55 protein-coding genes and 3 pseudogenes (1 of these 58 cut by a window edge) are annotated in these 55624 nt (G+C 60.2%); 33 read left to right on the top strand and 25 right to left on the bottom strand.

The genetic code is table 11. The features are described from left to right. The 4 genes from AOA59_RS21570 to AOA59_RS33340 form a co-directional block, all read left to right on the top strand. Positions 1-584: the 3' portion of an autotransporter outer membrane beta-barrel domain-containing protein gene (locus AOA59_RS21570; protein ID WP_099488995.1), read on the top strand. It extends 1966 nt beyond the left edge of the window; 584 of the gene's 2550 nt are visible here — the last part of the coding sequence; the start codon falls outside the window, past its left edge; the stop codon is at positions 582-584. A gap of 139 nt (positions 585-723) precedes the next feature. Next, a complete protein-coding gene (locus AOA59_RS21565) occupies positions 724-1743 on the top strand; it encodes an alpha/beta fold hydrolase (protein WP_099488994.1) in 1020 nt (339 codons plus the stop codon). A 158-nt stretch (positions 1744-1901) separates the two neighbouring features. Continuing rightward, positions 1902-4064 carry a TonB-dependent siderophore receptor gene (locus AOA59_RS21560; RefSeq protein ID WP_099488993.1) on the top strand — a complete coding sequence of 721 codons (2163 nt, stop codon included), beginning with the start codon at positions 1902-1904 and terminating at the stop codon, positions 4062-4064. 185 nt (positions 4065-4249) lie between these two features. Next, the gene (locus AOA59_RS33340) at positions 4250-5743 is read left to right on the top strand and encodes a methyl-accepting chemotaxis protein (RefSeq protein ID WP_099488992.1); all 1494 of its coding nucleotides are present in this window, start codon (positions 4250-4252) and stop codon (positions 5741-5743) included. A gap of 155 nt (positions 5744-5898) precedes the next feature. Here AOA59_RS33340 and AOA59_RS21550 read toward each other — a convergent pair whose 3' ends face one another. Beyond that, positions 5899-6387: a DUF2867 domain-containing protein gene (locus AOA59_RS21550; RefSeq protein WP_099488991.1), complete on the bottom strand. Its 489-nt coding sequence runs from the start codon at positions 6385-6387 to the stop codon at positions 5899-5901. Between the two features lie 236 nt (positions 6388-6623). On the opposite strand from AOA59_RS21550, the gene AOA59_RS21545 reads away from it, so the two are divergent. From AOA59_RS21545 to AOA59_RS21520, 6 genes are all read left to right on the top strand, one after another. Then, positions 6624-7244: a LysE family translocator gene (locus AOA59_RS21545; RefSeq protein ID WP_099488990.1), complete on the top strand. Its 621-nt coding sequence runs from the start codon at positions 6624-6626 to the stop codon at positions 7242-7244. Between the two features lie 39 nt (positions 7245-7283). Beyond that, the gene (locus AOA59_RS21540; RefSeq protein WP_099488989.1) at positions 7284-7679 is read left to right on the top strand and encodes an ester cyclase; all 396 of its coding nucleotides are present in this window, start codon (positions 7284-7286) and stop codon (positions 7677-7679) included. Positions 7680-7735: 56 nt separating this feature from the next. Next, positions 7736-8215, top strand: a complete 480-nt coding sequence (locus AOA59_RS21535) for a VOC family protein (RefSeq protein WP_099488988.1) — start codon at positions 7736-7738, stop codon at positions 8213-8215. 434 nt (positions 8216-8649) lie between these two features. Continuing rightward, entirely contained in the window at positions 8650-9501 is an 852-nt protein-coding gene (gene dapA, locus AOA59_RS21530) for a 4-hydroxy-tetrahydrodipicolinate synthase (protein ID WP_099488987.1), read from the top strand. A 139-nt stretch (positions 9502-9640) separates the two neighbouring features. Continuing rightward, complete coding sequence (locus AOA59_RS21525) at positions 9641-11017, top strand: cystathionine beta-synthase (protein ID WP_069787347.1); 1377 nt, start codon at positions 9641-9643, stop codon at positions 11015-11017. Further along, complete coding sequence (locus AOA59_RS21520; protein WP_099488986.1) at positions 11014-12180, top strand: cystathionine gamma-synthase; 1167 nt, start codon at positions 11014-11016, stop codon at positions 12178-12180. The genes AOA59_RS21525 and AOA59_RS21520 overlap by 4 nt, the downstream gene beginning before the upstream one ends. A 135-nt stretch (positions 12181-12315) precedes the next feature. On the opposite strand, the gene AOA59_RS21515 is transcribed toward AOA59_RS21520, so the two are convergent. Further along, on the bottom strand, positions 12316-14514 hold the full coding sequence (locus AOA59_RS21515) for an OsmC domain/YcaO domain-containing protein (RefSeq protein ID WP_099488985.1): 2199 nt from the start codon (positions 14512-14514) through the stop codon (positions 12316-12318). Between the two features lie 103 nt (positions 14515-14617). Beyond that, positions 14618-15274 carry an O-methyltransferase gene (locus AOA59_RS21510; RefSeq protein ID WP_099489095.1) on the bottom strand — a complete coding sequence of 219 codons (657 nt, stop codon included), beginning with the start codon at positions 15272-15274 and terminating at the stop codon, positions 14618-14620. Positions 15275-15394: 120 nt separating this feature from the next. Here AOA59_RS21510 and AOA59_RS21505 point away from each other — a divergent pair, with 120 nt between their 5' ends. Together AOA59_RS21505 and AOA59_RS21500 are read left to right on the top strand one after the other, a co-directional pair. Beyond that, positions 15395-16027 carry a TetR family transcriptional regulator gene (locus AOA59_RS21505; protein ID WP_099488984.1) on the top strand — a complete coding sequence of 211 codons (633 nt, stop codon included), beginning with the start codon at positions 15395-15397 and terminating at the stop codon, positions 16025-16027. A gap of 266 nt (positions 16028-16293) precedes the next feature. Further along, positions 16294-16854, top strand: a complete 561-nt coding sequence (locus AOA59_RS21500) for a cysteine hydrolase family protein (RefSeq protein ID WP_099488983.1) — start codon at positions 16294-16296, stop codon at positions 16852-16854. On the opposite strand, the gene AOA59_RS21495 is transcribed toward AOA59_RS21500, so the two are convergent. Genes AOA59_RS21495 through AOA59_RS21485 form a run of 3 tightly spaced genes read right to left on the bottom strand, consistent with a single transcriptional unit; the run spans position 16851 to position 18167 of the window. After that, complete coding sequence (locus AOA59_RS21495; protein ID WP_099488982.1) at positions 16851-17300, bottom strand: NUDIX hydrolase; 450 nt, start codon at positions 17298-17300, stop codon at positions 16851-16853. The two genes, AOA59_RS21500 and AOA59_RS21495, sit on opposite strands and share 4 nt — an antisense overlap. After that, positions 17293-17724 (bottom strand): VOC family protein, encoded by a 432-nt coding sequence (locus tag AOA59_RS21490; RefSeq protein ID WP_099488981.1) that lies wholly within the window; start codon positions 17722-17724, stop codon positions 17293-17295. Before AOA59_RS21490 ends, AOA59_RS21495 begins: the two co-directional genes overlap by 8 nt. Beyond that, the gene (locus AOA59_RS21485; RefSeq protein WP_099488980.1) at positions 17721-18167 is read right to left on the bottom strand and encodes an HIT family protein; all 447 of its coding nucleotides are present in this window, start codon (positions 18165-18167) and stop codon (positions 17721-17723) included. Before AOA59_RS21485 ends, AOA59_RS21490 begins: the two co-directional genes overlap by 4 nt. Positions 18168-18370: 203 nt before the next feature. On the opposite strand from AOA59_RS21485, the pseudogene AOA59_RS33565 reads away from it, so the two are divergent. Together AOA59_RS33565 and AOA59_RS33560 are read left to right on the top strand one after the other, a co-directional pair. Further along, positions 18371-19468 (top strand): annotated as a pseudogene (locus tag AOA59_RS33565) (cache domain-containing protein); the annotation flags it as partial. Between the two features lie 87 nt (positions 19469-19555). After that, entirely contained in the window at positions 19556-20323 is a 768-nt protein-coding gene (locus AOA59_RS33560) for a methyl-accepting chemotaxis protein (RefSeq protein WP_371919082.1), read from the top strand. Between the two features lie 58 nt (positions 20324-20381). Here the strand turns inward: AOA59_RS33560 and AOA59_RS21475 are convergent, their stop codons facing one another. Both AOA59_RS21475 and AOA59_RS21470 read right to left on the bottom strand, forming a co-directional pair. Next, entirely contained in the window at positions 20382-21143 is a 762-nt protein-coding gene (locus tag AOA59_RS21475) for a nucleotidyltransferase domain-containing protein (protein WP_099488979.1), read from the bottom strand. Continuing rightward, positions 21140-21619: an ATP-binding protein gene (locus AOA59_RS21470; RefSeq protein WP_099488978.1), complete on the bottom strand. Its 480-nt coding sequence runs from the start codon at positions 21617-21619 to the stop codon at positions 21140-21142. Before AOA59_RS21470 ends, AOA59_RS21475 begins: the two co-directional genes overlap by 4 nt. A gap of 123 nt (positions 21620-21742) precedes the next feature. On the opposite strand from AOA59_RS21470, the gene AOA59_RS21465 reads away from it, so the two are divergent. The 3 genes from AOA59_RS21465 (at position 21743) to AOA59_RS21455 (ending at position 24096) form a co-directional block, all read left to right on the top strand. Then, on the top strand, positions 21743-22255 hold the full coding sequence (locus AOA59_RS21465) for a GNAT family N-acetyltransferase (RefSeq protein ID WP_099488977.1): 513 nt from the start codon (positions 21743-21745) through the stop codon (positions 22253-22255). Between the two features lie 126 nt (positions 22256-22381). Beyond that, positions 22382-22807 (top strand): DUF2231 domain-containing protein, encoded by a 426-nt coding sequence (locus tag AOA59_RS21460; protein ID WP_099488976.1) that lies wholly within the window; start codon positions 22382-22384, stop codon positions 22805-22807. Further along, positions 22804-24096 carry a sorbosone dehydrogenase family protein gene (locus AOA59_RS21455; protein ID WP_065931599.1) on the top strand — a complete coding sequence of 431 codons (1293 nt, stop codon included), beginning with the start codon at positions 22804-22806 and terminating at the stop codon, positions 24094-24096. The genes AOA59_RS21460 and AOA59_RS21455 overlap by 4 nt, the downstream gene beginning before the upstream one ends. Positions 24097-24227: 131 nt before the next feature. On the opposite strand, the gene AOA59_RS21450 is transcribed toward AOA59_RS21455, so the two are convergent. Together AOA59_RS21450 and AOA59_RS21445 are read right to left on the bottom strand one after the other, a co-directional pair. Next, the gene (locus AOA59_RS21450; protein ID WP_065931600.1) at positions 24228-25631 is read right to left on the bottom strand and encodes an MFS transporter; all 1404 of its coding nucleotides are present in this window, start codon (positions 25629-25631) and stop codon (positions 24228-24230) included. Positions 25632-25774: 143 nt separating this feature from the next. Beyond that, positions 25775-26305, bottom strand: a complete 531-nt coding sequence (locus AOA59_RS21445) for a GNAT family N-acetyltransferase (protein ID WP_099488975.1) — start codon at positions 26303-26305, stop codon at positions 25775-25777. Between the two features lie 153 nt (positions 26306-26458). Here AOA59_RS21445 and proP point away from each other — a divergent pair, with 153 nt between their 5' ends. Together proP and AOA59_RS21435 are read left to right on the top strand one after the other, a co-directional pair. Further along, positions 26459-27961, top strand: a complete 1503-nt coding sequence (gene proP, locus AOA59_RS21440; protein ID WP_065931602.1) for a glycine betaine/L-proline transporter ProP — start codon at positions 26459-26461, stop codon at positions 27959-27961. 52 nt (positions 27962-28013) lie between these two features. After that, the gene (locus AOA59_RS21435) at positions 28014-28520 is read left to right on the top strand and encodes a GAF domain-containing protein (RefSeq protein WP_017138954.1); all 507 of its coding nucleotides are present in this window, start codon (positions 28014-28016) and stop codon (positions 28518-28520) included. On the opposite strand, the gene AOA59_RS21430 is transcribed toward AOA59_RS21435, so the two are convergent. Continuing rightward, positions 28495-29412 carry an AraC family transcriptional regulator gene (locus tag AOA59_RS21430; protein WP_099488974.1) on the bottom strand — a complete coding sequence of 306 codons (918 nt, stop codon included), beginning with the start codon at positions 29410-29412 and terminating at the stop codon, positions 28495-28497. The genes AOA59_RS21435 and AOA59_RS21430 overlap by 26 nt on opposite strands. A gap of 166 nt (positions 29413-29578) precedes the next feature. Here AOA59_RS21430 and AOA59_RS21425 point away from each other — a divergent pair, with 166 nt between their 5' ends. Both AOA59_RS21425 and AOA59_RS21420 read left to right on the top strand, forming a co-directional pair. Then, positions 29579-30601 (top strand): alpha/beta hydrolase, encoded by a 1023-nt coding sequence (locus AOA59_RS21425; RefSeq protein ID WP_099488973.1) that lies wholly within the window; start codon positions 29579-29581, stop codon positions 30599-30601. Next, positions 30601-31788: pseudogene (locus AOA59_RS21420) on the top strand (MFS transporter). The gene AOA59_RS21425 and the pseudogene AOA59_RS21420 overlap by 1 nt, the downstream one beginning before the upstream one ends. Here AOA59_RS21420 and AOA59_RS21415 read toward each other — a convergent pair. Next, positions 31781-32602, bottom strand: coding sequence for a helix-turn-helix domain-containing protein (locus AOA59_RS21415; protein WP_065931628.1), 822 nt, complete (start codon positions 32600-32602; stop codon positions 31781-31783). The pseudogene AOA59_RS21420 and the gene AOA59_RS21415 overlap by 8 nt on opposite strands. Positions 32603-32699: 97 nt before the next feature. On the opposite strand from AOA59_RS21415, the gene AOA59_RS21410 reads away from it, so the two are divergent. Then, entirely contained in the window at positions 32700-33911 is a 1212-nt protein-coding gene (locus AOA59_RS21410; protein WP_017138958.1) for an MFS transporter, read from the top strand. 161 nt (positions 33912-34072) lie between these two features. Continuing rightward, positions 34073-34828 (top strand): M12 family metallopeptidase, encoded by a 756-nt coding sequence (locus AOA59_RS21405; RefSeq protein ID WP_099488972.1) that lies wholly within the window; start codon positions 34073-34075, stop codon positions 34826-34828. Between the two features lie 150 nt (positions 34829-34978). On the opposite strand, the gene iolG is transcribed toward AOA59_RS21405, so the two are convergent. Together iolG and AOA59_RS21395 are read right to left on the bottom strand one after the other, a co-directional pair. Continuing rightward, on the bottom strand, positions 34979-35983 hold the full coding sequence (gene iolG, locus AOA59_RS21400; RefSeq protein ID WP_099488971.1) for an inositol 2-dehydrogenase: 1005 nt from the start codon (positions 35981-35983) through the stop codon (positions 34979-34981). 33 nt (positions 35984-36016) lie between these two features. Continuing rightward, entirely contained in the window at positions 36017-37042 is a 1026-nt protein-coding gene (locus tag AOA59_RS21395; RefSeq protein ID WP_058420454.1) for a LacI family DNA-binding transcriptional regulator, read from the bottom strand. Between the two features lie 123 nt (positions 37043-37165). Here AOA59_RS21395 and AOA59_RS21390 point away from each other — a divergent pair, with 123 nt between their 5' ends. The 3 genes from AOA59_RS21390 to AOA59_RS21380 are packed head-to-tail and all read left to right on the top strand — an operon-like array spanning position 37166 to position 40101. After that, positions 37166-38011: an SDR family oxidoreductase gene (locus tag AOA59_RS21390; RefSeq protein ID WP_099488970.1), complete on the top strand. Its 846-nt coding sequence runs from the start codon at positions 37166-37168 to the stop codon at positions 38009-38011. Further along, on the top strand, positions 38011-39135 hold the full coding sequence (locus AOA59_RS21385; protein WP_099488969.1) for a phytanoyl-CoA dioxygenase family protein: 1125 nt from the start codon (positions 38011-38013) through the stop codon (positions 39133-39135). Before AOA59_RS21390 ends, AOA59_RS21385 begins: the two co-directional genes overlap by 1 nt. A gap of 42 nt (positions 39136-39177) precedes the next feature. Next, positions 39178-40101 (top strand): sugar ABC transporter substrate-binding protein, encoded by a 924-nt coding sequence (locus AOA59_RS21380; protein WP_099488968.1) that lies wholly within the window; start codon positions 39178-39180, stop codon positions 40099-40101. Between the two features lie 53 nt (positions 40102-40154). On the opposite strand, the gene AOA59_RS21375 is transcribed toward AOA59_RS21380, so the two are convergent. Further along, entirely contained in the window at positions 40155-40469 is a 315-nt protein-coding gene (locus AOA59_RS21375; protein WP_099489094.1) for a DUF2834 domain-containing protein, read from the bottom strand. An 83-nt stretch (positions 40470-40552) separates the two neighbouring features. Between AOA59_RS21375 and AOA59_RS21370 the strand changes: the two are divergent. Together AOA59_RS21370 and AOA59_RS21365 are read left to right on the top strand one after the other, a co-directional pair. Beyond that, a pseudogene (locus AOA59_RS21370) lies at positions 40553-41340 on the top strand (helix-turn-helix domain-containing protein). 55 nt (positions 41341-41395) lie between these two features. Continuing rightward, entirely contained in the window at positions 41396-43096 is a 1701-nt protein-coding gene (locus AOA59_RS21365; protein ID WP_178076280.1) for an amidase, read from the top strand. A gap of 999 nt (positions 43097-44095) precedes the next feature. On the opposite strand, the gene AOA59_RS21350 is transcribed toward AOA59_RS21365, so the two are convergent. Genes AOA59_RS21350 through AOA59_RS21340 form a run of 3 tightly spaced genes read right to left on the bottom strand, consistent with a single transcriptional unit; the run spans position 44096 to position 45526 of the window. After that, complete coding sequence (locus AOA59_RS21350; protein WP_099488964.1) at positions 44096-44833, bottom strand: CPBP family intramembrane glutamic endopeptidase; 738 nt, start codon at positions 44831-44833, stop codon at positions 44096-44098. Positions 44834-44840: 7 nt separating this feature from the next. Next, positions 44841-45311, bottom strand: a complete 471-nt coding sequence (locus AOA59_RS21345) for a RidA family protein (RefSeq protein ID WP_069787325.1) — start codon at positions 45309-45311, stop codon at positions 44841-44843. Continuing rightward, positions 45308-45526: a DUF6434 domain-containing protein gene (locus AOA59_RS21340; protein WP_056860200.1), complete on the bottom strand. Its 219-nt coding sequence runs from the start codon at positions 45524-45526 to the stop codon at positions 45308-45310. Before AOA59_RS21340 ends, AOA59_RS21345 begins: the two co-directional genes overlap by 4 nt. A gap of 257 nt (positions 45527-45783) precedes the next feature. Between AOA59_RS21340 and AOA59_RS21335 the strand changes: the two genes are divergently transcribed. Beyond that, a complete protein-coding gene (locus tag AOA59_RS21335) occupies positions 45784-46215 on the top strand; it encodes a nuclear transport factor 2 family protein (RefSeq protein ID WP_056860201.1) in 432 nt (143 codons plus the stop codon). 16 nt (positions 46216-46231) lie between these two features. On the opposite strand, the gene AOA59_RS21330 is transcribed toward AOA59_RS21335, so the two are convergent. Then, on the bottom strand, positions 46232-47560 hold the full coding sequence (locus AOA59_RS21330; RefSeq protein ID WP_099488963.1) for a PLP-dependent aminotransferase family protein: 1329 nt from the start codon (positions 47558-47560) through the stop codon (positions 46232-46234). A gap of 88 nt (positions 47561-47648) precedes the next feature. On the opposite strand from AOA59_RS21330, the gene AOA59_RS21325 reads away from it, so the two are divergent. Further along, positions 47649-48539, top strand: coding sequence for a DMT family transporter (locus AOA59_RS21325; RefSeq protein ID WP_099488962.1), 891 nt, complete (start codon positions 47649-47651; stop codon positions 48537-48539). Here AOA59_RS21325 and AOA59_RS21320 read toward each other — a convergent pair. Next, entirely contained in the window at positions 48536-49105 is a 570-nt protein-coding gene (locus AOA59_RS21320) for a YceI family protein (RefSeq protein ID WP_099488961.1), read from the bottom strand. The genes AOA59_RS21325 and AOA59_RS21320 overlap by 4 nt on opposite strands. A 124-nt stretch (positions 49106-49229) precedes the next feature. Here AOA59_RS21320 and AOA59_RS21315 point away from each other — a divergent pair, with 124 nt between their 5' ends. The 3 genes from AOA59_RS21315 to AOA59_RS21305 all read left to right on the top strand — a co-directional run bounded on the left by AOA59_RS21315 (position 49230) and on the right by AOA59_RS21305 (position 51328). Continuing rightward, positions 49230-49724, top strand: coding sequence for a PaaI family thioesterase (locus AOA59_RS21315; RefSeq protein WP_099488960.1), 495 nt, complete (start codon positions 49230-49232; stop codon positions 49722-49724). A gap of 44 nt (positions 49725-49768) precedes the next feature. Further along, positions 49769-50656: a YghX family hydrolase gene (gene yghX / locus AOA59_RS21310; RefSeq protein WP_099488959.1), complete on the top strand. Its 888-nt coding sequence runs from the start codon at positions 49769-49771 to the stop codon at positions 50654-50656. A 378-nt stretch (positions 50657-51034) separates the two neighbouring features. Further along, positions 51035-51328, top strand: coding sequence for a DUF6124 family protein (locus AOA59_RS21305; RefSeq protein WP_083269382.1), 294 nt, complete (start codon positions 51035-51037; stop codon positions 51326-51328). A 255-nt stretch (positions 51329-51583) separates the two neighbouring features. On the opposite strand, the gene AOA59_RS21300 is transcribed toward AOA59_RS21305, so the two are convergent. The 5 genes from AOA59_RS21300 to AOA59_RS32435 all read right to left on the bottom strand — a co-directional run. After that, complete coding sequence (locus AOA59_RS21300; RefSeq protein WP_208604509.1) at positions 51584-51883, bottom strand: hypothetical protein; 300 nt, start codon at positions 51881-51883, stop codon at positions 51584-51586. 106 nt (positions 51884-51989) lie between these two features. Then, positions 51990-52472, bottom strand: a complete 483-nt coding sequence (locus AOA59_RS21295) for an RDD family protein (RefSeq protein ID WP_069787318.1) — start codon at positions 52470-52472, stop codon at positions 51990-51992. Positions 52473-52547: 75 nt separating this feature from the next. After that, a complete protein-coding gene (locus tag AOA59_RS21290) occupies positions 52548-52940 on the bottom strand; it encodes a DUF2846 domain-containing protein (RefSeq protein ID WP_026013838.1) in 393 nt (130 codons plus the stop codon). A gap of 483 nt (positions 52941-53423) precedes the next feature. Next, on the bottom strand, positions 53424-53729 hold the full coding sequence (locus tag AOA59_RS21285) for a hypothetical protein (RefSeq protein ID WP_053255812.1): 306 nt from the start codon (positions 53727-53729) through the stop codon (positions 53424-53426). Further along, a partial coding sequence (locus AOA59_RS32435; RefSeq protein ID WP_178076279.1) for a DUF637 domain-containing protein occupies positions 53726-55624 on the bottom strand: 1899 nt, incomplete at its 5' end. The genes AOA59_RS21285 and AOA59_RS32435, both read right to left, overlap by 4 nt.

Below are 55624 nucleotides of genomic sequence, written 5' to 3'. Positions count from 1 at the left end.
GCGGCGACAGCCTGGGCGTCTACTGGACACTGATCGGCGCCAACCGCGCTTATCTGGACCTGGTGGTGATGGGCACTCGTTTCACAGGCAACAATGAGTCCGACCGGGGCATCAAGATGAAAACCAAAGGCAGCAATGCACTGGCGTCCGCCGAGGTGGGCTGGCCATTTACCGTGAGCGCACACTGGGAACTGGAGCCACAAGCCCAGCTCATCGTCGACCGCACCCGACTGGACAGCCAGCAAGACCGGATCTCCGCCGTCACCTACGACGCCGACACCCACCTCACCACCCGCCTGGGTGCCCGCCTGCGCGGCAGTTATGAGCTGCGTGGCATGCCGCTGCAGCCGTATGTGCGCGCCAACGTCTGGCATGCCCGCGCCGGCACCAACACCCTAAGATTCGACGATGCTACCGACATAGACACCGAGCAAAAATCGACCACGCTGGACCTCAACCTCGGCGCCACCTTGACCGTTGCCCAAGGCATCAGCCTGTACGGCCAACTGGGCTACAACCGCAACCTGGACAGCAACGCGCTGAATGGTCGCCAAGGCACACTGGGGCTTCGAATGGATTTCTGATCCGCGTAGGTGTATCGCACTGTGTACAGAACGCGTTGCGATACACAGTGTTTAACCCATGCCACTTCCTGAAACACAGCCGACACAGCACGACGTTCAACTGAGCACAAGGCACACATCAAGCCCAAGGAGGCTCGCCATGCACGCTCAGTTGAAACGCCGTCCACTTTTCCTCGCCTTTTCCCTGTTGCCCTTCGCTGCCGTGGGCATGGCCCATGCCGAGATGCCCGAGCCGCAACCCGCGGCAGCGCAGTACCCAGCCGGTTTCGGCACGCTCAAGCACATCAGGGCCGGCCTGCTGGATGTAGCGTACGCCGAGGTCGGCCCGGCCGATGGCCAAGTGGTGATTCTGCTGCATGGCTGGCCCTACGATATCGACAGCTACGCCAACGTCGCGCCGCTGTTGGCCGCCAAGGGCTATCGCGTGTTGATCCCGTATGCCCGTGGTTATGGCGACACGCGTTTTCTGTCGGATAAGACCCCGCGCAACGGTGAACCGGCAGCGTTGGCCCAGGATGTGATCGACTTCATGGACGCGCTGAAGATCCGGCAAGCGGTGCTGGGCGGTTATGACTGGGGGGCACGTTCGGCGGATATTGTCTCGGCGCTGTGGCCCGAACGCGTGAAGGCGTTGGTGTCCGTCAGTGGCTACCTGATCGGTAACCAGGCCGCCGGCAAAAAACCGCTGCCACCCAAAGCGGAATTGCAGTGGTGGTACCAGTTCTACTTCGCCACCGAACGCGGCGCCGCCGGTTACCAGAAAAACACCCACGATTTCGCCAGGCTGATCTGGCAGACCTCCTCGCCGAAGTGGGCCTTTGACGACGCCACCTTCGAGCGCAGCGCCAAAGGCCTGGACAACCCCGATCACGTGGCCATCACGGTGTTCAACTACCGCTGGCGCCTCGGCCTGGTGCAGGGCGAAGCACAATACGCGGCCCTGCAGCAAACGCTGGCGCAGTCGCCGAGCATCGGCGTGCCGACCATCACCCTTGAAGGCGACGCCAACGGTGCGCCGCACCCGCTACCCGAGGACTACGCCAAACGTTTTACCGGCAAGTACCAGTTCCGGCTGGTCAGCGGCGGCATCGGCCATAACCTGCCGCAAGAAGCGCCGGCAGCGTTTGCCAAGGCCGTGATAGACGCCGACCAACTGTGACGGCTCTAGCCATATGCCACCCTGGAAAATGTGAAATTTTTGTTAACTATGCCTCCCCAAAGGCTTTTTTGCTTCGCCCCGATCTGCCACACTAATGCGAATAATTATCAACATATTTATTATTAGCCAGGGACGGCGTTCAGGGGAGACTCCGTTTCATGTCTGTACAACTTCATGGTGGCAAAGCTTTTACACCCAGTTTGATGGCGTTGGCGGTTTGTCTTGCCACCTCACCTGCGGCCTTCGCCGCCGACGCGCAACAGCCGCCAGAGGTGGTTGAGCTGGGTGCGACGCAGATCAACACTGAGCAAGTCCTCGGTGCGACGACCGAAGGCAGCCAGTCCTACACCACCGGCTCGATGGCAACCGCGACCAAACTGCCGCTTACCCTGCGTGAAACCCCGCAAGCGGTCACGGTCATTACCCGTCAGCGGATGGACGACCAGGCGATGACCAGCATCAACGACGTGGTAAAAGCCACGCCGGGGCTGTTCCTGAATTTCTCCAGTGGCCCTGGGCGGGAATCCTATACCTCACGTGGTTTCGACATCGACAACCTGATGTATGACGGCATCCCCACCGGCTATAACGGCGTTTCAGTCGGCGCCCAGCCGAACCTGGCAATGTTCGACCGCGTCGAGATCGTACGCGGCGCCACCGGTTTGGTGACCGGCGCAGGCAACCCTTCGGCGGCCATCAACCTGATACGCAAGCGACCACTGGACGAGCAGAAGGTCACCCTCACCGGCGCCGCCGGCAGCTGGGACGACTACCGTGGCGAGCTGGACGCCTCCAGCCCACTCAATGACAGTGGCACATGGCGCGGCCGGGTTGTGACCTCTTACCGTGACGCCAATGGTTTTATCGACAAAGCCAAGGAAGACCATGGCCTGTTCTATGCCGTCACCGAGGCAGACCTCAGCGAAGACACCACCCTCACCCTCGGTTTCTCGAACCAGAAGGACAAAACCAACTATTTCTGGGGTTCTTCGATGGTCGGCCAGGACGGCCATCACTTGAACCTGCCGCGCTCCTACAACCCAGGGACCAGCTGGGAGAACAAGGACCAGGAGATCAACACGGTGTTTGCCGAGCTGCGTCAGCGCCTGGCCAACGACTGGAAACTGCAGATCAACGCCAACTACGCTGAGCAGGACGCGCTGTTTTCGGGCTCCTATCAGTCGCGCTGGGTCAATAACACCCTGGCGCGCACGGTCTACCAGGCCTCTTACGATGAAGACCAGGCCGGCGTCGACGCCTTCGCCAGCGGCCCCTTTCAGGCCTTCGGGCGTACCCACGAATTGGTGGTCGGCGCCAGCCGCCGCATCTATGACATGACCACCCACAACTACAGCCCGTACAACTTGAACTGGCCACTGACGGCGGGCAAACCGGATTTCGTCCACACCACCAACAACCGCGACGTCACCACCCAGGACGGCGTCTACCTCACCACACGCCTGAGCCTGGCGGACCCGTTGAAGCTGATCCTCGGCGCCCGTCTGGACTGGTATGACTACGATGCCCATGGCAGCAACGATGGCGATTACCATGTAACGCGCAACCTCACCCGCTACGCCGGACTTATCTACGATCTGGACGACCACCACTCGGTGTATGTCAGCTACAGCGACATCTTTACCCCGCAGAGTGACAAGGACAGCACCGGCACACCGCTCAAACCGATTGTCGGCAAGAATTATGAGGTCGGTATCAAGGGCGAATACCTGGGCGGCGCATTGAATGCGAGCGTCGCGCTGTTTCGTGTAGACCAGGAAAACCGTGCCGTGGCGGTGGTGGTACCGAACTGCCCGCAGGCATCCTGCGCGGTAGCCTCAGGCGAAATTCGCAGCCAGGGTATCGACATGGAACTGCAGGGCGCATTGACCCCCAATTGGCAGGTTGGCGGCGGCTACACCTATGCGCGCACCCACACCATCAAGGATGACGCCAACCCGCAAAAGGTTAACAAACAGTTCGACACCGACATCCCGGAACACTTGTTCAAACTGACCACCAACTACCACTTCCAGGGCGCTCTGGAAAAACTCCGCATAGGCGGCAACGTCTACTGGCAAAGCCGTTTGTACAACGACTTCAAAGTCGCGGACGGCAGCACCTACCGCCTCAAGCAAGGCGCCTATGCCGTGACCGACTTGATGGCTGGCTACCAGGTCAACCAGCATCTGGACCTGCAGCTCAATGCCAACAACATCTTTGATCGCACCTATTACCAGTCCATCTCCAACTCCGTGAGCTACGGCGGTGATTCCTACGGCGCCCCGCGCAATATGATGGTGACCGCCAAATATAGCTTCTGATCCTGTTTGTATTTTCGGTCGCCCACTCGGGCGACCGCTCTTAAGTCTTCCTGTCCACTGCCGATAACGATTTGTTACAGCTGATCCGGCAAAAAAAACCTGATACCTGCTTTGCTTTTTACCGGCGGCCCATCGTGGCACGCCGCATGCTTTGTTCCTGGCTCGACCACATGGAGTAAAAGTGAATGCCCGCACGCGCACGCTTCCTGGAGCACTACCGCAAAGCCGACCGCATCATGCTGGCGTTGATCTGGCTGATGTTTCTATTCTCCCTGGGCCTGGCCTTCTGGCACGACACCTGGCTGCAAGCCGTGTTCGTCGGCGGCGGCGCCAGTGTGGTGCTTACCCTGCTCTATCGCGCCCTCAGTGGCACCCGATTGATGCGCTGTTTGCTCGGCGCCGGCCTGATGGTCATGGCCGCATTGCAGATCAACCAGTCCGAGGGCTTGATCGAATCGCACTTCGGGATCTTCGCGCTGCTGGCGGTGTTGACGTTTTACCGCGACTGGCTGCCGATCCTGGTGGCCGCAGTGACCATCGCCGTCCACCACGTGGTGTTTCACGCGTTGCAGCACCAGGGTTTCCCGGTGTTTGTGATGGACCATCATGGCGGCTGGAACATGGTGTTCGTGCACGCCTTCTACGTAGTGATGGAAACCGTCGCCCTGCTCTACCTCGCCATTCATAGCCAGGCCGAGGCCGTCGAAAGCCAGGAGATGCTGGAAAAAATGCTCGCCGTGACGTCCCAGCTCACGGTAGAAACCGCCCAGGGTGAAGGCAAGGCGCATGTGTCCCTGGCCAAGCGTTTCGACCACTTCCTGCAGCAGATCACCCACCTGATCGATGGCGTGACCCGCGACTCCCACGGTCTCGGCCAACTCGGCCAGGCCCTGGCCAGCGCCAGCGGCACATTGGAAAAAGGTGCACGCCATCAACTGGTCGAAATCAACCAGATGACCGACTCAATGCAGCGCATGGAAGACGCCACCGGCCACATTACCCTACACGTTGAACAAGCCGTGGAACACGCGGGCAAGGCCAGCCAACAGATTGCACGGGGCCAGGACAGTGTCGGTCGTGCTCAGCATGAAATCACCCAATTGGCCTCACGTATCAACGGCACCAATGAGACGGTGCAAGGCCTGGCCACGCAAGCCGAGCAGATCGGCTCCGTACTCGAAGTGATCAGCAGCATCGCCAACCAGACCAACCTGCTGGCGCTCAACGCCGCCATCGAAGCCGCCCGCGCCGGCGAGCAAGGCCGAGGCTTTGCGGTGGTCGCCGACGAGGTCCGCAGCCTGGCGCAACGCACCGCCGTCTCCACTCAGGAAATCAAACAGATCATCGAGGGCCTGCAACACGGCAGCCGCCAGGCCGTCGAGGCCATGCACGACAGCCAGGCAGGTGTAGCGCGTTGCGTAGAGGACAGCCAACTGGCGGTGGACATGTTGCAGGCCGTGGGCGCCGACATCGCGCATATCGACGCGCTGAACGGGCGAATCGTAACGACCACCCGCGAACAGACCTCGGCCAACCTGGAGATTGTCGGGCGCCTGCAGTCAGTGCAGAACATTGCACAAAACACCGCCGATGATGTGGAAACCCTGGCGCGCAGCAGCGAGCAGTTGCCGCCGATTGCGGTAAGGCTGGATGCGTTGGGGCGCAGGTTTCACTCCTGAAAAAAAGCCTCAACGTGAGGATGGCTCAGCCTGGCAGAATCGCCGATTTTCTTGCCCGCATCCGCGCCAAGGCATACACCGTGCGGGTGCGCCAGCCACTGACACAAGCGTGCCTCTGAGTACCAGGTTCTTCAGGTACGCAGCTTGGCGACAGGCTACTGTTCCAGTGCATCCAGCGTGCGTTTGAGTCGCCTCAGGTTGCTGTTGACGATCAGCTTGTGCGCCGGCCCCACCGGCAACATGTACAGACGCCCAAAGGTGTTATGGGTAAGCACCGATGAGGTAATCGTAAACACCCGATCAGTGATCGACAGACAAATCATCACATCCAGGTGCCGGTCGCGCTCGGTCAGCACCAACACGTCCGGGGCGCTGTGTTCTACCAGGAAAAAATCCAGCCGCTCGCCCGCCTGCACGGTGTTTCGCGGCAAGCCCGAGAACCCACCGATGCGTTTCACACCGAACCGCGAAGAAATCCCGTCGCGGATCCGAAAGGCCCACTGCATGAACATCCCAGGTTCGGCGGTCATGATGTTCCACGCCTCCAGTGCAGTGATATCAGCGGGCAACAGGACCGACCTGCGGTCGTAGTAATCAAGCGCTGTCGGTACACCCAGCGTGTGAACAATGTTCGTGGTAACCAACTGATTTTCTCCCTGAAAAACGCGGTGTGTGATGACGCAGGGCGCAGGTTATTTTGCATGGCGACTCAAGTAAAGCGCGGGGCAGGCTGGGTATCGTAGTAAGCCAAGATAAATCTGACCTCAGGGGCTGACTTCGTGATTGTGCCCCACGCGCGCGGGGGCCCACGCGCTAATTGCTCAAGCGCCTCAACTGCATTTATCCTCAACGCTTCCATCCACCCCAACCCAGAGCCGCCATGGACCTCGCCACCCTCGCCCTCTTCCTCCCCGCCTGCTTTGCCCTGAACATGGCGCCCGGCCCCAACAACCTGTTGTCCGTGAGCAACTCCACGCGTTATGGCTATCGCACTTCTTGCCTTGCAGGTATTGGTCGTTTGCTGGCCTTTGCCGGCATGATCGCCCTCGCCTCTGCCGGTTTGGCGGTGGTGTTGCAGACTTCGGAGCTGCTGTTCTACGGGATCAAGATTCTCGGTGCGGCGTATCTTTTTTATCTGGCGTTTCAGCTGTGGCGGGCTAATCCGCACAAAGAAGCTGAATCATCGACGCCCAAGGTGGGATTGTGGGCCTTGGCGCGTCAGGAGTTTCTGGTGGCGGCCGGCAACCCTAAAGCCATCCTGATCTTCACCGCGTTCCTCCCGCAATTCGTGGTGCCCGGCCAACCGATCACCCCCCAATTTGCGCTGCTGGGTGCGATGTTCCTGGGCCTGGAATGGATCGCCATCAGCGCCTACGCGTACATGGGCCTGCATATGCGCCGCTGGTTTGCCGAGCCCAGAGGCAAGCGGCTGTTCAATCGTTGTTGCGCCGGGTTGCTATCGGCGGCGGCGACGGTATTGTTGATGGCGCGCAGGGCGTGAGGACAAGCCTGCGCACTCAACGAACAGGGAAAACGCGACATGACCCGAATCGAACTCGCCGACTTTTACCAAGGCTACATCGATTGTCTCAACCGCCAGGACTGGGAACAGCTGGGCCACTTCGTCCACCCGCAAGTGACCTACAACGCCACCGCTGTCGGCCTGGCAGGCTACCGAGCGATGCTGGAACGCGACTTTCGTGAGATCCCCGACCTGGTGTTTCGCATCCAACTGCTGGTAGCCGACCCGCCTACCGTCGCCAGCCGGTTGAATTTCACCGTGAGCCCCAGAGGTGAGTTCTTCGGGCTGCCGATCAATGGCAGAACGGTGAGCTTCGATGAAAACGTGTTCTACGAGTGCCGCGACGGCAAAATTGCGCAGGTCTGGTCAGTCATCGACAAAGCCGCGATAGCTCAACAGCTGACACACAATTAGCCTTGATCGACCGTCGTCTAGACTCTCTACACCCGACCAATCCGTGGAGACCCAAGATGAACAAAAACACCCTCTGCCTCTGGTACAACGGCACCGCCCTGGAGGCGGCGAAGTTCTACGCCGAGACGTTTCCGGACAGCGTTGTGAAGGCCGTGCATAACGCCCCCGGCGACTTTCCGGCGGGCAAGCAAGGCGATGTGTTGACCGTCGAGTTCACCGTGCTGGGCATTCCCTGCCTGGGCCTGAACGGCGGCCCGGCGTTCCCGCACACCGAAGCGTTTTCGTTCCAGGTGGCCACGGACGACCAGGCCGAAACCGACCGCTATTGGAACGCCATTATCGACAACGGCGGCCAGGCCAGTGCCTGCGGCTGGTGCAAGGACAAGTGGGGCGTGTCCTGGCAGATCACCCCGCGCGTCTTGTCTGAGGCGGTGACTCACGCCGACCCGGCCATCGCCAAGCGTGCGTTCGAGGCGATGATGACCATGAACAAGATTGACGTGGCTGCTATCGAAGCTGCGGTAGCTGGGCGTTGAATGCAACACAGGCCTAATGTGGGAGCGGGCTTGCTCGCGAAAGCGGTGTATCAGTGACAGATGAGTTGACTGACCCACCGCATTCGCGAGCAAGCCCGCTCCCACAGTTGACCGAGTCGCTTGCCTATTAGCCCCTGCGGCGGGGTTGACACATCCCGTCACATCCCCTGAAGATGCAGATCTTATTCAGGGTGTGCCAGCGCATGTCAGCAGCGTCTTTCGTTAACCTTTGCGTGATTGGCTTGATTGCCAAGGCGCAAGGTTGCGTGGCGCACGCCCTCAAATCGAAGAAACAGTCGCTCATGTGACCGGGGCGCGCTGTCCCGTCAGATGAGCTGACAGGACATTGAGCGCGACGGACCCCACCTCCTTCTGCACAATCCCCTTTGGCCTTCTGACGGTGACTTTTGCGGTCAACCATCAGGAGAAAGTGCATGTCATCGTTTCAAGGTATCTGGGTGCCCGTGGTCACGCCGTTTCAGGATGGCGCCATCGACTTTATCGGCCTGCACCGGCTGGTCAGCCGCCTGCTGGAAAAACACGTGGCCGGGATCATGGTCTGCACCACCACCGGAGAAGCCGCGGCGTTGAGCCGCCAGGAACAACTCGCCGTGCTCGATGCCGTGCTGCAATGGGTGCCCGCACAACGAGTGGTGATGGGCCTGGCGGGCAGCAATCAGATTGAACTGCTGCACTTTCAAAGCGAAATTCTCCAGCGCTCGGTCGCCGGTCTGTTGGTGCCCGCGCCCAGTTATATCCGCCCTTCCCAGGCTGGTCTTGAGGCGTTTTTTCGCACGGTGGCGGATGCCTCCAGCGTGCCGATTGTCCTCTACGACATTCCCTACCGCACCGGCGTAACCTTCGAGCAGGCCACGTTGTTGAACATCGTCAAACACCCGCGAATCGCTGCGATCAAAGATTGCGGCGGCAACCTGGCCAACACCTTGGCGCTGCTGGCCAGTGGTGACGTGGATGTATTGTGCGGCGAAGACATCCAGATCTTCAACGCGCTATGCCTGGGCGCCAGTGGCGCGATTGCAGCCTCGGCGCATGTGCGCACCGAGGCCTTTGTGGCGCTGTGCCAGCAAGTGCGCGATCACCAGCTGGCCGAGGCCAGGGCAACGTTTTTCACGCTGTTGCCGCTGATCAATGCTGTGTTTATGGAGCCCAACCCGGCGCCGGTAAAGGCTGCGCTGGCGTTGCAAGGCTTGATCGGCAGCGAACTGCGCGCGCCGATGCAAGCGGCCAGTGCGCGCGTAAAGCAGGCGTTGGGCGAGCTGCTGTAAACGCCCTGTCGGGTTCATGCGCCAAAAAAAGACATCCAACGGACCGCCCGGTTGCGACCGGCGCGATCCCGGCCTATGTTCCAAGGCACGCGTTTACTTTGCTGCTCCACCTCTGCCTGCTCGCAACCAAGGTGAATTCATGCCCAGCCTTCCTCGTCCCGCCGTGCTTGAGCTGATCGGCAACACGCCGCTGGTCAAGGTCAGCCGTTTCGATACTGGCCCTTGCACGCTGTTTCTCAAGCTTGAATCACAGAACCCCGGAGGTTCGATCAAGGACCGCATCGGCCTGGCGATGATCGACGCCGCCGAACGCGACGGCCGCCTGCAACCGGGCGGCACCATCATCGAAGCCACCGCCGGCAACACCGGCCTGGGCCTGGCGCTGGTCGGCCGGGCCAAAGGCTACCGTGTGGTGCTGGTGGTGCCTGACAAAATGTCGACTGAAAAGGTCCTGCACCTCAAGGCCATGGGCGCCGAGGTGCATATCACGCGCTCCGACGTGGGCAAGGGCCATCCCGAGTATTACCAGGATGTGGCCGCGCGCCTGGCCAACGACATTCCCGGTTCATTTTTCGCCGACCAGTTCAACAACCCCGCCAACCCGCTGGCCCACGAAACCAGCACCGCCCCGGAAATCTGGGCGCAAACCCAGCATGATCTGGACGCGATTGTGGTCGGCGTCGGTTCGGCCGGCACCCTCACCGGGCTTACGCGCTTCTTCAAACGCGTGCAGCCCGAACTGGAAATGGTGCTGGCCGACCCGGTGGGCTCGGTGATGGCCGAATACAGCCGCAGCGGCAGAATGGAAACGCCCGGCGCCTGGGCCGTGGAAGGCATCGGCGAAGACTTTATCCCCTCGATTGCCGACCTCTCCAGCGTGCGCCATGCCTACTCCATCAGTGACGAAGAAAGCTTCGACCACGCCCGCCAACTGCTCAAGGCCGAAGGCATTCTCGGCGGCTCATCCACCGGCACCCTGCTTGCCGCCGCACTGCGTTACTGCCGCGAACAAACCGAGCCCAAGCGCGTAGTCACCTTCGTCTGCGACACCGGTACGCGCTACTTGTCCAAGGTCTACAACGACCAATGGATGAACGACGCGGGCCTGTTGCAATACAAACACTACGGCGACCTGCGCGACCTGATCGCGCGGCGCTTCGAAGACGGCCGGGTAATCAGTGTGAGCCCCGACGACAGCTTGCTCACCGCCTTCCAGCGCATGCGCCTGGCGGATGTCTCGCAACTGCCGGTGCTGGTGGATGGCCGTGAATTGGTCGGCGTCATCGACGAATCCGACATCCTGCTGGGCCTGCATCAGGACGCCACACACTTTTCCATGGTGGTGGCAGACGCCATGAGCAACACCTTGCACACACTGGCCCCCAGCGCCAGCCTGGCTGAGCTGCAAGCGGAACTCGATCGCGGCCTGGTCGCGATTATTGCCGACACATCCGGCTTCCATGGCCTGATCACCCGCGTCGACCTGCTTAACCACCTACGGAGATCCCTTGCATGAGCCTGCCCGATAAAAGCGCGTTTGCCACCCGTGTAATCCACGCCGGGCAATCCCCCGACCCGACCACGGGCGCGCTGATGCCGCCGATCTACGCCAACTCCACCTATTTGCAAAACAGCCCCGGCGTGCACAAGGGTTTTGATTACGGGCGCTCCCACAACCCCACGCGGTTTGCCCTGGAACGCTGCGTCGCCGACCTCGAAGGCGGCAGCGCGGCGTTCGCGTTTGCTTCCGGGCTGGCGGCGATTTCCACCGTGCTGGAACTGCTCGACGCCGGTGCGCATATTGTCTCCGGCAACGACCTGTATGGCGGCACCTTCCGCCTGTTCGACAAGGTGCGCCAACGCAGCGCCGGGCACCGTTTCAGCTTTGTCGACCTCAGCGACCTGTCGGCCTTTGAAGCCTCGCTGCAGAGCGACACGCGCATGGTCTGGGTCGAGACCCCGAGCAACCCGCTGCTGAGCCTCACCGACCTCAGCGCCATTGCGCGTATCTGCCGTGATCGCGGCATTATTTGTGTGGCCGACAACACCTTCGCCAGCCCCTGGATCCAGCGTCCACTGGAGCTGGGCTTCGACATCGTGGTGCACTCCACCACCAAATACCTCAACGGCCACTCCGACGTGATCGGCGGTATCGCCATCGTCGGCCACAACCCGGACCTCGCCGAGCGCCTGGGCTTTTTGCAGAACTCGGTCGGCGCGATTGCCGGGCCGTTCGATGCGTTCCTGACCCTGCGCGGAGTAAAAACCCTGGCACTGCGTATGGAGCGCCATTGCAGCAACGCCCTGGACCTGGCCACCTGGCTGGAACAGCAGCCGCAAGTGTCGCGGGTGTACTACCCAGGCCTGGCCTCGCACCCGCAGCACGCACTGGCGCGCCAACAGATGCGCGGGTTTGGCGGGATGATTTCGGTGGATTTGAACAGTGATCTGGCGGGTGCCACACGTTTTCTGGAAAACGTGAAGATTTTCGCCCTGGCCGAAAGCCTCGGCGGCGTGGAGAGCCTGATCGAACACCCGGCGATCATGACCCATGCAAGCATTCCGGCGGCGACGCGGGCGCAGTTGGGGATCGGCGATGGGTTGGTACGGTTGTCGGTGGGGGTTGAGGAGGTGGAAGATTTGAGAGCTGACCTGGCCCAGGCGCTGGCCCTGATCTAACCCCACATGATCGTTCCCACGCTCCGCGTGGGAATGCCGCATGGGACGCTCCGCGTCCCGCTGTTGCCTTGGTGACGCGGAGCGTCACAGGATGCATTCCCACGCGGAGCGTGGGAACGATCAGTCAACGATCAGTCAGGCCGAGGTGACGTTGGCCCGTGCCGAGTGCAGCTTCTTATAGCTCTCGATCAAGCGCAAATGCCGATCCAGCCCTTCCAGCTTCATGCTGGTCGGGGTCAAGCCATAAAACCGCACACTGCCGTCCACCGAACCAATCACCGCATCCATCCGCTCGTTACCGAACATGCGGCGGAAGTTGGCCTCGTAATCGGCAAGCTCCAGGTCGTCGTCCAGTTGCATCTCCAACACCGCATTCATCGCCTGGTAGAACAGGCCGCGTTCAGCGGTGTTGTCGTTGTATTGCAGGAACATCTCCACGCACTCCTTGGCCTCCTCATATTGCTGCAAGGCCAGGAAGATTAGCAGTTTCAACTCCAGGATGGTCAACTGGCCCCAGGCCGTGTTGTCGTCGAACTCAATGCCGATCAAGGTGGTGATGTCGGTGTAATCGTCCAGCTCGCTTTCGATCAGACGCTCGACCAACGCCTGCAGCGCCTCCTCGTCAAGGCTGTGCAGGTTGAGGATATCGGCACGGAAAAACAACGCCTTGTTGGTGTTGTCCCAAATCAAGTCGTCCACCGGGTAAATTTCCGAGTAGTCCGGCACCAGGATCCGGCAAGCTGTAGCGCCGAGGTGTTCGTACACCGCCATGTAGGACTCTTTACCCATGCCTTCGAGAATACCGAACAGGGTAGCGGCTTCTTCGGCGTTGGAGTTTTCACCTTCGCCCGAGAAGTCCCACTCGACAAACTCATAGTCCGACTGCGCACTGAAGAAACGCCACGACACCACGCCGCTCGAATCAATAAAGTGCTCGACAAAGTTGTTTGGCTCGGTCACCGCCTGGCCTTCAAAGGTTGGCTGCGGCAGGTCATTCAAGCCCTCAAAACTGCGGCCCTGCAGAAGTTCGGTGAGGCTGCGTTCCAGCGCCACTTCCATGCTCGGGTGCGCGCCGAACGAGGCGAATACGCCGCCGGTGCGCGGGTTCATCAGGGTGACGCACATCACCGGGAACTCGCCGCCCAGGGACGCGTCCTTGACCAGTACCGGGAAACCCTGGGCCTCAAGGCCTTCGATCCCCGCGACAATGCCGGGGTATTTGGCCAGCACCTCTGCGGGCACATCCGGCAAGGCGAACTCGCCTTCGATGATCTCGCGTTTCACCGCACGCTCGAAAATCTCCGACAGGCACTGCACTTGGGCTTCAGCCAAGGTGTTGCCCGCGCTCATGCCGTTGCTGAGGTAAAGGTTTTCGATCAGGTTGGACGGGAAATACACCACCTCGCCGTCGGACTGGCGCACGAACGGCAGTGAAACGATCCCGCGTTGTTCATTGCCCGAGTTGGTGTCGAACAAGTGCGAGCCACGCAGCTCGCCCTCACGGTTGTAGACCTTCAGGCAATAGGCATCGAGGATTTCACTCGGCAGCTCATCCTTGGGCCCAGGCTGGAACCAGCGCTCGTCCGGGTAATGCACGAACGGCGCGTTGGCCAGCTCCTCACCCCAGAACTGGTCGTTGTAGAAGAAGTTGCAGTTCAGTCGCTCGATAAACTCGCCCAACGCCGACGCCAGTGCGCCTTCCTTGGTCGCGCCCTTGCCGTTGGTGAAACACATCGGCGAGTGCGCATCGCGGATATGCAGCGACCACACGTTGGGCACGATATTGCGCCACGAGGCGATTTCAATCTTCATGCCCAGGCCGGCGAGAATGCCGGACATGTTGGCGATGGTCTGCTCCAGCGGCAGGTCCTTGCCGGCGATGTAGGTGCCTGCCTCGGAGGTGGAATGGGGCATCAACAACGCCTGGGCATCTGCGTCGAGGTTTTCCACTTCTTCGATGACAAATTCCGGCCCGGCCTGCACCACTTTCTTTACCGTGCAACGGTCGATGGAACGCAGGATGCCCTGGCGGTCCTTGTCGGAAATGTCCGCCGGCAACTCGACCTGGATCTTGAAGATCTGGTTGTAGCGGTTTTCCGGGTCAACGATGTTGTTCTGCGACAGGCGAATATTCTCGGTTGGAATATTGCGTGTTGCGCAGTACAGCTTCACAAAGTACGCCGCGCACAACGCCGACGAAGCCAGGAAGTAATCGAACGGACCCGGAGCCGAACCGTCGCCTTTGTAGCGAATCGGCTGGTCGGCAATCACCGTGAAGTCATCGAACTTGGCTTCAAGCCGAAGGTTATCGAGAAAGTTGACCTTAATTTCCATGCGGGCACACCAGAATAACGAGCTAAACAAATTGGCCGCCATTATGAAGATTTTCGCCGGGAAGTCTCAGGGTTTTGCGAACGGGCTGCCGATCGGTGCCCGTTCAGCCGAGGCGGATCGACAGTTCGATGTCATCGGCAAACGGCACCGACAGGTAGCCATTCCCAGGCTCGCGCACGTGCGCCAGGTATTCAGGGCAGTAGTTGGTGTTGTCAGCTACCACCAGCGCGCCCGGCCGCAGGTGCTGTTCCACCAGGTTCAACACGTCGCCATACAGCGACTTGGCGCCATCAAGCAGCAGCAGGTCGACCGATGGCGGCAGGTTTGTCGCCAGTGAAACCAGGGCATCGCCTTCACGCACTTCGATCAGGTCGCTGACGCCGCCTTCAATGAAATGCTCACGGGCCAGGGCGATCTTTGACGGTTCGAATTCGCTGCCGATCAACACGCCGCCGCCGTTGTCACGCAGTGCGGCAGCCAGGAGCAAGGAGGACAACCCAAACGAGGTGCCGAACTCGACAATGGCTTTTGCACGGCTGCTGCGGGCCAGCATATAGAGCAGGTTGCCGGTGTCACGCGAGACGGGCAGCCACAGGTCCTTGAGCATCGTATAAAGCTTTAGGTATTCGGTTTTGCTGTGCATCAGGCGGTTGCGTTCTTGCGGCGACACAGTGTCAATGATCGGGCTGGTCGCCGCATTGGCTTGGGCGTAGAGGCGTTCGATCAAGGCGGCAAGAGGCGCGGTGGTCAGGGTGCTCAGGGTGGTCATGATTGATTTCCGTTGGATGGGGACTAAGATGCGACTAATTCGTCGCATTAAAAGTATGCGAGGGATTCATCGCCTTCGCTATTCGCGTTCGCCCAGCGCTCGGAACCCGAAATGACCACCCGCCAGACGCCCCGTATTGCCTCGCGCAAACAGCCACAACAGGCACGTTCCACCGAGCTGGTGGCGGCGATTCTCGAAGCCGCTATTCAGGTTTTGGCCAAGGAAGGCGCTACGCGTTTCACCACCGCGCGGGTCGCGGAAAAAGCCGGCGTGAGTGTCGGCTCGGTGTATCAATATTTCCCCAACAAGGCCTCGATCCTGTTTCGATTGCAGAGCGATGAGTGGCAGCAGACCACCCAACTGCTGCGCGACATCCTCGAAAAAACCGCCGTAGCGCCGCTGACCCGCCTGCGCACCCTGGTGCATGCATTTATCCAGTCCGAATGCGAAGAGGCGCTGATGCGTGGTGCGCTGCAAGACGCGGCGCCGCTGTACCGCGATGCGCCGCAGGCGGTGCAAGTGCGCGCAGCCGGCCGACAGGCCTTCGAGACCTTCATGCTCGAGTTGCTGCCCGAGGTGCCCGACGCAACCCGCGCACTGGCGTGCGACCTGATCCGCAGCACGCTGGGTTGCGTGGGCAAGGACTTTTCCTCCAGCCCGCGCACCGCTGCCGAGATCGAGGTGTACGCCGATGGCATGGCCGCCATGTTCAGCGCTTATGTGAATGCACTCAATCGGCCCTGATTGTTTAACAAAGCCGTAGCGCAAGGTTCACATGGCGATTGAAGGCAACAGCGCTCGATGGGCGCATCGGCGACTGTGGGAGCTGGCTTGCCTGCGATAGCGGTGGATCAGTCACCGATGCATGCACGGATAGACCGCTACCGCAGGCAAGCCAGGTCCCACTTTGGATCGATGTGCATCATGCAAATGAGCTTCGAACAACAGCCCTGTTTAAGCACGCCCAATCGCTGCTATGTTTCGCCCCTGACCCAGCCAAAGGATGTGCCATGGAACCGTTAGCCACAAACGCCGCATTGGTGATCATCGACATGCAGCAAGGCATGCACGATCCCAAGCTGGGGCGCCGAAATAACCCCGACGCCGAGGCGCAGATACAACACCTGCTGCGTGCCTGGCGGCAATCCAATCGCCCCGTGGTGCATGTAAGGCATATGTCCCGCAGCCAGGGCTCGGTGTTTTGGCCGGGCCAACCGGGCTGTGAGTTCCAGCCGGCACTGGCGCCGCTCATGCATGAGCACGTGGTGGAAAAAAACGTCCCGGATGCGTTCGCCGCCTCCGGCCTGGAGCGCTGGCTGCATGGGCGTGGGATCCGGCAATTGGTGATCGTTGGGGTGATCACCAACAACTCTGTCGAGTCTACGGCGCGCTCCGGCGGCAACCTGGGTTTTGAGGTCACCGTGGCGGCGAATGCCTGCTACACCTTTGATCAAACCGATTTGTCAGGCCGCCTCTGGCCTGCCGAGGATGTGCATGCACTGTCGCTGAGCAACCTGGCGATGGATTACGCCAGGGTCACAGGCACCGCCAATATCCTCGCCATGCTTTAAAAAACGCCTGCCTGGGCGAGCATGTCGACAAGCCCTTCTGGCCATACGGTGTCTGCCGTCGATCGCAGCTCCTCAATCGACCACCAATGATGATCCGCCATGACCTGGGCTTCCTGCGCCGTCCATTCGTCTCGCGAAAGGCGCTCGTTTTTCGCCGGAACAACAAAGTACTGTTCAATGGCCAACACTGTTTCGCCACTGGGCAGCATCAGCTCAAATCGGCGGTCTGCTACCGGCGCTTGCACGTCACTGACCACAATGCCGGTCTCTTCGCGCAGCTCACGGATCGCCGCCGTGTGGAAGCTCTCCCCGGCTTCGACGCCGCCGCCGGGTGTCGCCCAGTAATTCCTGCCGGCCAGCGCTCCTTTCTTGTGGACGAACCGAAACAGCAGCACTTTTCGCGCAGGGCTGATCACCAGCAGCCGCGCGGCTTGACGTTCACGCATGGGCAGGAGCCCTTTCGCCTAGACGCTCCACCAGCCTGACCAGATAACCATCCGGGTCCTGTACCAGAAACTCGCGCTGCCCGACCTCGACTTCGCCCGCCCGGTACCACACGTCTTTGCTGGCCTTGAACAGCGGGTGTGCCGCCCTCTCCAGCCGTTGAATGACTGGAAGCACCGCCACGACATCAATCTGCAGGTTCATGCCGCGCCCAAACGGGCGTTCCAACGCCGCCGTGAGCCATTGATTGGCGCGTGGGTCGACTTGCTCAAGCATCACCTGGGCGCCGTCCAGGTCAAGATACGCGAAGCCGTCTTCCAGGCGTTGATAAGCCACCGTGAACCCCAGACAACCGACCCAGAACTCAAGGCTGCGGTTCAGGTCGGTCACCATCAATTCCGGGACCAGATTATTTCTTTGCATCATCCAGCTTCCATGGCGGATTTGAGTAATTGCGCGATCGTGTTGCGCAACTCACCATGTTGATCTTCAGCGTAAGGTGGCGCGGTTTTCCAGTCGTAGAACCACACCGGCATCTTGCGTTTGCCCTCCGGCTCCGAGGCGTAACGCGGGAAAATATGGCAATGCAGCTCCGGTTCCGAGTTGCCCAGAATCTCGTAGTTCATGCGCAGAGCTCCGGTAGCCGCCAGCACGGCATCGCCAAGGCGCGCCATATCGAGCAGGTAGGTTGCACGCGCCTCGGCGTTCAGATCGTTGAGGCTGGCAACCACCGGGTCGGGCAACAACAAACAATAGCCCGGCAAGAACTGCACATCGCCCATCACCGCCCAGCCTGAGGCCATGCGGCAAATAACCTTATCGTTGGCGCCGTTGCGGGCCAGTGCTACACGTTCCGTGATCAGCGGCATGCCTCGTCCCTAATGAGAAATATCGAAGGCATCTTAACGGTGAAAACACCACGGGGCTCAACAGTTTCAACCTGGCGAGCCGCCATACTTGGGCAAGTTAACTTTTCAGGACAAAAACATTTTTTGTTGTACACAAAATAAAGCTAAAGCTTTATAACCCTCAGGCCGAAACAGTCAGTGATATCAAATCGCCTCTTCGCCCGATGGTCGTCTCGATGAAAATAAAAAACAAGCTCGTGCTCGCGTTCGTCTCTGTCGCCTTTATTCCGGTCAGCCTGGTTGCGGTCATCTCCGTCATGAACACGCGGACTCAAGCGGTCGATCAGTTTATTGATGGCAGCACCCGCGAAATACGTCAGATCGATGGCAATATCCGGCAATTCTTCGACGGCACCTTGCAGAACGTCGATCAAATGTCCGCTGATCCTGTATACACTTCCGTGAACACTCTAAAGGATTATCAACCTGCAAACGCCGCGAGCCAGCCAATGCCCGCCCAGGCGCAGCAGGTAATCGACCAGTTTGCCCGTTTCGGCGCCACCCACCCTTCCGCTGCGATTCTGTCCATCGGCCTTGAAGACGGCACCTACGCCAAATGGCCCGATGACCCCCAACTGGCCAAGTACGACCCGCGCACCCGCCCCTGGTACAAGGCCGCCATGGCCAGCCCCAACAAGACCGTGCGCACGCCCGCTTACTACTATGACAAGGATGATGTGGCGCTGGTGGGCACCGCACGTGCGCTGCTCGATAGCAGCGGCAAGGCCAAGGGTGTGTTCGTGGTCAGCGTGTCGCTGAAGAACCTCACCGAATTGCTCAAGAGCATCAAGCTGGGTGAAAGCGGCTACGTGATGTTGATCGAGGACGGCGTGGTGCTGGTCGACCCGCGCAACGCCGCACACAACTTCAAGCCGCTCAAGGACCTGGGCGCGCCGTATGCGCACCTGGCCGAAACGCCCCAGGGCTCAACCGAGGTGGTCATCGACGGTGTGCGCTACATGGCCAACGTGTGGACCTCGCCGGGCCTGGGCTGGCGGTATGTGGGGCTGATCGAATACAACGAAGTCATGGCGGCGGCGACGCGCATGACCTACCTGACCACGGCAATTGTGGCCGTGCTGGTGCTGATCTTCGGACTGATCGCCGCGGCGTTTTCCAAGGTGATCGTCAAACCGATCGGCCAGGTCAGCACCGGCTTGCAGTCCATCGCCCAGGGTGAAGGCGATTTGCGTCATGAGCTGCAAGTACAGGGCAAGGATGAAACCGCCGAGCTGGCGGGCTGGTTCAATAAATTCCTCGCCGCAATCCGTCAGCTGATCCAGCATATTGGCGCGGCCTCCACCAATCTTCAGGACGCGTCACGGGTCAACAGTGAAGTGGCGCACAACATGAACGAAGCCGCCGGGCGCCAGCGTGAGGCAGTGGAATTGGTGTCTACCGCGTTCAACGAAATGGTCGCCACCGCCAACGAGGTGGCGCGCTCGTGCAGCGGCGCAGCGGAGTCGGCCGAGAACGGCCATCGCCGTGTGGCCGAAGGTAAACAGCAGATCGAAGTCACCACCGATAACGTCAACCGCCTGGGCCGCCGCCTGACCGAGTCTTCCCAGGCCATGGTCGAGCTGGAAGCCGGCAGCCGCAGCATCAACCAGATCCTCGGCACCATTCGCGCCATCGCCGAACAGACCAACCTGCTGGCCCTCAACGCCGCCATCGAAGCCGCCCGCGCCGGCGATCAGGGCCGTGGTTTTGCCGTGGTGGCCGACGAAGTGCGCGCACTGGCCAAGCGCACCTCCGACTCCACCGGCGAGATCGAGCAACTGCTCGGCACCCTCGGCAGCAAGACCGAAGAAGTCACCCAGAAGATGAGCAGTTGCCTGGACCTGTCCCGCGCCAGCGTGTCGTCCATCGAAAACGCGCGGGACAGCTTCGAGGGCATCCAGTTGTCGGTGAACGAGATCCGCGACCAGAACCTGCAGATTTCCGCCGCCGCCGAGGAACAACACAGCGTGGCCGAAGAGATCAACCGGCATATCCAGCAGATCTATGACGAGGCAAGGTTGGTGGAGAGCCTGGCCAATGCTGCGCAGGATGATTCGGGGCGGTTATCGAGCCTGTCGCAGGAGCTGAATGGCCTGGTGGGGCGCTTTAAATCCTGATGTGCGCAGCGTAGGTAAAGTGAGCCTGAGTGCCACATTACCTGCCTATGCCTGCCGTCTATATCTGCTGTGAAACCATCCACGCGATAAAGGTTTGCAGTCGCACGCTGAAGGGCTCGCCCTCGGCACTTGGGTTGCGCGCCTCGAACAGGAAATACGCGATCTGGATGCGCATCGCGGGGTGGTGCTGTACGAACAAGGCAACGTGCTCTTCGAGGGTGTACGGCCAGGGCGCGTCGGGCGCGCGCAGTATGTTGGTCACTCGAATCAGCTTGCGCGCCGCTTCGCGCTGCAGCCGCAGGCGTTCGGTTGAAGTATTGGCCTGATGGATGAGGTTGAGATAGCCGCTCAGCGCGGATTCAAAATCACCATTCAACGCCAGGGCGATTTCGCGCGAAGGCTGGAAGCGTTCAAAGCGCAGCGAAAGATCCTCGCCCCACACACAACGGCAATGATGCTTGAGCCAGAAACCCCATTTATTTGCGTTTTCAGGCGCCAGCACTTCGGCGCGGTGGCCGATATCGAAGTCGATCTTGGTGACCTCCGGGTGGCGTTGCTCCAGGCTCTGGCGCAGCGCTTGCAGGTGGGCCAATACCGATGCATCCGGCGGCTCGAGCAGAATCAGGCTAAGGTCCAGGTCCGATTCGCCGGGGCTTGCTTCGCCCCTGGCGACACTGCCATACACATAAATGCCGTCCAGCCCAGACTGGGAGAGACTGGCGCAGACATCCGCCAGCAGCGACTCAAACTCAGGCTGGAAGGCGGCATTGTCGAGCGTCAGCACACAGCCCTGGGCATCCACACCGGTCACCGTACTCATGGGTGATGCACCTCGATCACCAGGCCTTCGGCTTCACTCGGTACACAGAAATGGCGGGTGATCAGGTCAAACTCGGCGTCGGTGGCGGCGAAATCATGCTCGCCCTGGGCATTGCGCGCATGCAAACGGCTGCGGCAGGTGGCGTCATCCAGCTCCACATAGTGCAGGCAGTGCGGCGCTTGCGCCGCCTGGGCCAAACTCAGCAGCCACTCGCGATTAGCCAGCGTATTGGCCGGGAAGTCCAACACCACGTTGATGCCCGCTTGCAGCACGTTGATCACCAACGGCCCAAGCACACCCCGAATACGCTGGGCGCAGCTCACGTAATCGGCAATCGAGCGGACTTCGCCGGGGTAAAGTGTGGCGAGCCAATGGTCTTCGCTCAACAGGATGGCGGCGTGTTCAGCGGCCAAAGTGTTGGCCAGGGTGGATTTGCCGGAGGCGATCTTGCCGCACAGCAGGTGCAGGGTTGGCATGGACAGGGTTCCTTTTGTCAGGCCCTGAAGCATGCCAGTTTTCAAGGCTCTGCATACTGAGAACCTATTCTGTAACAGTGAATGGGCACCCTGGTTTCGATAAATTACCGACAAGGGATGGTTATGATTCGTGATGCATTGCTCAAGGACGCCAAGCACATCGCTCAGGTGCATGTGCGCAGTTGGCAACAGGCTTATGTGGACCTGATGCCGGAGGATTTTCTAGCCTCGCTGACGACGACACTTCCGCAGAAGGAGGCACACTGGGCACGTTTGATTGAAAGCCAGGACGCGAACACTTTAGTCGCCGAAGTGGATGGCAACGTTATCGGTTGGCTGTCGCTGGGCCTTTGCCGGGATACGGACACGCCCGAGGTCGCATCGGGAGAGGTCATGGCTATCTACGTGTTGGCGGACTATTGGGGCCAGGGCATCGGCGCGCAACTGTGGCAGGCGGGTTTCCAACGTTTGGTTGAACAGGGTTATAAACGCATTTCTTTATGGGTTTTAGCCGCAAACCAAAGAGCCGTTCGTTTCTATACACGCCTTGGCGGCACTGAAGAACCCGGCAGCCGTCGCACGCTGGTGCGCGGTGGCGTGACGCTGGAAGAGGTGCGCTATGTGTGGACCCGTTAAGCCCCGGTCAAACCCTCAAATAATATTTCGACACGAATTACGCTGAACTATCCGCCAGGCTCCAGGCTCCTTCCCTATGCGCTGCCCCGCCCCGGGGCGTTGGATAAAACAAGGAGCCGCGACCCCATGACCACCCTTCCCGCCTACCCACTCGTCAGGCCTGGCCCGCTGCATTCGACCCTGTTGGCCGGCACCGTGCCGTTGTTTCTGGGCGCGTTGCTCAGTGACATCGCCTACGGCCAGACCTATCAGATCCAATGGGCCAACTTCGCCTCCTGGCTGATCGCCGGAGCCTTGGTGTTTTGTGGCTTTGCATTGTTGTTCGCGCTGGTCAACCTGGTGCGCGCCGAGCATAAAGCCGGACGCCCCGCCGTGTACTTCCTGCTGTTGCTGATCACCTGGGTACTCGGGCTGGTCAACGCATTTCAGCATGCCAAGGACGCCTACGCCATGATGCCTGTGGGCCTGGTGCTGTCGGTGATCGTGACGGTCCTGGCGATCGTTGCCACGTGGATCGGCCTGACCAACCTGCGCTCGGGAGCTGCCAAATGAACCCACTCCATACGCTGACCTTACTGAGCGCAGCCCTGCTGCTGAGCGCCTGTGGCGACGCCGGCGACAAGACCCAGGCACGCGGCCCCGACCCCAAACTGCCCGCGCAACAGAGCAGCCTGCTGCCGAGCATGAAGATTGCCGAACCGACACCCTGGGGCGAGCAAAAACCCACAGTGCCGCAAGGCTACAGCGTCACCGCTATCGCCACCGATCTGGCCATCCCACGACAAACCCTGGTGCTGCCCAACGGCGATATCCTCGTTGCCGAAGGCCGTGGCGGCAGTGCGGCCAAGCTCAAGCCCAAGGACGTGATCGCCAGCGTGATCAAGGCTCAGGGCAACACCAAGGTCAAGAGCGGTAACCGCATCACGTTGCTGCGCGATGCCGACGGTGACGGCAACTACGAACTCAAAACCGTGTTTGCCGACAACCTCAACGCGCCCTACGGCCTGGCTTTCGCCGACGGCAAGCTGTACGTGGCCAACCAGGATGCCCTGGTGCGCTTCGACTATGCCGACGGCCAAACCAAAGCCAGCGGCCCGCCTGCCAAAATCACCGACCTGCCGGCGCAGATCAACCATCACTGGACCAAATCCCTGGCCGTCAGCGAAGACGGGCGCCAGCTCTATGTGGGCATCGGCTCCAACAGCAACATCACCGAGCGCGGCATGGAAGTGGAAATCGACCGCGCCATGGTCTGGCAGATCGACGCGGCCACCGGCGCACACAAGCCCTACGCCACCGGCCTGCGCAACCCGACCGCACTGACCATTCAGCCGGGCTCGGGGCAGTTGTGGACGGTGGTCAACGAACGCGATGAACTCGGCCCCGACCTGGTGCCGGACTACCTCACCTCGGTGCGCGAAGGCGCCTTTTACGGCTGGCCCTACAGCTACTGGGGCCAGAACGTCGACCCGCGCGCGCAACCGCAGAACCCGATGAAAGTCGCAGCCGCGATCAAGCCGGATTACAGCCTGGGCTCCCACGTTGCCGCGCTCGGCGTGGATTTTTCGATCCCGGCCATGGGTGAACAATTTGCCGACGGCGTGTTTGTCGGCGAACACGGCAGCTGGAACCGCGACAACCCGGTGGGCTACAAGGTGATCTTTGTGCCGTTCAGCAACGGCAAGCCGGCGGGCGAACCGATTGATTTCGCCACCGGCTTTCGCGGCGATGACGGCAAGACCCGTGGCCGCCCGGTGGGCGTGACGGTGGACCCCAAAGGTGCGCTGATCATTGCCGATGACCTGGCCAACACCGTTTGGCGGGTGACGCGCAATCAGTAACCCGCTACAGCAAATGTGGGAGCGGGCTTGCCCGCGAAGGCGTTGTGACAGTCACCCGATGGATTGACTGATTCACCGCATTCGCGAGCAAGCCCGCTCCCACACAGGAACTAACGATTACCCGTGGTCACTCACAAATCCGTGATTTCCTTATGGCGCGGCACCAGCGCTTTCATCACGCTCCACGCCACCAGGTACGCCAGGGCACAGATCGCAAACATGATCATGTAGCCGGTGTGAATGTCGTTGATGGACTTGTAGTAGTCGAACACCCAGCCACCGATCTTGGTCATCACCACACCGCCCAGGCCACCCGCCATCCCGCCGATACCGACCACCGACGCCACGGTTTTTTGCGGGAACATATCCGACACGGTAGTGAAAATGTTGCACGACCACGCCTGGTGCGCCGAGGCGCCCACGCCGATCAGCAACACCGGCACCCAGAACCCGAGGTAACCGAACGGTTGCGCCAGCAACACCACCAGTGGGAACAGCGCGATCACCAGCATGGCTTTCATGCGGCCGTCATACGGGGCATCGCCACGCGCCATGAAGTAGCTGGGGAACCAGCCGCCGCCGATACTGCCGACCATGGTCATGCTGTACAGCACGGCCAACGGCATCACGATATCCGCGCCTTTCATGTTGTATTGCGCCGACAGGTAAGTGGGCAGCCAGAACAGAAAGAACCACCACACGCCGTCCGTCATGAACTTGCCGAAGGCGAAGGCCCAGGTCTGGCGGTAGGTCAGCAGCTTGAACCACGAGACTTTTTTCGGCGTCGCCCCTACAGGCTCAGGCGCGAAAGGCTGTACGGTCTGGTCACTGCGGATGTAGGCCAGTTCTTCGGCGGACAAACGCTTTTGCTGCTCCGGTTTCTCATAGAGCATCGACCACACCGCTACCCACACAAACCCGAGCATGCCGATCACGATAAACGCGGCTTCCCAGCCCCACATGCCGGCAATCAGCGGCACACAGATCGGCGCCAGGATCGCCCCCACGTTGGCGCCGGAGTTGAAGATGCCGGTGGCCAGGGAGCGTTCTTTCTTTGGGAAATATTCGGCAGTGGCCTTGATCGCAATCGGGAAGTTACCCGCCTCGCCAATCGCCAGCACCGCGCGGGAGAGCATAAAGCCGGCAATCGATACCGGAATCACCGCCAGGCCGATGGCGGCGCTGAGCGAGGCAATCCCCGCGCCCATCGGCACCGAGAACGCATGCATGATCGCGCCGGTGGACCAGATGGCGATGGCCACCACATAGGCCGCCTTGGTGCCGATCTTGTCGACAAACCGCCCGGCAAACAGCATGGAAATCGCATACACGAACTGGAACACCGCCGCGATGTTGGCGTAGTCGGTGTTGCTCCAGCCAAATTGGGTCGACAGTTGCGGCGCCAAGAGGCTGAGCACCTGGCGGTCGAGGTAATTGACGGTGGTGGCAAAGAACAACATCGCGCAGATGGTCCAGCGATAGTTGCCGACGGCCTGGCCGACGCGGTGGGCGTTGATGGGCTCATTCAAATTCATGGCATCACTTTTTATTTTTGTTAGATAGGACATATGTAACGTCATATGTCGTCGTACAACTGCGACTTTTATAGCCGGGCGCCTTGGCGGTGTCAATCTGAAAGATTGGCGTTTACTCAGGTATTACACGGGCGTGCAAACAATCAGCGCAAAACAGTTGTAGGACGACGAATGCTAAACACCCGGCTAGGCGCCTTGCCCGGTACATCGTCGAGCAGGCCGTAGGACTGCATGCCGAGCTTTTCCAATACACGGATCGAAGCCGCGTGATCAGGCCGCACCAGGCCGAAAACCTCCGGCAGATTCAGTGTCTGGAAGGCCAGCGCCAGCGCATCCCGACCCAGCTCGGTGGCGTAGCCCTGCCCCCACGCCTCCACCGCGAAGCGATAACCCAAGTTGATGCGCCGCTCGGTCAGGTAATTAAGCGGCGCGATGCCGCCAAAACCGATGAGGTGTGCGGGCTGTGCCTTACAGGCAATCGCCCGCCAGCCATAACCCTGGGTGGCCCATTGCTCCAGCCAGTGGTTGAGCACGCGCCGGGCGTGCTCCAGGTTGGCCATCGGCCCGGCAGGGTTGAACAGGTTTGTCCGCGGGTCACCGAAGATTGCGAATAATCGCTGCACATCGTTGGCTTCTGGCTTGCGATAGATCAGCCGTGAGGAGGTGTCAGGCATGTGCACAATTCCTTCTTGAAGCCATAAAGTTCAACCCATCAGCAAAAAAACGCAAATAGCGGTGAATTATTTGGTGTCGGCTTGTATCTGAAGTGACAGAGCGGTGCCATCGCAACGATGGCACCTCCCCTGTTCAGTTTTAGAGTGACCCGCATGAAATTACGTAAGAAAAGCGTCAAACCCATTGGTTTGAAAGACATCACCATCGTCGACGATACCAAGGTGCGCAAGGCGATCACCGCTGCCGCACTGGGTAATGCCATGGAGTGGTTCGACTTTGGTGTCTACGGGTTCGTCGCCTACGTGCTCGGCAAGGTGTTCTTCCCCGACGCCTCGCCCAGCGTACAAATGATCGCTGCCTTGGGCACCTTCTCCGTACCCTTCCTGATTCGCCCGCTGGGCGGCCTGTTCTTCGGTGCCCTGGGCGACAAGTACGGGCGGCAGAAAGTATTGGCCGCCACCATTGTGATCATGTCCCTGAGCACCTTCGCCATCGGCCTGATCCCCGGCTACGCCTCGATAGGCATCTGGGCGCCGATCCTGCTGCTGTTGTGCAAAATGGCCCAGGGCTTCTCGGTGGGCGGTGAATACACCGGCGCGTCGATCTTTGTCGCCGAATACGCGCCGGACCGTAAACGCGGGTTCCTCGGCAGCTGGCTGGACTTCGGCTCCATCGCAGGCTTCGTGCTCGGTGCCGGCGTCGTGGTGCTGATCTCGACAATCCTCGGTGAAGCCGACTTCGAGGCCTGGGGCTGGCGCCTGCCGTTCTTCCTGGCCCTGCCGCTGGGCATCATCGGCCTCTACCTGCGTCACGCGCTGGAAGAAACCCCGGCCTTCCAGCAGCACATGGACAAGCTCGAACAAGGCGACCGCCAAGGCCTGACCCACGGCCCCAAAGTCTCCTTCAAGGAAGTCGCCACCCAGCACTGGCGCAGCCTGCTGACCTGCATCGGTATCGTCGCGGCCACCAACGTGACGTACTACATGCTGCTCACCTATATGCCCAGCTACCTGTCGCATAACCTGCATTACAAAGAAAACAGCGGTGTGCTGATCATCATCGCGATCATGGTCGGCATGCTGTTTGTGCAGCCGTTCATTGGTTTTGTGAGTGACAAGATTGGCCGCAAGCCCTTCATCATCGCCGGCAGCGTGGGCCTCCTGTTCCTGTCCATTCCGGCGTTCATGCTGATCACCAGCGGCAAGATCGGCCTGATCTTCGCCGGCCTGTTGATCCTGGCGGTGGTCCTCAACTTCTTCATTGGCGTAATGGCCTCGACCCTGCCGGCGATGTTCCCCACGCACCTGCGCTACAGCGCGCTGGCCAGTGCCTTCAACGTCTCGGTACTGATCGCCGGTGTCACCCCCACCGCAGTGGCCTGGCTGGTGGAAAGCACCAACGACCTGTACATGCCCGCCTACTACCTGATGGTGTTTGCCGTGGTCGGCCTGATCACCGGCCTGACCATGAAGGAGACCGCCAACAAGCCCCTGCGCGGCGCCGCGCCTGCGGCCTCGGACATGGCAGAAGCCAAGGAAATACTGCAAGAGCACCACGACAATATCGAGCAGAAGATCGAAGACATCGACACTCAGATTGCCGAACTGGAAGCCAAGCGCCAGAACCTGGTGCAGCAGCACCCACGCATCAACTGACTACTGACCCGGTGTGGCGGCCCCTGCCGCCATGCCTTTGGAGTGCCTGAACATGGTTCCAAGCGTCACCGCAGCACATTCGCTACTCAGCGCCGACGAACGCGCTGCCATCGCCGAAATAGAAGCCACCACCAGCATCCTGCAACTGGTCACCCGACTGACCGGCATGCGCTTTGCCGGCATCGCCAAATTCACCGACCTTGAGTGGGTCGTGTGCTCGGTGCATGACACGGCCGACATGGGCATCCACGTCGACGACGTGCTCGACCTCGAAACCACGTTGTGCAGTGAGTTCTGCATCAACCCGCAGACCCTGTTCATCCCGCAGATCAGCCACAACGGCCGCTTCGCCGCGCGCCCGGTGGTCAAGCAGTTCGCCATCGAAAGCTACGCCGGTGCGCCGATCTTCCTGCCCGATGGCCGCCTGTTCGGCGCGTTGTGCGCACTGGATTCGCGAGCGATGCTGTTTGAAGACCCCAATCTGCCGGAAACCCTGAGCCTGTTTGCGCGGCTGATCGGCTGTATTTTTTTCGCTAACCTGAGCTCGGTTGATCAGTGAGCTTGCCGCGCAAGGCGGCCATGTCGCGCTTGGGCGGTACACCGAACAGCCGGCTGTACTCGCGACTGAACTGTGAGGGGCTTTCATAACCCACCTTGAACGCCGCACTGGACACGTCTTGATGTTCATTGAGCATCAAGCGCCGCGCCTCATTCAAACGCAGCCATTTCTGATACTGCAGAGGGCTCATCGCCGTCAGGTGGCGAAAGTGATGGTGAAAGGTGGCTGCGCTCATCTGCACCCGCGCGGCCAACTCCTCCACCCGCAACGGCACGGTGTAATTGAGCTTCAGCCAATCGATCGCCTTGGCGATCCGATAGCCCTGCCCGTCAACGGCGCAGATCCGGCGCAGGCGCCCGGCCTGGTCGGTCTTTAACAGCCGGTAGTGGATTTCACGCTGAATCAACGGCGCGAGTACCGGTATCGCCTCGGGCTCGTCCAGCAAAGCGACCAAGCGCGCGAACGCCGCCAGCATGCCTTCGGTGACCGTGCCGATTCCCACCCCTTTCATCACCGCCCGCTCCCGAGTGGGCGGCAACTCACTCTGGGCGATCAGCTCGGCGAGGATGCGCAGGTCCAGTTTGAAGGTCAGGCCCAGGCAGGGCCGTGTCGGGCTGGCGACGAGCACTTCGGAGTTGGCCGGGATATCCAGAGACGTCAGCAAAAACCGCGTCGGGTCATAGGGGTAGCCTTCACCGCCAACCCACAGTTGTTTTTCACCCTGAACCACCAGCACGACACACGGCTCGACCATGCACACCACCGGCGCTGCCGGCTGCTCACGCCGATAAAAGCCCAGGCCCGGGACTGGCATGGGGTAGTCGCCGGGCGCCGCGACCTGCGCGTTGATCGCTTGGATCAAGGTGTCCAGGGGCAATTGATTAGTCGTCATAAAAGGCTCTTTTAACGCGTGACCGAACTGTACCGCGCACCGCAGGCAAGTGTCGCCGACAACCCACAAGACTCAGAGGATCAGGCAAGTAATCCACTGGAACGCACTACAGAACGCCGGCCCATGCCGGGAAAATGTGCGGACCGACCTCATCCGGGATCACGCCATGAAAAGCCTTTTGCTCGCCCTGAGCGTGCTGCTGACGTCTTTTTCTTTATTGGGAGCCGATATGTCCAACGGTGCTGACAACTTCTACAAAAGCGACAAAGTGACGGTGCAAAACGTCACCTTCAACAACCAATACGGCATGGCGGTCGCGGGCCATTTGTTCATGCCGAAAAACCTCGCCCCCGGCGCAAAAAGCGCAGCCCTGGTGGTGGGGCACCCGATGGGCGCCGTCAAAGAGCAGAGCGCAGACCTCTACGCCACCAAAATGGCTGAACAAGGCTTCGTCACCTTGTCTCTGGACTTGTCATTCTGGGGCGACAGCGCAGGCTCACCACGCAATGCGGTGCTGCCCGACCTCTACGTCGAGGACTTCAGCGCCGCCGTGGATTTCCTCGGCACCCGCCCGCAGGTCGATCGCGAGCGCATCGGTGTGATCGGTATTTGCGGCAGCGGCAGCTTCGCCATCGCCGCCGCGAAGATCGACCCACGCTTGAAGGCCATCGCAACCGTGAGCATGTACGACATGGGTGCGGCCAACCGCAATGGCCTCAAACATAGTGTAACGCCGGCGCAACGTCAGCAACTGCTGCGCCAGGCCGCCAACCAGCGCTATGTGGAATTCCAGGGCGGCGAGACCGTCTACACCGGCGGCACGCCAGCCACGCTTACCGGCGATGCGGTGGGTGATGAGTTCTACGATTTCTACCGCACGGCGCGCGGCGAATTCACACCCGTCGGCGCCTCGCCGCAAACCACCACGCGGCCGACCCTGACCAGTAATGTGAAGTTCCTGAACTTCTACCCCTTCAACGATATCGAGGCGCTCTCCCCTCGCCCGCTGTTATTGATCGCCGGCGCCGACGCGCACTCACGTGAGTTCAGTGAAGACGCCTACCAACGGGCGGCCGAGCCCAAGGAACTGGTGATCATCCCCGGCGCAGGCCATGTCGATCTTTACGACCGGGTCGATCTGATCCCTTTCGACAGACTCGCCACTTTCTTCAAAGGCCAGTTGAAATAATGTCCGATAAATCACAGATGCATAGCTGGGCCGCAGTGTTCGCGATGTCGTTGGCGGCGTTCGCACTGGTGGCCTCCGAGTTCATGCCGGTAAGCCTGCTGACGCCGTTGGCCACAGACCTGCAGATTTCCGAAGGTCAGGCCGGCCAAGGCATCTCGGTGTCCGGTCTGTTCGCCCTGTTTACCAGCCTGGTCATCGCCGCCGTCGCTGCGCGGGTTGAGCGCAAGCGTCTGCTGTTGGCATTGATCGTCGTAATGATCCTGTCTGGAACCGTGATAGCGCTGGCGCCGAACTACCTGACGTTCATGCTCGGTCGCGCGCTGATCGGCGTGGCCATTGGCGGCTTCTGGTCACTGTCGGCGGCGACCGCCATGCGCCTGGTGCCCACGGCCCAAATACCGCGCGCGTTGGCGATCGTGAATGGCGGCAACGCACTGGCAACGGTGATCGCCGCGCCCTTGGGCAGCTTTCTCGGCGCACTGATCGGTTGGCGTGGCGCATTTTTCTGCGTCGTGCCGGTGGCGGTAGCGGCTGGCCTATGGCTGCTGTTCAGCTTGCCCGCGATCAAGGTGCAAGGCCAGGCCAGGACTGGCAACGTGCTGCGCTTGTTCAAACAGGCACCTGTGGCCTAGGGCATGCTCGCCATCAGCGGCTTTTTCATGGGCCAGTTCATGCTGTTCACTTACCTGCGCCCGTTTCTGGAAAGTGTCACGCGGGTCAGTACCGCCACACTCTCGTTGATGCTGTTGGTGCTCGGCCTGGCCGGGCTGGCGGGCACGGTGCTGATAGAGCGCGTGCTGAAAAACCGCCTGTACCCTGTGCTGATCGCCATTCCATTGATCATGGCGGGGATTGCCGTGGCCCTGGTGACCTTCGGCGGCTCGCCGATCACCACCGCCGTGCTGCTTGGCTGCTGGGGCTTCGTGGCGACCGCCGCGCCGGTGGGTTGGTGGACCTGGCTGGCGCACGTGTTGCCGGACGATGCCGAGGCCGGCGGTGGATTGATGGTGGCGATCATTCAATTGGCCATCACTGCCGGTGCCACTGTCGGTGGCCTGGCGTTCGACCACAGCGGATATCAGGCGACCTTTGAACTCAGCGCAGCCACGCTGGGGCTGGCTGCGTTGCTGGCAGGCCTGGCTGCGCGGCACTCAGCGCCGGGGTTGATGGCCAGCCGCCCTACCTGAAAAACTGACTCGGCGTCTTGCCAAACTGCTTCTTGAACATACTGGTAAAGGCGCTCGGGCTCTCGTAACCCAATTCGATGGCGACATCGATAATCTTCTGCCCCACCGCAATGCGCTCCAGCGCCAGCAGCAACCGCGCCTGCTGGCGCCATTGGCCGAAGGTCAAGCCGGTTTCCTTGCGAAACAGACGCTGGATGGTCTTCTGGTCCAGCTCAAGCCGCCCACTCCAATCCTCCACCGTCGAGGCATCCCCAGGATCCTGCTGCAGCGCCAGGCAAATCCGGTTGATACGCGGGTCGCCCGGTTGTGGCAGCGACAGCGGCAACGCCGGCAGAATCGCCAGTTCATCAAGGATCAGGTGCATGATCCGCGCATCGCGTGAATCCTCGGCATACGGCGGCTTCAAACTCACCGACGCCTTGATCAGCTCACTCAGCAACGGCGAAACGCTCACCGCCTTGGTCTCGGTCGGCAGGTTCGGGAACGCATCGGGGCGCACAAACACACTGCGCATTTTCAACGGGCCCACACAGCGCAACGAGTGGACCTGCCCGCACGGCATCCAGAAGCCACGATTGGACGGCACCGTCCACTGGTTGTGCGCCGAGTGCACCACCATCACGCCCTCGATGGCGTAAAGTAACTGGTGCTTTTCGTGGCTATGCTCGGGGATCACCCAATTTTCGGGGTAATCGGTGGCGGAACTGATCACAGCCCAGTCGCCTGCGTCGATTTCCTGCAAAAATTCATTCAGTGGTTTGATCATTTCGCCCTTTTTGCGACAGTTGCCTCCCGAATTTCGTGAGACAGGCATTGGCACCGAATTTAGCATAACCGCTGAAACAATTAGAAATGGGTGACGGGCTCAAGTACTCGCCACCTCAGTTTGCTGCCCTGTATGGAATGCCTGCATGACGACCGTTACCGCGTCACCCGCCGCTGCAACCACTACACCCCAAGTGAGCCCCTTGGTCATGCGCGTCCTCGGCGCCTGCGCCCTGGCCCACCTGATCAATGACCTGATCCAGGCCGTGCTGCCTTCGATCTACCCGATGCTCAAGGCCAACTACGGGCTGAGCTTCACCCAGGTGGGCCTGATCACCCTGACCTTCCAACTGACTGCCTCGCTGCTGCAACCCTGGATCGGCTATCACACCGACCGCCATCCCAAGCCCTGGCTGCTGCCGGCCGGCATGGTGTGCACCTTGATCGGTATCCTGATGCTGGCGTTTGTCGGCACCTTCCCGGCGATTTTGCTGGCGGCGGCCCTGGTGGGCGTCGGCTCGTCGACCTTCCACCCGGAAACCTCGCGCGTCGCGCGCCTGGCTTCCGGCGGGCGTTACGGCCTGGCGCAATCGACCTTCCAGGTCGGTGGCAACACGGGCAGCGCCTTCGGCCCGTTGCTGGCGGCGGCAATCATCATTCCTTACGGCCAAAGCCATATCGCCTGGTTCGGGCTGTTCGCCGTGTTTGCGATTCTGGTGCTCTATGGCCTGAGCCGCTGGTACCGCAACCACCTCAACCTGTTCAAGCTCAAGCAAGGCGGCAAGGCCACCCACGGCCTGTCCAAAGGCCGCGTGACCTTTGCCCTGGTGGTGCTGGCGCTGCTGGTGTTCTCCAAATACTTCTACATGACCAGCCTGACCAGCTACTTCACCTTCTACCTGATCGAGAAGTTCCAGCTGTCGGTGGCCAGTTCGCAGATGTACCTGTTCCTGTTCCTTGGGGCGGTGGCCGTGGGCACCTTCGCCGGTGGCCCGATCGGCGACAAGATCGGGCGCAAGAAAGTCATTTGGTTCTCGATCCTCGGCGCTGCGCCCTTCACCCTGGCCCTGCCCTACGTCGACCTGTTCTGGACCGCCGTACTCAGCGTGGTCATCGGCTTTATCATCGCCTCGGCCTTCTCGGCCATCGTGGTCTTCGCCCAGGAACTGGTACCGGGCAATGTGGGGATGATCGCCGGTATCTTCTTTGGCCTGATGTTCGGCTTCAGCGGGATTGGCGCCGCATTGCTGGGCTTGCTCGCTGACAACCATGGCATTGAGTACGTCTACAAGATCTGCTCGTTCCTGCCACTGGCGGGCATCCTCACCATATTGCTGCCCTCGACCAAAGGCGTTTAAAACGTATCTATTAGCCGCCTTGGGCCTACAAAGCCCAGGCGGCTTTTTACATAAAAATACAGAACCGTCCTACCTGCAATTGGAACTCAATCATCGCTAAAGCCACTGACTTAACGCAACTGGGCAGTGCCTGTTTTCTTTTAGTCTGATGAGGATAACGAATGATTATTTCCCCACCTGCGATACATCACTCCCTGTACTCGATTAATTCGGATAGTCCACCGACGAACAACGAAGTGGCTGACGCGCCGATTGCCATCAGAACTAAACGCGGGATCGCTTACAAATATCGTCTATGGCCACAAAACTCGACCATTACCATTGCCTTCATGGACACTTCTCCCGCCCATAGAGCGATCATACAAAAACACATTGAGAAAAATTACGCACCCCTGATTAATTTGAAGCTCAAGTTCGTAGAGGGTACCCAAGGCGATATTCGCATATCGACCAGCGCAGATATAGCGGGTGACTGGTCCATCGTTGGGACGGGGGCGTTAAGCGAGCCCGCCAATGAGCCGACGATGCATTTGGACCCTCATAAAGCCGAAGACATATTTAAAATGAATATTCTTCATGAGTTTGGTCACGCGTTGGGATTGCGTCACGAACATAAACATCCGGACAGAACACTGGACTTCAACCTGCCCAGGCTATACGAACTTTATAAGAAAAAGTTCAACTTAGACACAATAGACGTTCATGAGCAAATCCTTGAAAAGCTGAAGCCTGCGGACATCATAGCCTCCGATTACGATCCGAAGTCCATCATGCATTACAACCTGAGCAGGCTGATACTCTGGAAGCAGAAGACAACGGGCTACAACTTCACTCTTTCTAACAACGATAAAGCCCTTCTACGATCCATTTATCCACGCCCCGAACCTGAGTCTGTGCCTGTGCGGCGACCACGCTGAGGTTTAAGGCGCGCCGATTGACTGGCTGACACATGCATCGAAACATACAGCAGCCTCACTTCCGAGGTACCGACTTTCTCGCGTAAAATTCAAGCATTGCGGGCGTCGCGGCACTCGCCAGACGCGTTGTCTCGACGCCCGCTCGTACCACTAAAGGTCGTAATTGACCGCCACACTTCTACCGGTTTTCACCGACACCAACGCGCAATCCGCCAGATGCAACGCATACAAGCCGTCACGCACACTGGTCGGTAACGCGCGGCCAGCGCTCAGTGCATCAATGAACTGCGCCAGCTCATTACGATAAGCATCGGCATAACGTTCGAGAAAAAAGTGCTGCAACGGCTCCAGCGCTTCGGTGTGGTCGGCACTCCAATGGCGCAACGTACTGGGACGGTGGTTGTCGGTGAGCAGCACGCCCGTGGCGCCGGACACTTCTACACGCTGGTCATAGCCATACACCGCCTGACGGCAGCAGTTGATGTGGCATTGCTTGCCGGAGGCGGTGCGCAGCAGCACCATGACACTGTCGTAGTCGTCGATGTCTGCCAGGCTCGGGTCCACCAGGCGGCTGGCGAAGGCATTGACCTCCACCGGTTCCTCGCCGAGCAGGTGGCGGGCGGTGTCGAAGTCATGGATGGTCATGTCGCGCAGGATGCCACCGGAGTGTTCCAGGTAGTCACGCGGCGCCAGGCCGGGGTCGCGGCTGGTGATGATCACCTGGCGCACGGCGCCGATCTGGCCGGCGTCCAGCGCCTGGCGCAGGCGCAGCATGTCGGGGTCAAAACGCCGGTTGAAACCGAGCATCACCTTGCCGCCCAGGCGTTCGACGGCCTGGGCGGCGCTGCGGGCCTTGGCGATATCCAGGTCGATCGGCTTTTCGCACAGCACCGCCTTGCCTGCGGCCACCGCCGCCAGCAACAAGTCGATATGGGTGTCGGTAGGCGTGCCGATCACCACGGCATCTATGTCTTGGCGGGCAAGCACGGCGGCGCAGTCATAGGCCGCTTCGCAACCTAATTGCGTGCTGAGCGCGTCGACACCTTCGCGCCAGGGATCGGCCACCAGCACCAGCGTGGCGTTGGGGTGAGCGGCGACGTTGGCGGCGTGGATTTTGGCGATGCGCCCGGCACCTAAAACGGCAATACGTAGCATGGTCGAACTCCTGGCGTTGTTATTGAGGGAGCTTCAGTCCGGCAGGTTGAACGGTGTAACGATCTGCACCTGTGACGGCGCAATCGGCCCGGCTTTCCATAGCCGGTGATGTTGCAGGATGTGCAAAAACACGCTGCGGGCATCGATTTGCAGGTTGTGGTCGATGATCGCGGCGACTTTTTCTTCCAGCAGCAGCTGGCGGTTTTCTTCGTCCAGGTCATGGCCGATAAACACCTCCAGCGGGCGCTCGAGGGCGGCGAAGGCGTCGACAATCGCGCGGTTACCGCCGCCGACGCTGTACACCGCCTTGAGGTCGGGGTGTTGCTTGAGGGCCTGGGTGACGCGCTCAAAGGTGCGGTCGTACACGCCGTAGCCGCCGCTGATATCCAGCACCCGCAGGTGCGCGGCACGCCCACGCAGCCAGGCGCGAAAGCCCATCTCGCGTTCTTCTTCGCCACGGAACAGTTCGCTGCCGATCACCACCGCCACGTCCTGGGGTTGCGCCGGCAGCCAGCGCGACATCAGGTAGGCCGCGGTCTGGCCGGCGGTGCGGTTGTCCATGCCCACATAGCCGATGCGCTCGCTTTGCGGCAGGTCAGTGACCAGGGTCACCACCGGAATGCCCGCCGCGATCAACTGCTTGACTGCCTGATTCACCGCCGGCTCATCCGCCGCCTTGAGCACCACGCCCTGGCTGCCGGTATCGAGGCAGCGCAGCAGTTGGTCGTGCATGGCCTGGGGTTCGATTTCTTCAAACAGGTGAAAACGCGGCGCGATGCGAAACGGCGCCAGGCTGCCCAATTGCGCGGTGATTGCCGCTTGCACCGCCGCGCTGAAGCGCTGGGGCGTGTGCATGATCACATCGACGTGAAAGGTGCGCCCCACCGCCAGGCCGTTTTTTTCCTGGGCCTCCAACTCATCCAGCGCCTGCTCGATGCGCCGAGAGGTTTGCGCATGCACGCTGCCACGCTGGTGCAACACGCGGTCGACCGTGGCTTTGCTCACGCCGGCCTGGGTGGCGAGTTGCTTGATGGAGAAGTGTTTTGCGCGTTCGAGCATGCGGTTCGCCTGAGGTGTTTTTGAGGTCTTTTTTGGGCGTTACTGAGGTTTTGCAATGCTAGTCTCAGTTTTGCCCGGCGTCGAGCCAGGCCGACAAAACAACAAAAATTTCAGGAGAACCCCATGCCTCACACCGATCTCGCCAGCGCATTCAACGGCCAATACTTTGTCGTCACCGGCAGCACCCAGGGTTTGGGCGCTGCCGTGGCGCATACCCTGGCGCAGCGTGGCGCTGCCGGGCTGATCATCTGCGGGCGCCGCCGCGCCGAGGGCGAAGAACAGGTCCGGCAACTGGCACTGCTCGATTGCCAGGCATTTTTTGTCGAGGCCGACCTGGAAAACGTCGAGGATTGCCGTGCGATCATCGACGCGGCACGCACCCACTTCGGCACCTTGCACGGGCTGGTGAACTGCGCCGGCATGTCGGATCGCGGCACCATTCTCGACACCTCGCCCGAGCTGTTTGATCGGCTGTTTGCGGTGAACGTGCGGGCGCCGTTTTTTCTGATGCAGGCAGCACTCAAGCTGATGATCAGCACCGGCGTGGAAGGCGCGGTGGTGAATATCCAGAGTGTCACCGGGCATGGCGGGCAATCGTTTTTAAGCGCCTATGCGGCGTCCAAGGGCGCGCTGGCGATATTGACCAAGAACGTGGCGTTCAGCGCATTGCGTAATCGCATCCGCGTGAATGGCCTGAATATCGGCTGGATGGACACGCCTCACGAGGATCAGATCCAGCGCCAATACCACGGCGCGCAGGACGGCTGGCTGGCCGAGGCCGAACGCGCGCAGCCGTTCGGGCGGCTGCTCAAGCCCGAAGAAGTGGCGCAAAGCGTGGCGTTTTTGCTCTCGCGTGAAGCCGGGATGATGACCGGCTCGGTGATCGACCTGGAGCAAGGCGTGGTCGGCTGCACCGACAGCGGCAGCCCGCAACCGCACCAGGCGCTGAGCCTGCCGGGAGGTGTGTGATGTCGTCGTTCGTGACCGGCGCGGCGGTGCGCCTGGCGGATTTCAGCCGCATCTGCGCCCAACGGACCCGCGCCGAGGATTACCCGCTGTGTGCCGAAGTGGTGAGCAATGTGCCGATCTATCAGGCCGGCACTTTACGCAACAGCGAGCGCCTGCGCGTCATGGATGAGCTGCACCGCCTGTTCCGCGACGGGCCTGGGGTGATGGTGGTGCGCCAGGCCTATGAAGACCTGGAAGTGGTCGACCGCCATAGCCAGGTGTTCGAGGCGATCTTTGCCCACGAGGCTGCGCAAGGCGTGGCCGCCGACCATTTTGCCCAGGCCGGCAGCAACGGGCGCATCTGGAATTCCCTGCAGAAAGCCGCGCTGCAGTCGCCGGAATCGTTTGCCGAGTACTACGCCAACCCGCTGCTCGGTTTGATCGCCGAAGCGTGGCTGGGGCCGAGCTTTCAGATGACCGCGCAAGTGAACGTGGTCCACCCTGGCGGGCAGGCGCAACAGCCGCACCGTGACTATCACCTGGGCTTTCAGACCACTGAGGTGGTTGAACGCTTTCCGCTGCCGCTGCATCTGTTGTCGCAATACCTGACGCTGCAAGGCGCGGTGGCCCATTCGGATATGCCGCTGGAAAGCGGGCCGACCCAACTGCTGCCCTTCTCCCAGCAATACCCGCTGGGTTACCTGGCCTGGCGCCGCGCGGAGTTTATCGATTACTTCCAGCAGCACGCCGTGCAATTGCCGCTGAACAAGGGCGACCTGCTGTTCTTCAACCCGGCGCTGTTCCATGCGGCGGGCACCAACCGCACCACCCACCACCGGCGCATGGCCAACCTGCTGCAAATCTCTTCGGCATTCGGCACGCCCATGGAAGCCCTCGACCGCGACCGCATGATGCTGGCGGTGTACCCGGTGTTGCTGGCCAACCCTGCGTTGAATGCCGAAGCGGTGATCGCCTGTACGGCCGACGGTTATTCCTTCCCCACCAACCTCGACACCGACCCGCCCTTGCACGGGCTCGCCCCGCAAACCGGGCAGCAATTAATGCAACAAGCCCTTAACGAACGCTGGCCCTATTCAGACTTCGCCGCTGCCGTGGCGCAACGGCGGGCCAAGCGCCAGGCGTGAATCCCACTGCTTTTACAACAACAAAAACAACGGAGCATCACCATGAAGAAGCAACTTCTCGCAGCACTGCTGACCCTCGCTGTTACGCCCTGGGCCTGGGCCGATATGCGTATCGGCGTGAGCATCGCCCAGGTCGACGATGTGTTCCTCGCACAGATGCGTGACTACATGGCGGCCCACGCCAAGGAGCTACCCGGCGTGACCTTGCAATTTGAAGACGCCCAGGGCGATGTGGTGCGCCAGCTCAACCAGGTGCAGAACTTTACCGCTCAGGGCATGGACGCGATTATCGTCAACGCGGTGGACACGGCAGCCACGCAGAAAATGACCGTCAATGCCCAGCAGGCCAAGATCCCGCTGGTGTACGTCAACCGCCGCCCGGAGTTCAAGGACGTGCCCCCGGGCGTGGGCTATGTCGGCTCGGATGAGATCAAGGCCGGGGAAATCCAGATGCGCTACCTGGCAGAGAAAATGGGTGGCAAGGGCAACCTTGCGATCATGCTCGGGCTGCTGTCCAACAACGCCACGCACAACCGCACGCTGGGGGTGAAGACGGTGCTCAAGGACTACCCGGACATCAAAATTGTCGAGGAACAAAGTGCCGAATGGCAGCGCGGCAAGGCGATTGACCTGATGAACAACTGGATTGTGTCCGGGCGCAAAATCGATGCTGTGGCGGCAAACGCCGATGAAATGGCGATTGGCGCCGCCATGGCGATCAGCCAGGCGGGCATGCAACCGGGCAAGGATATCCTGGTGGCCGGCAGCGATGGCGGCGCAGCGGGGCTGGACGCGGTGAAGAAGGGCCAGCTGCTGGTGACGGTGTATCAGGACAATAAGGGCCAGGCCGTCGGCTCGATTGACCTGGCGGTAAAGATGGTCAAGAAGGAACCCTATGCGGCTGAGCTGACCATTCCTTATCAGCAGATCACCAAAGACAATTACCAGGCGTTTTTGAACCCTTGAGCCCTGGTAACGATACCTGTGGTGAGCAGGCTTGCCATAGGTATCGGCCGCAATTACCGCCCTGATTGACGCGCGATCCCATTCACGACGATATAAAGCAGCGGCCCCACCGAAACAAACACCGCCGTCAGCGCGAAATACGGCAGCACAGACACCACCGACCGCCCGCGCCCACGCGCATCCCGATACATCCACACACACGCCAGCACTGCCATCAGGTACAGGTCAATCACCACCTGCGCGGTGTCCGGCCGCGACATCAATTGCCGCCCGAAGGCCAGCAGCGATTGCTCCGCCGTGAGCATCGTCGCCAGCGTGTACAGCGAAAATCCAACCAACCCGACCAGGGCAATCGAGGGTCTGTGCATGGTCTCGTCCTTGAAGTGAATGAAGCTCACCATAGTGATAAGGTCGTGGCCCTCGCAATGACCTCACAGGTTATGAACCCACTATGGAAAGTACTGCCGGCGACCAGCTGCGCCAACTGCGTCGCCACGCCACGCCAAGCTCAGCCAGCTGGACCTGGCCTTGATCACCGGGGTTTCGCAACGTCACCTCAGTTACATCGAAACCGGCCGCGCCAAGCCGAGCCCGGGCACGCTGCACAACTTATTGACCGCGCTGGATGTGCCGCTTGAGCAGCGCAATCGCGTGTTCCTCACCGCCGGTTACGCGCCACGCTACACCGCCACCCCGCTCGCTTCACCGGCCATGGCCGCGATTCGCGAAGCCGTCAGCCATGTGTTGCATGCCAACAACCCGGCCCCGGCGATTCTGTTGGACAGCCAATGGCAAGTGCTGGCGGCGAATGCCAGCACCGGCGTTCTGTTTCAATTGTTGGGGCTTGAACCGGATGCAGCAAATGGGCTGAACCTGCTGACCACGCTGTTGCAAACCGGCGGCTTGGGCGACCACCTGATCAACGCCGAAGCGATCCGCGCGCTCGCCTGGCAACGCGCCAGCCGTGAGGCGCTGGGCAATCCCGAGTTGGCGGTTTTATTAGCGAGCCTGCCGACGCCCACCCACACCGAACCGCCCGAACACATGCCGCCCCTGGCGCTGACGCGCATCCGCTCACCCCGGGGCGAACTGAGCTTTCTGTCGACCTTCACGACGTTCGGCATGCCCCAGGACATCACCCTCACCTCGCTGCGTATCGAGCATCTGATTCCGGCTGACGAGCCGACGTGGCAAGTGATGCGCGCCGCCTACGCGGAGCATGCCGCGCTGGTTTTGTGAAATATCTGTCCGTAGACTGCCGCCATACCTCCCACTTGAAGGCGGCGAAAAAAACGTGATGCAAGTTACCGAAGTCTCCATTGCCCAACTGCGCGCGGCGCTTGAAACCGGCCAGACCACTGCCGTTGAACTGGTAAACGCCTACCTGGCGCGGATCGATGCCTACGACGGCCCGCAGACCGCCACCGCATTGAACGCCGTGGTGGTGCGCAACCCCGAAGCCCTTAAAGAAGCCGAGGCGTCCGATGCGCGCCGGGCCAGGGGCGAAACGTTGGGGCCATTGGACGGCATTCCCTATACCGCCAAGGACAGCTACCTGGTCAAGGGCCTGACGGCCGCATCCGGCAGCCCGGCCTTTGCCAAGCTGGTCGCGCAGCGCGACGCCTTCACCATCGAACGCCTGCGAGCGGGCGGCGCCATCTGCCTGGGCAAGACCAATATGCCGCCGATGGCCAATGGCGGGATGCAGCGGGGTGTGTATGGCCGTGCCGAAAGCCCTTACAACGCCGACTACCTGACTGCACCGTTTGCCTCCGGTTCGTCCAACGGCGCAGGCACCGCCACGGCGGCAAGCTTCGCCGCCTTTGGTGTGGCTGAAGAAACCTGGTCGAGCGGGCGCGGCCCGGCGTCCAACAACGGTTTATGCGCCTACACGCCGTCCCGTGGGGTGATTTCGGTACGCGGCAACTGGCCGCTCACGCCGACCATGGACGTGGTGGTGCCCTATGCACGCACTATGGCCGACCTGCTGGAAGTGCTGGATGTGGTGGTCGCCGAAGACCCCGACACCCGTGGCGACCTGTGGCGCCTGCAACCCTGGGTACCGATCCCGAGCGTGGCGTCGGTGCGCCCCGCGTCTTACGCCGACTTGGCGGTGAGCAGCGAAGCCCTCGCCGGTAAACGTTTCGGCGTGCCGCGCATGTACATCAATGCCGACCCCGAGGCGGGCACCAGCGAAAAGCCCGGCATTGGCGGGCCGACCGGGCAGAAGATCAACACCCGCGCCAGCGTGATCGACCTGTGGGCAGATGCACGCCAGGCGCTGCAAGCTGCCGGTGCTGAAGTGATCGAGGTGGATTTCCCGCTGGTGTCCAATTGCGAAGGCGATCGCCCTGGCGCGCCAACCGTGTTTACCCGTGGCTTGGTTTCCAAGGAATTCTTGCACGACGAATTGTGGGAGCTGTCGGCCTGGGCTTTTGACGACTTCCTGCGCGCCAACAACGACCCGGCACTCAACCGCCTGGCGGATGTCGACGGGCCGAAGATCTTCCCGCACGACCCGGGCACCCTGCCCAACCGTGAGGATGACCTGGCCGCCGGCATGGACGAATACGTGCGCATGGCCCAGCGCGGCATCACGCCGTGGAACGCGATCAGCACAGTGCCGGACGGCCTGCGCGGCCTGGAGCAAACCCGGCGCATCGACCTGGAAGACTGGATGGACAGGCTTGGGCTCGATGCCGTGTTGTTCCCGACCGTGGCCGATGTAGGCCCGGCGGATGCCGACGTGAATGAAGCCAGTGCCGACATCGCCTGGAGCAATGGCGTGTGGGTCGCCAATGGCAACCTCGCCATCCGCCACCTCGGCGTGCCCACCGTCACCGTGCCGATGGGCGTGATGGCCGACATCGGCATGCCCGTCGGCCTGACCTTTGCCGGCCGGGCGTACGATGATTCGGCGCTGCTGAGCGTTGCCAGCGCGTATGAAGCCACCGGCAGCAAACGCCTGATTCCGCCACGCACACCGCCGCTGTAAACATTGTGGGAGCTGTATTTCACATCAACCCATGCAGAGCCACAACGGCCTGAACGAGGTCAACCTGTGGAGCGGGCTTGCTCGCGAAAGCGCCGTGTCAGGCGATGCATCAGGTGACTGATACACCCTCTTCGCGAGCAAGCCCGCTCCCACAGTTTGACTGTATTTCAAGTCAAGCCATGTGGGAGCTGGCTTGCCTGCGATGGCGGCCTTTCAGTGACAACGATGCTGGCTGACCCGGCGCTTTCGCAGGCAAGCCAGCTCTCACAGTTTTGGTTGCGTTTCACATCAAGCCATGCAGAACCACAACGGCCTGCACACGATCAACCTGTGGGAGCGGGCTTGCTCGCGAAAGCGTCGGGTCAGGCGATGCATCAGGTGACTGATACACCCTCTTCGCGAGCAAGCCCGCTCCCACAGTTTGACTGTATTTCAAGTCGAGCCATGTGGGAGCTGGCTTGCCTGCGATGGCGGCCTTTCAGTGACAACGATGCTGGCTGACCCGGCGCTTTCGCAGGCAAGCCAGCTCCCACAGTTTTGGTTGCGTTTCACATCAAGCCATGCAGAACCACAACGGCCTGCACACGACCTACCTGTGGGAGCGGGCTTGCTCGCGAAAGCGCCGTGTCAGGCGATGCATCAGGTGACTGATACACCCTCTTCGCGAGCAAGCCCGCTCCCACAGGTTGACTGTATTTCAAGTCGAGCCATGTGGGAGCTGGCTTGCCTGCGATGGCGGCCTTTCAGTGACAACTATGCTGGCTGACCCGGCGCTTTCGCAGGCAAGCCAGCTCCCACAGTTTTGGTTGTGTTTCACATCAAGCCATGCAGAACCACAACGGCCTGCACACGACCTACCTGTGGGAGCGGGCTTGCTCGCGAAAGCGCCGTGTCAGGCGATGCATCAGGTGACTGACATACCCTCTTCGCGAGCAAGCCCGCTCCCACAGTTTGACTGTATTTCAAGTCGGGCGATGTGAGTGCTGGTTGTGCTTCAGATCAGGCCATGTAGGGCACGGCGATCAGCAGGATCGCGGTACCGTGGGCCAGTGCTGCGGGCAGTACGCCGTAACGCATGCGCACCAGCGCGCAGGCCAGCCCTTCAAGCAGGGTGAACAGCAACACGGGCCAGCCCAGTTGGGTAACGCTTAAGGCCAGGAACGCGTGGCAGGCTGCAAAGGCCACGCCGCTGATCAATGCCGCGCGCAATGGCGAAACCTGTTGCTCCAGATAACCCTGCAAAAAACCGCGAAACAGCACTTCCTCCAACGCATTGGCGCCATAGGCCAATACCACCATGCCCGGCAGCCACACCCAGTAGCCGTGGAGCTGGCTTGCATCAATACCTTGATAAACCCGCAACGGCACGCCGATCAAACAGCCGACGACGATGCCTGCCGCCATGCCAACCCACAGGTTGCCAAGGGTCCAACGCATCAACCGCCACAACTCCGGTGCCAGGCGTGAAAGCAGCATGATCAGCAGCACCGACAGCCCGCCGAGCACCGCCAGCACGAAGGCATTGCCACTGAACGCGATCTGCACATCGCGGCTCACCGCCCACATGCCCAGCGGCGTCATCACATCGCGCATCAGCACAAACGCCGCCAGCAGGATCAGGATGCGCATCGCCACCTGCGCCCTTGGCGTCAACGCGAACCACGCGCCAAACAGCAGCAGCCCCGGCGCCAAGTGCAGGCCGTAGTCGATCAGTACCTCAAGCCCTTGGGTGATCATCGTCGGTTCAATCGTGTGCAACAGCGATCATGTCGATCTCGACGGCCGCCGATTTGGGCAACTGCACCACCCCCACCGACGTGCGCGTGTGCACACCGGCAGCGCCGAGGATTTCGTGGAACAGGTCCGACGCGGCGTTGGCCACTTCACTCTGCTGATCAAAGTCTTCGGCGCTGCGCACATACACGGTGATACGCGCGAGGGTCTTGACCTGATCCAGCGAACCCAGCGCCTGCTTGAGCAACCCCAGGCAACGCAACGCGCTGATACTGGCAGCGATTTGCGCCTGGGCCAGGGTCAGGCTTTCACCAACCTTGCCCGGCAGCATAAGGGTGTCACCGACACGCGGAATCTGGCCGCTGATGTACAGGTGGTTGCCATCGCGCACCAACGGCGTGTAGTTGCCACCGACTTTGAATTCTTCCAACCGGTAGCCGATGCGCTCTTGAGCAGCCTGGTATTTTTCGTCGCGGGTCATGGGCGTGTGTCCTCGTTGCGGCGTTGCCACTCATCCACCACATCGCCCAGGGTTTTGGGCAAGTCGTTGCGGATCCAGGCCATGAACGGCCGGTCGAACTTGAACGTCGGGCCACAGTGTTCAAGCATGAAACGGCGAACGTTCTGGGTATTTTTGTAGTGAGGGGTCACGGGAGTGGCGCGGGTGATGACGTCGCTGTGCCAGTCAAAATCCATGTTGTCTCTCGGGAGGTTTGTTAGTTGCGCAGTAGCATAGCGATCGGCTTGTTGGGCTGGAAGCGACAAGGTATGCCGCCCGCACTTATTTGATGTGTTGAGACGTCGTACAAGAACCCGAGTTGTTTATAACGTCATCAAGGCTAATCTTTTCTAGATATTTCAAAATTTCACTTTCTTTCCCTCTCGAAAATATTGCATGGTTGTACGACGACTTAAATTGTCGTGTTCACCCCAACAACAATAAGGAAACACCCATGCCAAACGTCAAAGTGCTGATCGGTTTTCTGTGCCTGTTCACCGGCTACGTCGCAGCTGCGCCTGCCCCCGCCGAAAAGGATGTGGCCCAAGCGGTCGACCAACTGACCCAAGCCATGCTGCACCTGGACCTCAAGGCGCTGCACGCCCTGACGTCCGACAAGCTCACCTATGGCCACTCCAGCGGCAAGGTGCAGAACAAGGCGCAATTTATCGCTGACCTGGAAACCCACACCAGCGCGTTCAAAACCCTCGAAATGCAAAACCAGACCATCACCCTGGACGGCGACACTGCGCTGGTGCGTAACCACTTTCACGCCCTGGCCGTGAACAGCGGCGTCGAAGTGCCGACCGATATCGACAACTTCCAGGTCTGGCAGAAGCAAAAAGGCCATTGGCTGCTGATCGGGCGTCAGGCGTACAAATACTGACGCCAAGCGGTGCGGCTCACCACTGCACCGCTTCCCGGACCTTCAGCAGCGCCTCACCCAGCGCGGCCATGCTCACCGAACCCAGTGCCAGGCGCAGCGCGTGCGGCACCACCGTGGCTGAAACCGCGAACGGCTCGGCGGTGGACACGGAAATCGCCTCGCGCTGCAAGGCCATGGCCACCTGATCGGCCCGCGCCTCGTCCCCCAGCGGTAACCACAAAAAATACGAAGACGGATGGCTGATGTAAGGCACGCCTTTGAGCACCTGCGCAGCCAAGGCTTGGCGTGCCCGTGCATCCTGGCGCTTTTGTGCTTCGAGTTTCCCGACGGTGCCGTCCTCGATCCAGCCCACCGCAATCGCGCTCATCACACCGGGCACGTTCCAGGTGGTGGCCATGATCGTGCGCTCCAGCTTTTTTACCCAGGCTGGCGGCGCGGCGATAAACCCGACGCGCAACCCCGTAGCGACGCTTTTGGAAAGCCCGCCCACGTACACCGTGCACTCTGGCGCCAATGTGGCCAGCGGTGGTGGCGCGTCTTCGGCCAAAAACGCGTAGGCCGCGTCCTCAATGAGCATCAGATGGTGCTCACGCGCGATGGCGATCAGTTGCTCGCGTTGCGCAAGGCTCATCACCCACCCCAACGGGTTATGCAGGGTTGGAATGCTGTACACCGCACGCACCGGGCGCTTGCGGCACAGCGCGTGCAGAAACGCCAGATCCGGGCCGCTGGCGGTAACGGGGATGGCGACGATTTCCAGGTGCAGGGTTTCGGCCAGCACCTTGAAGCCTGAATAGGTCAGCGCATCCACGGCAATTACATCCCCAGGCTTGAGCAACGCCATCATCGTCACCGCCAGGCCGTGCTGGGCGCCGCTGACCATCAGCACCTGCTCCGCCTCAACCGTCAGGCCTCGGTTCAATAGATGCCGTGCCACGGCAGCGCGCTCGTGCAACCGGCCGGCATGGGGCTGGTAACGCAGCAACGCTTCCAGGTCGCCCGACAGCGCCAATTGGCGCAGAGCGGTGCGTAGCAGGTCTGCCTGACCGGGCAGCGAGGGGTAATTGAAATTCAGGTCGAGCATGCCGGTGGCCACATTCATCTGCCCACTGCCCTGCCCCGGCGGCAACGCGATTTCGCGCACAAAGGTGCCGCGCCCGGTTTCGCCGCTGACCAGGCCCATGGCCTCAAGCTCGGTGTACACCCGGCTCGCGGTGACCAACGCCAGGCCATGCTCGGCGGCCAATTGCCGGTGCGTGGGCAGGCGTGTACCGGGCGCCAGTGCGCCGCTGCGGATGTCTTCTGCAAAGGTGTCGACCAGCGACTTGTAGCGGGCGCGCGGCATAGGCGATGTATCCATGACAATTTTTTGATTGTCTTAATCCTGGCCCCTAGGATGGCCTTTACGCAACCACCTATTTCGAGCCCTCACCATGGAACGCACCTCAAGCCTCACCGCAGCAGACGCCAGCCCCCAAGGCTGGATCAACGGGTTTATCGGCGTGGTGATCTTCAGCGGTTCACTGCCAGCCACGCGCCTGGCGGTGATGGCGTTCAACCCGGTGTTTCTGACCATGATCCGCGCTGCCATTGCCGCCGTGCTCGGCGTGCTGTTGTTGTGGCTGTTCAGGGAAAAACGCCCTGCACGCCATCAATGGGGGCCGCTGGTGATCGTCGCCCTGGGTGTGGTGATCGGTTTTCCACTGCTCACGGCACTCGCGCTGCAGTACGTGACGTCTGCACACTCCATCGTCTTCATCGGCCTGTTGCCGCTGGCCACCGCCGTGTTTGGTGTACTGCGTGGCGGCGAGCGGCCGCGCCCGGTGTTCTGGCTGTTTTCGATCCTCGGCAGCCTGCTGGTGATGGGCTACGCCGTTGCCCAAGGCTTGAGCACCGCGCCGGCCGGTGACGTGCTGATGTTGTTGGCCGTGCTGGTGTGCGGCCTGGGGTATGCCGAAGGCGCCAAGCTGTCGCGCAGTCTGGGCGGTTGGCAGGTGATCTGCTGGGCGCTGGTGGTGGCGCTGCCGGTGGTGGCGCCGTTGAGCGTGATGCTGGCGCCGGCAACCCTCGCGGGCATCAGCCTGCCGGCGTGGCTGAGCCTGGGCTACGTGTCGCTGTTCAGCATGCTGATCGGCTTTGTGTTCTGGTATCGCGGCCTGGCCCAGGGGGGCATCGCTGCGGTCGGCCAGTTGCAGTTGCTGCAACCGTTCTTCGGCCTGGCGCTGGCGGCGGGCCTGTTGCGTGAGCAGGTCAGCCTGGGCATGCTGCTGGTGACGGTTGCGGTGATCGGCTGTGTGGCCGGGGCCAAGCAGTTCGCCCGCTAGCGTTGCGGCGCGACCATCTTGAATTTGATGTTGATGTCATTTGACACCACGCTGTTGCCCGCCCATTCACCTTCACCAATCTTGAAGTCGCCGCGCTTGAGGATGAACGCGCCGTCAAACACGCCGATGCCGCTTTGCTCCTTGAGCACCACATCAATATCCACCGGCCGCGTAATGCCCTTGATCGTCAGGTTGCCGCTGATTTTGTAGCGGTTATCGCCCAGCGCCGTGGCGCCGTTGGACTCATACACGCCCACGGGATAGGTCGCGGTGTCGAACCACGCCGGTTGCTGCAACTGGGTATTGGCGTCCTGGCTGCCGGCGTCGATGCTGGCGAGCTGGATCTTGAGCAACGCATGGGCCGCCTCGGGCTTTTGCGTATCAAAGGTCAGGGTGCCTTCAAAGTCGCTGAAGGTGCCATACACCCGCTGCCCGAATTGCTGGAAGGTAAAACTGATCTGGCTGGCGGTGCGGTTGACGTCTTTGTATTCCACCGCCTGCGCGCTGCCGAGAAACACACCAAGGAGCACCGCCAGGCTTACACACAGGGGCATTCGACGCTTCATGCAACACTCCGCAAGACAAATGAACAGATGTGCTGAGCTAACACGCCATGCCATGGTTTTATTCCCTTTCGCAGCGTGCCCTGCTAAACAGAGTAGTCGCCAAAACAAACAATAAGGACTTTGCATGCACACCCCTTCCCTGCAGGACATCACCGCGCCCGAAGGCATCTGCTACGGCTGTGGCGGCAGCAACCCCCATGGCCTGCACATCAAAAGCCGTTGGGACGCCGATGGTGTCCACGTCATCGCCGAGCACCTGCCCGAAGCCCACTACAGCGGCTGGCCGGACCTGGTCTACGGAGGCCTGATCGCCATGCTGGTCGACTGCCACTCCAACTGGACCGCCATGGCCCACCACTACCGCAACGAACAGCGCGAGCCCGGCAGCCTGCCGCGCATCGACTGCGTGACCGGTAACCTGGGGATCAAATTCATCAAGCCCACGCCCATGGGCGTCACGCTGGCCCTGCGCGCGCGGGTTGAAGGCGACGTGGGGCGTAAAAGCCGCGTGGTCTGCGAGGTGTACGCCGGTGACGTGCTCACCGCCCTCGGCGACTCGGTGTTCGTGCGCGTCGATACCCGGCAACTGTCGGATTCCGCCCATGGCCGCGAACGTTGATCCTGGTCTACAGTGATGACCACCGCTAATCGAGGACTGCTCCGATGACTCGTCTCACCGCGAAAGACTTCGCCCCCGAACTGCTGGAACTCTACGACGGCTACGCCCACGGCAAACTCAACCGCCGCGAATTTCTCGACCGCGCCGCGCTGTTCACCTTCGGCGGCCTCACTGCCTCGGCCCTGCTGGCAGCCCTGAGCCCCAACTACGCGCTGGCCGAACAGGTCAAATTCACCGACCCGGACATCGTCGCCGACTACATCACCTACCCCTCGCCCAAAGGCAACGGCACCGTGCGCGGCTACCTCGTACGCCCGGCCAAGGCCAGCGGCAAACTGCCCGCCGTGGTGGTGGTGCACGAAAACCGTGGCCTTAACCCCTACATCGAAGACGTCGCCCGGCGCCTGGCCAAAGCCGGCTTCATCGCCCTGGCACCCGACGGCCTCACCTCCGTGGGCGGCTACCCCGGCAACGATGAAAAAGGCGTGGAACTGCAACAAAAAGTCGACCCCACCAAACTCATGAACGACTTCTTCGCCGCCATCGAATGGCTGATGCACCACGACAGCAGCACCGGCAAAGTCGGGATTACCGGCTTCTGTTATGGCGGCGGCGTGACCAATGCGGCGGCGGTGGCGTATCCCGAACTGGGCGCAGCGGTGTCGTTCTACGGCAAGCAGCCGGAAGCGAAGGACGTGCCCCGCATCAAGGCGCCGATCATGCTGCATTACGGCGAGTTGGACACGCGCATCAACGAGGGTTGGCCGGCGTATGAGCAGGCGTTGAAGGCGGCGGGCACGACCTATGAGGCGTATATCTACAAAGGCGCCAACCATGGCTTTCATAATGATTCGACGCCACGGTATGACGAGGCCGCGGCGAATCTGGCGTGGGAGCGCACGTTGGGCTGGTTTCGCAAATACCTGGCCTGACCACGATCCGAACTGTGGGAGCTAACGTCCTGTGGCGAGCGGGCTGGCCCCGCGTTGGGGCGCGAAGCGGCCCTGACACCTGACGACGCGATACATCTGGAAAACCGCGTTGACTCTCCTGGGGCTGCTGCGCAGCCCAACGCGGGGCAAGCCCGCTCGCCACAACCCCCCGCCTCTCAGCTTTGATCGGTATTGCCTGATCGACATGCAGTGTTAAAGGCCAGCAATCCATATCCCTTTAACTTGCAGGAAGTTTCCTAGACAATCCTTTGGCCTTGCGCCTGCTCACGCCACTGGCTAGCCTTCGCTCTGTCGCTGCCTATCAGCGAACAGGTGTGGAAACCTGAAACAAGTAGGCCCCTTATCAGGAGCTTATGCATGAGCAATACAACGCGCTTCACCCCCAGCCGCGAAATACTTGAACGCGCCCTGAGCCACTACTTGCAACCCACCTCACCGCAGTCCTTTACGGTGCATCACGACCTCAGCTTCGAAGACGCCCTCGCCCAACTCTGCGACCTGCTGCGCTGCGCAGCCGCCACCGCAGCCGACACCACCCAAGGCCTGACAGGCTATCAACGCCACATGGCCGGTGCCACCGAACACCTGATCGACATGGCCCAAACCCTGGCCGACCGTGCACTGGAGTGCCTGCAACCCAAAACCTGCTGACACACCACAAACCAACTGTGGGAGCTGGCTTGCCTGCGAAGGCGGTGTGTCAGTGCCGGATTAATGACTGATACACCGCCGTAGGCAGCAAGCCGAACTGAGCACTTTCCCTCATGAGCCAATTTGCCGATTCAGGAAGGCTTTTTCAACAGTTGTAACTTAATGAGTTTTAGAAGGAAGAATCGGGGGCCCCTCAGGTTCTGACCCCAGTTTTTCCTTCCAAATTCGCCTCTTCCTTTAAAACCATTAGTACCATCAAACATCCTGCGTCAATATACTTATAAACCTATCAAATGCCTGAGAAACAGACTCCCCCTCTTCTGGAGAGAGCAACACATTCATAACCTGATAATCAATGGTCAAGTCATATATATCAATACTCACCCAACCTTTAGACCAAAATTCGACAGTCCCTAGCTTATTGAACCCTTCCAGCTCTATCCTTTCAAGGCCACCAAAATCTCCATCAGCAAATGATGAGTACTCTAGAGAAAACCCCTTCAAACGTGGTTTTACGCTTTCATCAAACCAAGAGCTATCCATAAGAGCTTTCACTTCTTATCTAGAATCTCTATATAAAAAAGGGTACAGATTTTTTCTCCATGCTTAGAAAATAGCAACCTGCAGGTGGGTGGAAAATAAATTTGTTCCCTACTCCGCATCAAGCAGTGCCGGACTTCCCGTCGTCATAGATGTCGGCAAGACTGCGTACCTTGGTCAAGTTGCCGGTTTGAATCACGATGGTCTTGGCGAACATATCGCCGAGGCGGGTTCTGGACTCAAGAAAAATCCACACCCAGTCGATGATCACCAGCACCCCGGCATTGCGGGTGAATGACTGAGAAATGCGGCAGCCCTTACGGGTTTTACGGTCGACGACCGCGATGCTGAGCAAGCGCTTGCCCAGGCTCTGGCCATTGGGCAGCGCGTCTGCGAGCAAGAGGTAGGCAAAACCTGCGAAAAACGCCGCAATGAACCCGCCCTTGGCCGTCACAGCGGGGACGGACGCCGACAGCACCTCGGCGCCGAACTTGACGATGAAAAAGATCAGCACCGCGATGCCAGAGTCGATGATTCGGGCCAGCAGGCGACGGCCGATGCTGGCCAGAATAGTCGGCCGTTTAGCGGGGGTAATTGCGTCCATACGGTGTCACTCCGACTTATGTAAACAGCAACAACGGCCAAGCTCAGCGCCCGGCCGCCTCAAGCGCTTTTTAACTCACTTGCTTTCTTTTGCAATGGTACCCAACGACGCGTCCTTGACCAGATAACGGCCTTCCACATCGCTCAGCACTTTGAGGCTGTTGCGCGCCACGGCGAAGCCCATTTCGACTTCCTGCTTGAGGTAAACCACCTCACCGGCCTTGACGTTGATCGGCATGTCAGCCCAGTTTTCAGCTTTGGAACTGATCACGTGCTGGCCCGGCGACACGAAGAAATAAATGTACTGGTTACCACGGTTGTAACCCATCTCCGAGTCGGCTTCCTTGTCATCCAGGAACACGTTGAACCGCACCATCATCCCCACGTTGCTTGGGCGCACGACATACACCAGGCCTTTATCGGCGACGGCGGCCTTGGGCAACGAGTAGTTCGCCACGTCAGCCTGCATCTTCTCCACCGACGGCGTCGAGGAGCAGCCAAACAGCGTGGCCAGGGACAATACAACAGCGGCTTTGCAGAACAGCTTGATCATGTACTTCTTCCTTGTGGTGTGACGGTAGAGCGGGTTGAGAGCGCCAGCGATTGGCCAGCGCAGGTTCTTTGATGCGTTTAATCATCGCCAGGGTATCGGCCGTGGGGATGAAGACGTGAAGCGTTGTGCGTGGGCCAGCACTTTGATGCCTTGCGGGGTGTTGGGCGCGGGGCTTGTAGTCCGGCCCGTCGCCCATATGGCGAACAGGTTTGGCGACCTGACAAGAGAGTGCAAAAGCAAGTTCTTTGTTATTTAAATAAATCTGTTCCCTTTTCGCGTCCATCCTGATGTGGATGTTGCTGTAAAACTCGCATCATTAGCCGCAGCTTTACCAGTACCTACAACTCCAGTTTCTCCAGAAACCAAAACGGAGGGAGTTGCTTTTGCACCAAGTAAAAATTACTCTTTTCGACGATAAACGACCCTCTCAGCTTCCGACAAGCTAGGTAGGTCTTCGTTGCCGACCAAAATTTCCGACTTGCATTTTAAATTTGAGTCCTGATAAGCAGTATATTGACATATGATATCTTCGACCTCATCAATATCATCCTCTATATTTTCTTCAAGATAAAATCTAATTAACCAAACATCATCTTCACAAGACAATACCACCATCCTGAAGTTTGGAGTAACTGCCCCCAACATCGCTTGAACAAGCATTAAGACTTGGAAATTCCAAGTTTTCAATTCGGCTTCTGCATTCATTTCTGAGTCCAATTAGGGTTAGCAGGGACAATACTTGGGCTTTTTGTACCTTTGATGATAAAGACATTAGTTGGCTGAGCGGTTATACCAACGCCAGCGTTAACGTTGGTGCCGGTTACGCCTTCAAACTTGACCACCGGAAACCCTTGAGCATTCTTACCTAAAATCTTAACCTGCCCCATGCGGTAAGCATCTAGTACTTTTTGAGCATCATCAACGCTGTTCAAGAACCCACCGCCTCCTCGAGCTTCAAGCTCAGGCCTTCCAGCGATATGCCGAAGCTGTTTCTGGCTGATTTTGCCAGCCACCTCTGGAAAGTCTCTAGGCGTAAGAATGCCTTTTGCACCTTGTAAATACCTTATCGCCTTTTCCAGCTGCGCCAACCCTGCCGGATCAGTATCCCCCGGCACCCGAGGCCTAGACTCGACTCTACCACCACCGGCCCCACCGCCGCTTATCAAGGCTAGCCGGTCCATCGAAGGACCCCAGTCTGCAATCTGCTTGGCCAAATGTTCTGCAGCCGCTACAGATCGATCCACCAACTCAGTTTTGTAACTCTCACAAACCTGTGTCTGGCACTGCATTGCCATCAGGTCATCCAACGCGACAATAATTCCAGGCAGCTTGTCTTTAGCGAGGAGAGAACTGGTGATGCCCATCGCGTACTCGGTTTTGTACAGACTTTCCTCGTTAAACCGCTCGTTGTCCCATTTGTTCTTCTGACATGCTTCATCGGTACCGCAGCTCTTCATCCCGGAAGCAAACGCCTTAATGTCCGACTGCTCCAGATAGTTGTAAACGGTACCTTGCTGCGCAACCCACCCAGCAACCTCTTGGTCCTTACTGCTGCCGCCAACTCCTGCTGCTACCGTCATCCCGATCAACTGCGAGGTCATCGCCAATACGCGCTCATGAGCCTCGCCTGGAAATATCTCCGCCCCAAAAGTCTGTATCAACGCTTTGTTCGCGCCGGCTGCAATAGCACCAGAGGCAAAATCCCCCCCTGCCGCTTCTGCAATCAGCCCCCCGACAATCGCATGCACCGCCACTTTAGTGGAAAGACCAGAACCACTGAGCTCGGTACCCACACGTTCGTAAATCATTCCAGAGAGAAGACTGGCGGTCAGATCAATAGCTGCTTGACCAATATTTTTAGTAAAACTGCCACCATTCGCGACAGTTCGCAGCGCCGAATTGACCGCCAACTGCCTGCCAAGGTCAGATGTGGTGAGTTCACCGGTGACTCCGGCGAACTTCGCGATAGCACCGCTGGCCCCTGCGATTGCATAGCCTTTCAGGCTTTCACCAGACGTCACGTCCTTGGCGATAGCACCTAAGTTTCCTTTGTTATTGATCGTGCTTGTCGCGCCCTTTATGGCTACAGCTGTATACACCGAGTTTGCGGCGAGACCTGTCGTCGTCGTCGAGGCAGCTCCCACGAGCCCCGCACCGGCCCCCCAAGTGAAGTAAGTGACAATGATGGCGATGACCAGCGCCGCACCACCACCCAAACTTGAATTGTTGTATTTGAAGCTATCGTGGACTTCTTGGACCTTGCGCCAATCCACATCTCCGCGCTTCTCGGCTTCTTTCAGCCAAGCCAGTTGCGGGTCGGCTTTTACCATCACATCAATCGTCTGGCTAACCGTGTTCTGATCGATCTGCTTGATGTCAATCTTCAAGCCATCAACGGCCTTGATCACGACGCTACCTTCCGCAATCATCTGCGTTTGGCGCAAAGTCTCGTCAGTGTTGCCTTTGCCTTTGGAACTCGTCCACACCATGTCACTCTTGCTCTTGGTGTGGCTCTCATCATGCAAATCCTTCACCGCCTCAAACGTCACCGCCCCACCACTGACAATCGCAATATCCCCGCCACTGTCGAGCTTCGCCGC

It is taken from the genome of Pseudomonas sp. 2822-15 (assembly GCF_002742515.1).
In the GTDB taxonomy this organism is placed as follows: Bacteria; Pseudomonadota; Gammaproteobacteria; order Pseudomonadales; family Pseudomonadaceae; genus Aquipseudomonas; species Aquipseudomonas salomonii.
Note: the sequence above shows the minus strand (reverse complement) of the source record. Positions and strands in the feature narration are given on the sequence as shown.

Excerpts from the sequence above, each read along its gene's own strand:
- AOA59_RS21285 (WP_053255812.1), bottom strand. The coding sequence starts at position 53,729 with ATGAATGCAGAAGCCGAATTGAAAACTTGGAATTTCCAAGTCTTAATG.
- AOA59_RS21540 (WP_099488989.1), top strand. The coding sequence starts at position 7,284 with ATGACCCGAATCGAACTCGCCGACTTTTACCAAGGCTACATCGATTGT.
- AOA59_RS21330 (WP_099488963.1), bottom strand. The coding sequence starts at position 47,560 with ATGCCGCGCGCCCGCTACAAGTCGCTGGTCGACACCTTTGCAGAAGAC.
- AOA59_RS21390 (WP_099488970.1), top strand. The coding sequence starts at position 37,166 with ATGCCTCACACCGATCTCGCCAGCGCATTCAACGGCCAATACTTTGTC.
- AOA59_RS21305 (WP_083269382.1), top strand. The coding sequence starts at position 51,035 with ATGAGCAATACAACGCGCTTCACCCCCAGCCGCGAAATACTTGAACGC.
- AOA59_RS21505 (WP_099488984.1), top strand. The coding sequence starts at position 15,395 with ATGACCACCCGCCAGACGCCCCGTATTGCCTCGCGCAAACAGCCACAA.
- AOA59_RS21465 (WP_099488977.1), top strand. The coding sequence starts at position 21,743 with ATGATTCGTGATGCATTGCTCAAGGACGCCAAGCACATCGCTCAGGTG.
- AOA59_RS21410 (WP_017138958.1), top strand. The coding sequence starts at position 32,700 with ATGACGACCGTTACCGCGTCACCCGCCGCTGCAACCACTACACCCCAA.
- AOA59_RS21535 (WP_099488988.1), top strand. The coding sequence starts at position 7,736 with ATGAACAAAAACACCCTCTGCCTCTGGTACAACGGCACCGCCCTGGAG.
- AOA59_RS21425 (WP_099488973.1), top strand. The coding sequence starts at position 29,579 with ATGAAAAGCCTTTTGCTCGCCCTGAGCGTGCTGCTGACGTCTTTTTCT.
- AOA59_RS21380 (WP_099488968.1), top strand. The coding sequence starts at position 39,178 with ATGAAGAAGCAACTTCTCGCAGCACTGCTGACCCTCGCTGTTACGCCC.
- AOA59_RS21340 (WP_056860200.1), bottom strand. The coding sequence starts at position 45,526 with ATGGATTTTGACTGGCACAGCGACGTCATCACCCGCGCCACTCCCGTG.
- AOA59_RS21335 (WP_056860201.1), top strand. The coding sequence starts at position 45,784 with ATGCCAAACGTCAAAGTGCTGATCGGTTTTCTGTGCCTGTTCACCGGC.
- AOA59_RS21545 (WP_099488990.1), top strand. The coding sequence starts at position 6,624 with ATGGACCTCGCCACCCTCGCCCTCTTCCTCCCCGCCTGCTTTGCCCTG.
- AOA59_RS21415 (WP_065931628.1), bottom strand. The coding sequence starts at position 32,602 with ATGCCTGTCTCACGAAATTCGGGAGGCAACTGTCGCAAAAAGGGCGAA.
- AOA59_RS21515 (WP_099488985.1), bottom strand. The coding sequence starts at position 14,514 with ATGGAAATTAAGGTCAACTTTCTCGATAACCTTCGGCTTGAAGCCAAG.
- AOA59_RS21445 (WP_099488975.1), bottom strand. The coding sequence starts at position 26,305 with ATGCCTGACACCTCCTCACGGCTGATCTATCGCAAGCCAGAAGCCAAC.
- dapA (WP_099488987.1), top strand. The coding sequence starts at position 8,650 with ATGTCATCGTTTCAAGGTATCTGGGTGCCCGTGGTCACGCCGTTTCAG.
- proP (WP_065931602.1), top strand. The coding sequence starts at position 26,459 with ATGAAATTACGTAAGAAAAGCGTCAAACCCATTGGTTTGAAAGACATC.
- AOA59_RS21320 (WP_099488961.1), bottom strand. The coding sequence starts at position 49,105 with ATGAAGCGTCGAATGCCCCTGTGTGTAAGCCTGGCGGTGCTCCTTGGT.
- AOA59_RS21490 (WP_099488981.1), bottom strand. The coding sequence starts at position 17,724 with ATGATGCAAAGAAATAATCTGGTCCCGGAATTGATGGTGACCGACCTG.
- AOA59_RS21525 (WP_069787347.1), top strand. The coding sequence starts at position 9,641 with ATGCCCAGCCTTCCTCGTCCCGCCGTGCTTGAGCTGATCGGCAACACG.
- AOA59_RS21435 (WP_017138954.1), top strand. The coding sequence starts at position 28,014 with ATGGTTCCAAGCGTCACCGCAGCACATTCGCTACTCAGCGCCGACGAA.
- AOA59_RS21475 (WP_099488979.1), bottom strand. The coding sequence starts at position 21,143 with ATGAGTACGGTGACCGGTGTGGATGCCCAGGGCTGTGTGCTGACGCTC.
- AOA59_RS21325 (WP_099488962.1), top strand. The coding sequence starts at position 47,649 with ATGGAACGCACCTCAAGCCTCACCGCAGCAGACGCCAGCCCCCAAGGC.
- AOA59_RS21375 (WP_099489094.1), bottom strand. The coding sequence starts at position 40,469 with ATGCACAGACCCTCGATTGCCCTGGTCGGGTTGGTTGGATTTTCGCTG.
- AOA59_RS21485 (WP_099488980.1), bottom strand. The coding sequence starts at position 18,167 with ATGCCGCTGATCACGGAACGTGTAGCACTGGCCCGCAACGGCGCCAAC.
- AOA59_RS21405 (WP_099488972.1), top strand. The coding sequence starts at position 34,073 with ATGATTATTTCCCCACCTGCGATACATCACTCCCTGTACTCGATTAAT.
- AOA59_RS21470 (WP_099488978.1), bottom strand. The coding sequence starts at position 21,619 with ATGCCAACCCTGCACCTGCTGTGCGGCAAGATCGCCTCCGGCAAATCC.
- AOA59_RS21290 (WP_026013838.1), bottom strand. The coding sequence starts at position 52,940 with ATGCAGGCTGACGTGGCGAACTACTCGTTGCCCAAGGCCGCCGTCGCC.
- AOA59_RS33560 (WP_371919082.1), top strand. The coding sequence starts at position 19,556 with ATGAACGAAGCCGCCGGGCGCCAGCGTGAGGCAGTGGAATTGGTGTCT.
- AOA59_RS21430 (WP_099488974.1), bottom strand. The coding sequence starts at position 29,412 with ATGACGACTAATCAATTGCCCCTGGACACCTTGATCCAAGCGATCAAC.
- AOA59_RS21520 (WP_099488986.1), top strand. The coding sequence starts at position 11,014 with ATGAGCCTGCCCGATAAAAGCGCGTTTGCCACCCGTGTAATCCACGCC.
- AOA59_RS21345 (WP_069787325.1), bottom strand. The coding sequence starts at position 45,311 with ATGACCCGCGACGAAAAATACCAGGCTGCTCAAGAGCGCATCGGCTAC.
- AOA59_RS33340 (WP_099488992.1), top strand. The coding sequence starts at position 4,250 with ATGCCCGCACGCGCACGCTTCCTGGAGCACTACCGCAAAGCCGACCGC.
- AOA59_RS21395 (WP_058420454.1), bottom strand. The coding sequence starts at position 37,042 with ATGCTCGAACGCGCAAAACACTTCTCCATCAAGCAACTCGCCACCCAG.
- AOA59_RS21350 (WP_099488964.1), bottom strand. The coding sequence starts at position 44,833 with ATGATCACCCAAGGGCTTGAGGTACTGATCGACTACGGCCTGCACTTG.
- AOA59_RS21455 (WP_065931599.1), top strand. The coding sequence starts at position 22,804 with ATGAACCCACTCCATACGCTGACCTTACTGAGCGCAGCCCTGCTGCTG.
- yghX (WP_099488959.1), top strand. The coding sequence starts at position 49,769 with ATGACTCGTCTCACCGCGAAAGACTTCGCCCCCGAACTGCTGGAACTC.
- AOA59_RS21315 (WP_099488960.1), top strand. The coding sequence starts at position 49,230 with ATGCACACCCCTTCCCTGCAGGACATCACCGCGCCCGAAGGCATCTGC.
- AOA59_RS21385 (WP_099488969.1), top strand. The coding sequence starts at position 38,011 with ATGTCGTCGTTCGTGACCGGCGCGGCGGTGCGCCTGGCGGATTTCAGC.
- AOA59_RS21560 (WP_099488993.1), top strand. The coding sequence starts at position 1,902 with ATGTCTGTACAACTTCATGGTGGCAAAGCTTTTACACCCAGTTTGATG.
- AOA59_RS21450 (WP_065931600.1), bottom strand. The coding sequence starts at position 25,631 with ATGAATTTGAATGAGCCCATCAACGCCCACCGCGTCGGCCAGGCCGTC.
- AOA59_RS21460 (WP_099488976.1), top strand. The coding sequence starts at position 22,382 with ATGACCACCCTTCCCGCCTACCCACTCGTCAGGCCTGGCCCGCTGCAT.
- AOA59_RS21295 (WP_069787318.1), bottom strand. The coding sequence starts at position 52,472 with ATGGACGCAATTACCCCCGCTAAACGGCCGACTATTCTGGCCAGCATC.
- AOA59_RS21495 (WP_099488982.1), bottom strand. The coding sequence starts at position 17,300 with ATGCGTGAACGTCAAGCCGCGCGGCTGCTGGTGATCAGCCCTGCGCGA.
- AOA59_RS21500 (WP_099488983.1), top strand. The coding sequence starts at position 16,294 with ATGGAACCGTTAGCCACAAACGCCGCATTGGTGATCATCGACATGCAG.
- AOA59_RS21565 (WP_099488994.1), top strand. The coding sequence starts at position 724 with ATGCACGCTCAGTTGAAACGCCGTCCACTTTTCCTCGCCTTTTCCCTG.
- iolG (WP_099488971.1), bottom strand. The coding sequence starts at position 35,983 with ATGCTACGTATTGCCGTTTTAGGTGCCGGGCGCATCGCCAAAATCCAC.